Source organism: Kineosporia babensis (genome assembly GCF_021129305.1).
Taxonomy (GTDB): domain Bacteria; phylum Actinomycetota; class Actinomycetes; order Actinomycetales; family Kineosporiaceae; genus Kineosporia; species Kineosporia babensis.
In genome coordinates this window covers 113,726-164,272 of the sequence record NZ_JAJOMB010000024.1, presented here as the reverse complement: position 1 = coordinate 164,272, position 50,547 = coordinate 113,726, and the positions used below count along the sequence as shown (strand labels likewise).

Genomic DNA, 50,547 nt, shown 5'->3' with positions numbered 1-50,547 from the left:
GGCCACGGCCTCGGCCATCTTCGCCGGAACCCGCCGGGCGCCCGCCGCGCCGGCCTCGACCAGCCAGGCCGCAGCACCCGGTCCCAGGGCCAGAAACTGCGCCTCGGCGCTGGTGCGGGCGCGTGGAGTCCGGTCGCCGTTCTTGTCTTCGCGCGGTGGGTAGTGGGTTTCGTCCAGGACCGGGTTTCCGGGTGTTCCCCGCTGGTGGCGGGCAACCTCGCTGGTCTGGCCCTGCTCGTTCACCGCGGTGACGATGAGTTCCTCGCCGTGGAAACGGGCCCAGACCCGGGTGTCGATCAGCTGGTGCGGGACCGAGTAGCGCACGGCCTCAACCGAGATCGTGCCGTCCCAGTTCACTCGCCGGGTCGTGCCGAACGCTGCCGTGAACGGCTTTGCGGGCAGCGGATGCAGCCGCTGACGCTCCTCGGCCAGCCGCTCAACCGGGCGGGCCCGGCTCTCGCGGTGAACGCGGGTGTTGACTTCCTCGCAGAAGGCCCGGCAGGCCGCCTCGAGCTCTCCGAAGGTGCGGTAGTCGCCCAGCAGGTTCGCGTCGGTGGGCACCAGGTCGGCCTTCGCGATCCGGACCGTGGCCTCCGAGCCGCCCTTGGTCTCCGGGTCGGCCGGCACGCAGGTGCGGATCGTGGTCCCGTAATGCCGGGCGACTTCCACGATCTCCGGGTTGCGGATGGCGATCCCGGCGACATGGTCTGTGGTGACGGTCTTCTCGTTGTCCGTCAGGACGTAGGCAGGGACTCCACCGATCCGCCGGAACGTCGCATCAAGGCACGCTGTCACGGTCGGGACGGTCTTGTCCCAGATCGGGATCACCACCCGAAACCGTGACCAGGCCAGCCACGCGCACCACAGCACCGTCTGCCGGCCACCGACCATCGGACCGTGACCGTAGTCGTACTGCAACCACAGGCCAGGCTCGACGACCCACGGCCGGTAAACCCGCCGCCGCCCGGCCCGCCACTGCGACTTGGCCTCCGCGACCGTGCGGCGGGTCGTGCGTTCACCACCGGTGAAGCCCATCGCGACGATCCGCCGGTGGACCACGTCCGCACGGACCTTCCCGTGAGAACGGACCACCAGTTCTTCGATCTTGGGCAGGAACTCATCGATCGACCGCGCCCGGTGCTGACGCTTGTCCGGGTGCTGACCCGCCGCCCGCATCTTCACATAACGGGCCACCGTGTGATGGTCACACCCGGCCAGCTCCGCCGCAGCGCGGTAACTACCCGTGAGGTCATACGCCTCGAGGATCTCCATGATCTCCCTGCTGTTCTTCACCGGACGACCCTCGCCGACCGGCAATCGGACCCAGCCAGTGGGGAGGTATCTGGCCATCCGCGGGGAGAACCCTGGCCATCAGTGGGGCGGTAAATGGCCGCCTACGGGGAGCTTGGCATGGCCGCCGTCATGTGTTTCGGGCTGGTCTGTTTATTGCTGGCGGCTGTGATGGGGGTAGGAATCAGCCGTCTAGGTCGCGCCCAGGCTGATCTGAGTGATATGTCGGGTAAGGGGCTACGGGCGGTCGATTCCATCGACCGCGCGATGACGTCCTTCGTGCAGGTCCGCCTGGATCTGGCCGACCTCGTCCTCGTCTCGGACATCACGCAGTACTCAGCGGTCTTGCAGCGCCTGGAGGCCGACGACATCCGCTTCGACATGACATGGGCCATGTACCAGGACTCCAGGCCCTCCGCGTCGGCGCAGGAGCGAGCATCTCTCGAGGAGAGCATGCGTGATTACCGAGCAGCCCTGCAACCGGTCAAACAGGCAGCTCTGAGCGGCGACGTCGCGGACTTCGTTGCTGCCCGGGCGGCACTGTCGCAGGCCGTTCTCGAGATCAGCGATGCCCTCGGATCTATGCGCGAGTCCGAGTCCGAGTCGGCTGCTGCTATCGCGGCGGCGGGACACGAGGCCTACCGCCGGTCGGTTCTGCTGATGCTCGCGACAGGATTGGTGGCCATCATCACCGCGGTGGGTCTGTCGATCCTGGTGGGGCGCAGTATCGCCCGTCCGCTGGCTGCAACGGTCCAGGTGCTCGTCGGCCTCGCCGAGGGAAGGCTCGATCGCCGCGTGCAGCACACCAGCGCTGACGAGGTCGGGCAGCTCGCGGCGGCGACCAACTCGGCCGTCGAGCGACTGGCTGAGATGGTGCGCAAGATCGCCGACAACGCTGGCTCACTGTCGGGCATGTCGGTTGGGCTGACGACCCTCGCGCACGAGTTGTCGGGCGGCGCGGCCTCATCGGCGGCACAGTCCAGAGTCGTTGCCGATGCGAGCCGGCAGATCGGGGCAAGTATCGCCACCGTTGCCCAGGGTGGCCAAGAGATGTCATCGGCCATCGAGAACATCGCCCGCTCCAGCCATCAGGTTTCGGCCACCGCGGCTGAGGCGGTCTCCGCGGCCATCCAGGCAGGCGTCACCGTGCAGCGGCTCGAGTCCTCCAGCGACGAGATCGGTCAGGTGGTGGACCTGATCACGAACATCGCGGCGCAGACCAAGCTGCTCGCGCTGAACGCCACGATCGAGGCGGCCAGGGCCGGAAGAGCCGGCACCGGCTTTGCTGTTGTCGCCGAGGAGGTCAAGATGCTGGCCGGGCAGACGGCACGGGCTACCGAGGACATCACGAACCGCGTGGGAGTTGCCCGCGAAGATGCCAAGGCGGCTGTCGCGTCCATCACCGCGATCAAGGATGTCATCAGCCAGATCGATGATCTGCAGACGGTCGTCGCCTCCGCCGTCGAAGAGCAGTCCGCGACCACCTCCGAGATGGTCCGCAACGTCTCGGACGTCTCAGGGGCGGCCGGTGAGATCGCCGAGAACGTGGCGGGAGTAGCGGCGTCCGCCGGCCAGACCACCGTGCACGCCTCAAGAACAGCTGAGACGGCTCAGGAAGTTTCCCAGGCCGCAGCGGATCTCGAGGGGCTGGTGTCAGGCTTTCGGATGTAGGCCCCTCGCCGAACCATGCGGTATCAAAAGAGCCGCCAGAACCAGCAGCGGCAGCCATGATCGCCGGACCGATCTCACCAAAAACGTCGCTACGCCAGAGCGGACCGACGGTAACTGGGATGACCATGGCGGCCCCTGCCCAGCGCACGAGCGGCCTTCGTAGCGCACGGTCTCGGCGGCTCCTGTTCTCGGGAACCATGGTGCTCGTAGCCATCGTGTCCGACTTGGCGGTGACGGCGATCGCCGAGAGCCGGCCCATAGGTGCCCGGTGGCGCTGGGCGCGCTGGACCTGAGGCTCGGTTTCAACTCCGGCGGCCTTCTCCCTGGGGCGACGACCTGCCCGTCCTGGCTCATCCGCAGCATCACCGGTGCCATGACGGCGGATGTTCGTCCTGGCGTGCAGTTCGCGATTGTCCAGACCTGCTGAGCAGATCGGCCTGGCGCTGCTGTTCGTTGCGGCGCTGGGCAATCTCCTTGACCGCTGGGGTGACGGGCACGTGAGTGACTACTTCCACACCGGCTGGTGACCCGCGTTCAACCTGGCCGACGTCTGGATCAGTACCGGGGTCGCGCTCCTGGTCATCGGCCTGCGGGTGTGGCTTTCGCCGCGCACGGCGGCTCCGGCGGCCTCACTCATAGCCCAACGTTCTAATGACTGTTAGTTTGTTGGTGTGACCCGAGACGAGTGCGATCTTCTCTGCCTGGACCTTCCCCACGCGGAAGCCGTCCGCGAGGCCCTGCCGATACTGGATCGAGCTCAGGAACGGGCAGATCAGGCCAAAGCGCTCGGAGACCCGACCCGCCTGCGGGTGGCCGCTGCCCTGGCCACCGGCGGGGAACTGTGCGTCTGCGACCTGGCCTGGGTCTGCGGCCTGGCGCAGAACCTCGTGTCCCACCACGCCCGCAACCTCCGCTCGGCCGGCGTCGCCGCCTCCCGCCGCGACGGGCGGCTCGTGATGTACCGCCTGACCCCGACGGGGCAGACCCTGCTGCAGGCGCTCCTCCCCGAAGTGGTGCTCCTCGCGCCCGAGGCAGCTGACCTGGAAAACGCGCAGAAGACCATCTGAATCCCTCGGATCCAGACGATCCCCGCTCCCTGAAGGACCCCCTAACTCACTGAAGGACGAGGTGACTGGTCATGGACCCCTGCTGCGGCCCGAACGAGCCAGAACCATCCGTGCGTACCCACGCGAAAACACGCCCAGCGCCCGCCCCCGTGAACCTCGAAACGGGCACGGCGGATGCCTGCGGCGATGGCTGCTCCTGCTGCGGAAACGACACCCCGTTCTCAAAGCGCCATGAGGACAGCCATGAGCATCCGTCCGCGCCCGCGGGCCGGACGCAGTTGCTGATCGCCCAGGCTCCCTCAGCGCTTTCCCCGCTCCTGGTCCCAGGATCGCGAGCATCGGTGGAAACAGGCGGCTGCTGCGCGGGCGAAACATGCAGTTGCGCAAACGAGCACGGTGCAGAACCTGCCGGGAACGGTAGCCGCGGTTCCGCCGTGGTCGATGACTGCTGCAGTTTCGACGGAGAGTTCGATACCGAAGCCCAGCCCGAACGTCTGCGCGACGTCCCGGCCCTGCGATTCGCAGTCGTCTCAGGCGTCCTGCTGGTGGCCGGCCTGATCCTGGGCCGCTGGGTCAACGGCCCGACCGGAACCGTGCTGGAGGTCGGCGCCCTACTGGCCGGCGGATGGACCTTCGTCCCCGAGGCCCTGCGCAACCTGCTGCGCGGGCGACTCGGCGTGGGCACCCTCATGACGATCGCCGCCGCCGGCGCGGTGGCCCTGGGCGAAGTGGGCGAGGCCGCGATGCTGGCCTTCCTGTTCTCCATCGCCGAAGGCCTGGAAGGCTACGCGGTCACCCGGACCCGGCGCGGTCTGCGCGCCCTACTGGACCTGGTCCCCGACGAGGCCCTGGTCCTGCGCGGCGGCGCCACCGTGACCGTTCACCCCGAAGACCTGAGAGTTGCAGACCTGCTCCTGGTCCGCCCAGGAGCACGGATCGCCACCGACGGCGTCGTGCGCTCCGGGCGCTCCTCCCTCGACACCTCCGCCGTCACCGGTGAATCCATCCCCGTCGAGACCGGACCCGGCGCCGAAGTCTTCGCCGGCACCATCAACGGCGGCGGCGTCCTGGAGGTCGAGGTCACCGCGACCACCGCCGACAACTCCCTGGCCCGGGTCGTCCACATCGTCGAAGAAGCCCAGGAACGCAAAGGCTCGGCACAACGCCTGGCCGACCGCCTCGCACGGCCCCTGGTGCCCGCCGTGATGGTCCTGTCGGCACTGATCGCCCTGCTCGGCAGCATCTTCGGGGACCCATCCGTGTGGCTGGAACGAGCCCTGGTCGTCCTCGTCGCCGCAGCCCCCTGCGCGCTGGCCATCTCCGTCCCGGTCGCCGTCGTCACCGCGATCGGCTCCGCAGCCCGCTTCGGCGTCCTGGTCAAGGGCGGCGCCGCCCTCGAAGCCCTGGGCAACATCCGCACCGTCGCCCTGGACAAGACCGGAACCCTCACCCGCGGCAAGCCGGTCGTGATCGAGATCGTCCCCACCCAAGGCTCCACCCGCCAGGACGTCCTCAGCGTCGCCGCAGCCCTGGAAGCCCACAGCGAACACCCCCTCGCCGCAGCCATCCTCGCCGCCAACCCCACCCCAGCCCGCCCCGCCACCGACGTCACCGCGCTCGCCGGATCGGGACTGGAAGGCACCGTCGAGGGACAACCAGCCCGGCTCGGACGCCCCGGATTCATCGACCCCGGGACCCTCAACCCTGACGTTCGGCGCCTCCAGGAAGCCGGAGCGACCGCTGTCCTGGTCGAGCGCGAAGGACAAGTACTCGGCATCGTGGCCGTGCGTGACGAACTGCGCCCCGAGGCCCGCGAGACGGTCGCCGAACTGCGCCGACTCGGGATCGCCGTGGCCATGCTGACCGGCGACAACGCCCGCACCGCCCACGCACTCGCGGCTCAGGCCGGCATCGATCAGGTCCACGCCGACCTGCGCCCCGAGGACAAGGCCCGCATCATCGAGCAACTCCGCACCGGCAACCGGGGCGGGGTCGCAATGGCCGGCGACGGCATCAACGACGCCCCGGCCCTGGCCACCGCCGACGTCGGGATCGCGATGGGCGCCATGGGCACCGACGTGGCCATCGAGACCGCCGACGTGGCCCTGATGGGCGAAGACCTGCGCCACCTGCCCGTCGCCCTCGCCCACGCCCGACGAGCCCGGCGGATCATGGTCCAGAGCCTGGTGCTGTCCACGCTCATCCTCCTGATCCTCGTACCGCTCTCAGCACTGGGAGTGCTCGGCCTCGCCGTGGTGGTCGCCGCACACGAACTCGGCGAAGTCCTCGTCATCGGCAACGGCGTCCGCGCCACCCGCCGACGCGCGGAATCGCCGGACGCTCGTTCGCATGAACGTCATGAGCTTTCCAAAGTCTCCGAGCCTTCAAGCCTTTAAGCGTTGGATAGGAAGATCACGACCGTGCCACTACCAGGCGGGGTCCGGTCGGTGGTGGGCTCCCGGAAGGAATCTGATTCATGTCCTGTATCCCTGGGGCGGACGACGTCCGACGACGGATGCGCGCTGATCGACGGGCGCGGGGCTATCGCGCCGCATAGCGGGCCAGTACGGCTTCCAGGATGGGCTGAAGGGTCTGGCGTTCCTGCTCGGTGACGATCTGAGTGATCATGACGCCTGCGGTGACGGCCTCGGCGACCTTCTCACGCAACTGGTGGCCCTGTTCAGTGAGCGCGACCAGGCGGACTCTGCGGTCGGAGCCGGTGACACGGGTCAGGAGTCCCTGTTTCTCGAGCTGGTCGGCCACACCGCTGGCGTAGGAACGGTTGGCTCCCAGTTGCTCGGCCAGGTCGCTCATCCGTGTCGGCTGGGCCAGGACCAGCAGGACGCGCGCGGTGGAGGCGGGCATGTCCAGGGGGGCCACCGCGTCGGCGAAGTCGGCCTTGACTCTCTCGGCCAGCAGAATCAGCGAACGCGTCAGGGCGCGTGACTGAGCCAGGGATTCCTCGGTGCCGTCCATGAGAGCAAGCTACATCCTCGACTGAATAGTTCAGAAAGTGAATCATTCTTGGTATGCTCGGGCCTGGCCCCACCGGGCCCCATAACGCGTACGGAGAGACTTCATGACCGCTACATCGGCACACGCCGCCCCTACGACCTCGCCGCTCACCATCGCGCGCCTGGCCGCTTTCGCGGCGGCCGCCGCGGTGCTGGACCTGGCGGCCTTCGCCGTTGCCGGGGCGGCTGATGCCTCGATGAAGGTGGAGGGCACGCCGTACGAGATCAACGCGGTCGCGGTGGCTGGCGCCTCGATCGTTCCGATCCTGCTCGGGGGACTGTTCGTCGGGTTCCTGTCCCGGCGCCGGCCTGCTGCCGTGAAGTGGTTCGGGTGGGGCGGTCTGGTGGTGGCACTGCTGTCGATCATCTCGCCCCTGGTCGGTGCCGAGGACACCGCGACGGGGGTGGCCCTGGCGGCGATGCACGTGTTCGTCGGTGGTGCCTGGGCTCTGGCTCTGGCCCCCTGGAAAGCCGGCCGCTAAAGGCCGAACCGGATCGGCCCGAACCGGATCTCGGGCCAGGCCTGCTCACCGGATCGGCCCGATCCGGTGAGCAGGCCCCGCTAATGCCGTGCCGTGCCATGCCGTGCTGTGGCGGTGATGGCTGGTCGGCCGTAGGCAAGGGAGAGGTGAACATGAGCGACTGGAACACGAAGATCATCGAGGAGTTCCGGGCGAACGAGGGCCGCGTCGGTGGCCCGTTCGCCGGAGCGCCGATGGTTCTGGTGCATCATCGTGGGCGCAAGAGTGGCCGTGAGATGCTCAGCCCGATGATGTACCTACCGCACGAGGACGACCCGGATGTCATCTTCGTGTTCGCGTCCAAGGGCGGGGCGCCGGAGAACCCGGGCTGGTACTACAACCTGACGGCCGCCGGCAGCGCGGTGGTGGAACGTGGCGGGGAGACCTACCCGGTCCTGGTGCGTGAAGTGAACGGCGACGAACGAGATCGCCGTTACGCCACACAGGCCCAGAAATATCCCGGCTTCGCAGATTACGCGGCCAAAACACAGGGCATCCGCGCCATTCCGGTCCTGGAACTGACCCGCTCCACCGAATAGCCGTACTCCGCCGCGGGCGGCGCTTGCTCCCATACGTTGCCGGTAGGTCGCCGGTAACTCGCACGTTTGCGAACGTCTGCCCAGTTCCGCCGACGCCATCGAGAAATCCGTTAGCGATCGGCGGGATGGTCTGATTCCGCAACGCTGCGTCGATCCTGACAGCGTCGCAGGTACCTGGTGTCGAACGGTGAGCTCTCTGCTGAGTAGGGCATCGGTTTCGACGACCGGGTCCCGGGGTTGGTTCGGGTGCCCCCTCCTGCACCCGAACCAACCCCCAGGGTCTGTTCGATCGTTCCTGCGCTGCAGCCGGTGTGGTCCTTTGCAGGGTTTCCCGTACGGGTGTTCAGGCTTTGGCGGTGGCGCTGAGTTCGGCGACGAGCTGGCTGACGGTGGCCTCGGCGGTCGGAGGCGGGCCGAACAGCTGGGCCTGGCGGCGGGTGTCGGCGACGTAGCGGCCGCTGTCGAACCAGGCGAACATGGCGGCCATGTCCTTGACCAGGGGGACGAATCCGCCGACCAGGGCTCCGGCGGTCCGGGTGATCACCGGGGGAATGGCGCGGACCTTGATGGGGGTGCCGGCCTGGCTGCTCATCAGGCCGGCGATCTCGGCGAGGGTGGCAGGTTGTTCCCAGCCGATGTCGATACGTTCGCCGTCGTCGGTGTCGGCGTCCACGGCGGCGGCCAGGTAGGCCGCGAGGTGGGCGGTGTGCACGAACGTCATCGGGACGGTGCTCTTGCCCATCCAGATCAGGCGTCCCTTGTCCAGGGGATTGCCGCCCATGCTGACGATCTGATCGAGGAAGGCGCCCGGGCGCAGGGCCACGAACGGTACGTGGCGGCGCTCGAGTTCGTCCTCGGCGAGCTTCTTGTGCCAGAAGTGCGTGACCTCGGGGGTCAGGTCGCTGGTCAGGATGCTGGTCAGCACGAAGCGCCGGATGCCGCTGCGGGCGGCGGCCTCGGACAGGTTCGCGTTGCCGAGCGTATCGATGTCGTGGGCGTTCTTGTTGCTACCGGTGTAACCGGCGGCGGTGGTGATGACTGCGTCGGCGCCGGTCATCGCGGTGGTCAGGGAGTCCAGGTCGAGCATGTCGCCGCGGGCGATCTGCACGCCCTTGGCCTCCAGGCGGCTGGCGTCGCTCGTGGGCCGTACCAGCGCGCGAACGTGCTTGCCGCGCTGGAGCAGTTCATCGACGACCTGACCGCCGACGGAACCGGTCGCACCGACCACCAGGACGGGAGCGTTATCGGCAGGAGGCATGGTCATGGTTTCCTCGCAGCTGTTCTCGGGGTTCTCGGAAAGTCCGCAGGTGTTCAACGATCATCGGACGGCACCGTCGTGAGGGACGGCTGCCGGGCAGGTGGGCACGAGTGCCTGACGCGCTCTCGTGCCCACCAGCGGCTGGTGCCGGTCCAAGCAGTCCCGTCCGGGCAGTGCCTGTCCGCAGGGCGGGGCACGCCTGACGTGCCCCGCGGGAGCGGCTGGGCTCAGTTCTGGTCGGAGGCCCGGCGCGGGTCACCACCGGCCGCGAGCAGTTTGGTCAGGTCGAAGGTGACGTGCACGCGGGTGATCTGGCCGTTCTCGACGGTCACCCAGTTCGCCACGGGCCAGGACTCGTGCTCACCGTGGGGGTGCAGGTCGAACCAGGTCATCACGTCGTTGCCGTCGATCCACTGCCTGCGGATCGTGATGTCCTTGGTGACGGAGAAGATCCGGGCGATGGACTGCTGGTACTGCTCGTCGCCGTCGATCTGGCCCAGCGGCCCGTTGACCCGGATGTCCGGGGCGAACACGCCGACCAGGTCCTGCGGCCGGTTGGTACGCCAGGCCTCGAAGTAGGCGCGGGCGGGGGCCGGGATCTCGCTCTGGGCAGGGGATGTCATGACGACCTCCATGGTCGAGAGAGTGGGTCATGGTCGAGAGAGTGGGTCACGCCGAGGGCTGCCTGCCGGCGGACGCTGGTGGCATCCACCAGGAAGATCGAAAAACCCTCAGTATGAGCTGAAGTCGCCGCCGGTAGCGGCCTCGATCTGAGCCGGTTCGTGCAGGCGCAGGGTCTGTCCGTGCACCGCGGCGCCGGCCGGCCCGGCCAGGGCCGCGACGTACTCGCCGACCTGCTCTCCGGTGATGCGTGAACCGGGCCGGGTGCCCTGCGGCCCGAGGAAGGCCACCATGATCAGGTCGTTGACCCGGGGCCGGCCACCGGTCTCGACGCCGATCGCCTGCATCAGCTTGTTCTGCGCGACCGACACCACCGCCATCGGGCCCATACCGGGGCCGGGGGCGCCCATGGAGCCGACCGGACCGTTGATGCTGGTGTACGAGCCATCCGGTGAGAGCATCGGCAGGAGGGTCTGCGCCGCCAGATAGTGCGGGTACAGGCTGTTCTCCATCACCGCTTTGAAGTCCCCGAAGCCCGACTGCAGCATCGAGGGCGTCTGGTGCCAGCCGGCCGGCGCCGCAGCCACCGCCTGCAGCCCTTCGCTCAGCCGCCGCACCTGCGCCTGCACACCGGCTGCTCCCTCGGGCGTGCCGATGTCACCGGTGAACGTCACCACGCTCTGGCGGTGCTCGGGGGACAGGCGGGCCAGGAGACGCTCCGCCTTCTGCGGTGAGCGGGAGGGGACCAGGACCCGGGCACCGGCCCGAGCGAAACCCTCCACCAGGAAGAACCCGACATTCCCGGTTCCTCCCACCACGACGACGTCCCGGCCGGACAGATCCCGGGCGCCTGCCCCGGCGGGCTGCTGCGGTTGCGGGCTCGAGGGCACTGTCACTGCAGGGCCCCGGACGGCTGGGCACGCAGCGGCGCGAGCGCCTGGCTCCAGCCGATGACCTGGTCGAGCATCCCGGCCAGCTGCGGCAGGCAGTACTCGCCCGGCTCGAAGTCGCGGTAGTTCTGGAACTCGGTGGCGAAGGGCAGGACCACCTGCGCGCGCACGTCGGCCATCATCAGCTCACCGGCCATGACCCGCAGGTGCTCCACCGCCCGGACCCCGCCGTGCGCGCCGTAGGACACGAAACCCACAGCCTTGTTGTTCCATTCGGCGAACAGGTAGTCCAGGGCGTTCTTCAGCACACCGGACGTGCTGTGGTTGTACTCCGGGGTGACGATCACGAAACCGTCGAACGAGGCGACCTTCTGGGCCCACTGCACGGTGTGCTCGTTCTGGTACTGCCCGAACGACGGCGGCATCGGCTCGTCCAGGTGCGGCAGCGGGAAGTCCCGCAGATCCACCAGCTCGAATTGTGCGTCCTCACGCTTCGACGCCAGTTCCAGCACCCAGCGGGCGACCTGCTCACCGGCACGGTTTGGACGGGTGCTTCCCAGGATGATCCCGATACGGGTCATGACCAGATCTCTCTTCTCACCGACGGTCATCCACCCACTGGATAGTGCAGTAAGTGAACTGTTTATGTCGGGTACCATAGTCCTATGTCCCGCGAGCGTCCAACTGAACCCCAAGCCCTCGCGGCCACCCCGGAAGCCACCCCGGAGGCCGCTCCGCAGGCGTGGGCCGAGGGGCTGCCTGAACGTTGCGGCGGCCCGTGTGACCGTGCCGGACAGGCCGCGCGTGCTCACCTGGCAACGAGCCCGGACCCGGCGCCGGTGATGGCTGTGGGCGCCATCCAGGAAGCGGCTGCCGTACTGGAGGCCGAGGCGCTCATGCGGTTGTCAGTGCTGGTTCAGTCCACCTTCGGGCGCGTGGCGGCCGAGCACGGGCTGACCGCCGTTCAGGCGCGCATGCTGTGCGTGCTGCTGCCCTGTCCGGCGGGCATGGCCCAGCTGGCGGGAATGCTCGGTGTCGGCAAGGCCAATCTCACCGGACTTGTCGATCGTGCGGCGCAACGTGGCCTGGTCGAGCGAACGCTCGTGCCCGATGACCGACGCGTCATCCAGGTCACCCTCACGCGGCAGGGCAGGGACACAGCGACCGCTTTCCACCAGGGCGTCACCCATCAGCTCTCCGGCGCCCTTGAGCCCCTCACGCCTCACGCCAGGACATGTCTGAGGTCGTCCATTGCCACGATCACCGACGCGGTTGACGCCCCGAGAACCTAGACGCCGCATCATGGCGCAGAAGCTCTTACCCGTCACCCGGATGCGGCAACGGGTGGCCGTAGCCCCAGCACGACAATCCGGCGGAGCCTTGCCCGGCGCGGATCCCGTCGCGTCGTTCGCTCTTGACGCTCTTCACCTCGTCCTGTGTGAAGATCGCCGCCTTGCCCCGTCGGTGCGGTCACGGGGGATCCAAGGTGGTGCCGGCGTTCGCGGCGAACGGAAACGCTTCAGACCGGAACGTTTCGGGCCTTTGTGGCTAGGTCTGTGCTGCTGGCCGTGGCAGCGGAGAGGCCCACCTGGTCAAGAGCGCACCGTCCGTTCAGGACGATTCTCCACACGGTGGTGACAAGGTCCTGGCCGGTGCTTGCGGGCAGAATGTCCAGAGGGGCACAAGAACCGGGACGCCCTGGTGCCGCTCTGGGGGTGCGGGCCCGCAGGGTCTCGCCGGCCTGGGTCACAAATCTGCGAAGAACTGGCGGCGAACGTTGAGCAAGTGCGTGCGCATACGCTGGGAAGCCGTCGCAGCGTCACGTTCGCGCAGCGCGTCGGCGATGGACTCGTGCTCGTCTCGGCAGCTTGCCCAGTTGGCCTGTGTGTAGATCTCGTCCCCGACCCGCCCCCAGGTCAACGACGAGCGGCTCTCCTCCAGCAGAGCATGCATGCGATCGACGACCTCGTTGTGAGCCCCGGCGGCCAGTGCGCGGTGAAACACCATGTCCGCCTCCTCCCGCTCCTGCACCGTTTGAGCGGCCACGCCCTGCGCCAGGCACCGCTCGAACCGCTCGAAGTCCCCGTCGGTGGCGCGGATCGCGACCAAATGCATCAGTCGCGGCTCCCAGGCGATCCTCGCCTCCAGTACCGCATCCGGACTGGAGGTCGTCTGCCTTCGGGCAGGCGCGGTGGCGGACAGATAGGTCCCGCGTCCGACGGTTCTGGTGATCCGGCCCTGCTGCTCCAGGAGAGCGAGTTGCCCACGTAGCACGTGCCGGGAACAGCCCAGGCGCTCAGCCAGCACCCGTTCCGGGGGCAGACGCTGGCCCAGCAGCAGGTGTCCCGAACTCAACTGCTCCTCTATGAACGTGGAAAGGTCAGGGCGCTGTGTCACTGGTCGATTCCCAGGACCGAATGGCGGACGGATCGTACGTGACCGGCCATGGATTCGGCGGCGGCCTGCCGGTCCCGCCCGCGGATGGCCGCGACCAAATCCCGGTGGTGATCATAGGTCTCAGCTCGTGTCCGCACGGTGACCCCTCGGTTCTTCCGCTCCACCCAGCCGAGCGTGTTACGGGCCGAGTTCAGAATGTCCACCATTGCAACGATTTCCGGATTATGAGTGGCTGCGGCGACGGTACGGTGAACGGAGATGTCCCATGCCTCAAAATCCTCCCAGCTCCCCTGGACGTCCTGGGCACGTGCCAGGCAATGCTCCAGTTCGTCAATGTCCGACTGGGTCGCCGACAGGGCCGCCAGCGCGGCCACCTCGGGCTCGAACAGCAAGGAGACGGTCATGACGGCTGATGGCGAGAAGCCCTCACCGGCCGAGTCGATCTGCTCGGGCCGCGCGACGGCGGCAACCGCGAAGGTGCCGCGCCCGACGTGGCGAGAGACCCTGCCCTCCTCTTCGAACTGGATCATCGCACTGCGGATCTCAGCTCTCGTGCAGCCGAACTGCTGAGCCAGCGCACGTTCTGGAGGAAGGCGACGTTCGTCGTCAGCCGCCAGCGCCGCTGCGCTGATCAGTTCGTCAAGACTGCGCCGGATCTGCGACGGGGCACCGGTCAACATGGCGTGCACTCCTGTGGTCTCTGGTCTCAACCAAAGATAACCAATAGCTTGAAGTTCAGGGAGCAATGGTTGGAATGGTTGAGTGAAAAGCTTGTAACAGACCAAGATTCATCCCTCTCCTCTGGACTGACTTAAGCCAATGGAATCCACCGATCTCGGACTTCGGATGTCGCTCGCTGTCATCCTTCACGAGGTGCCTGGCTCGCTGATGTCCGAGGTCCTCTCGGTCAACGGCATTCGGGACCAGCGGACGCGGGCCCTGCCTGCCTGGCTCACCGGTTATCTGGTGCTGGCCATGCCCGTGGCTCCGCGCCTGGCGTACCAGGACGTGGCTCGCCTGATCTGGCGGGTGGTGCCCGATGCTCTGGGTATCTCGCTCAGGTACGACCCCCCGACATCTGGCGCCATCGTCCGAGCACGTCAGCGACTGGGCATTGCCCCGTTCATCACCCTTGCCGATCGCCTCTCCTGCCGCGCCGGCGCCGGCGCAGGCACCACACGGCCCGAGGAGGCGCTGAGCGCAGTGCTGAGCGCAGCGCTGGGCGGTGCAGAGGGTAAGGCTGCGGGCGATCCGTCTGTCACCACACGCTCACGTGATCAGGTCCTGATTCGTCAGGAAAAGGTGGCCTTGCAGTGCATAGCCCTCGTTCACGAACTGCAGCTCCGCTCCGGAAACGATTTCGAAACACGCTAAGTCAACAGTGGGATGCTCTGGATTGGCGGTCGTTTCATGAGCGACGATCGCGCTGCAGCAGTCGCAAGGCTGCGACCAATACAACCAATCCGCTCGATTGTCAGTCGCAGTCGTCGGGTTCGGGCGAGCAGGCCTGTCTGCAGGCTCTCAGCGGGGCCAGCACAGCTTCCGCGCACATGACGAGCATCCGAGGAGAGTCATGGCAAGCACGACAGAGGTGATGGGCGCGGGCGTGACCAAACCGGTTGCGACGTCCAGGCGGAGTTGGGTAGCCGCCCAGTCGGACCTCCGCACCGGTACTCGGGTCGGCCAGTCGTGAGTGCCACCTGGTCCGCGCCGGCCGGTACGTTGCCGGCGAGCGTCCTGAGGGCGGAGTCGATCGTCCACGACTACAGCGGCGTCGTGGTGCTGCGCGAGGTTGACCTGGCTATCCGGGGCGGTGAGATCCACGCGCTGCTGGGTCAGAACGGCTCGGGGAAGAGCACGCTGATCAAGGTCCTCACCGGTGCGCTCTCGCCGTCGTCGGGGCAGTTGTCCCTGGACGGCCAGGAAGTGTCTTTCGCAACGCCGCAGGCATCGACGAGTGCCGGTATCGCTGTCGTCCATCAGAACTACAACCTGTTTCCTGAGCTGAGCGTGGAGAAGAATCTCCTGGCGACGGCCAGCAAGGTGCCCCGACGTCGGGCGGCCCTCAACGCCATCGACGAGCGGTCCTGGCGTGCGAAGGTGCAGGGTGTTCTGGATCGTCTGGGGGTCAGTGTCGATGCAGCGGTGAAGGTTTCGGAGCTGGGCCCGGCGGAGCGCAAGTTCGTCGAGATAGCCCGCGCCATGCTGTCGGAACCGAGGTTCCTCATCCTGGACGAACCCACTGCTTCGCTGGAACCTGATGCGGCCACCCAGGTGCTGGATCTCATGCGTACGCTGCGGGCGCAGGGCATCGGGGTGGTGTTCGTCTCGCACCGACTGGACGAGGTGCTCCAGGCCGCCGACCGGTACAGCATTCTGCGGGATGGGGCCTTGGTCGCCACCGGCGAGGTAGCGGGACTGACGCCGTCTCGGCTCACCGAGCTGATGATCGGTCAGAAGGCGGAACAGGCAGCTGCCCGGGCCTCGACGCCGCCCGGTCCGCTGATGCTGCAGTTGCGCAAATCATCCGTGGGGGCAGGACACTTCGATGTCGATCTGCACGCCGGTCAGGTCGTCGCGGTCACCGGTCTGGTTGGATCCGGCGCAGCCACGGTGGTTTCGATGGTCGGTGGGGACGTCCCCCTGGACGGTCAGGCTGTTCGGGATGGGCAGAGCATTCGTCTGCGTCACGTCCGTGATGCTCAGAAGGCGGGTATCGGGTTCATTCCTGAGGACCGCAAGGGCCGCGGCGTGGTGCTCATGCAGTCCTGTGCGGTGAACATGTCCTTGTCCTCGCTGGCTCGGATCTCTCGCGCAGGTATGGTTTCGGCCCGGTCGCTGAGGCAGCGTGCCGAGCACTTCCGCTCTCGTCTTCAGATCAAGATGGGCGATGTCAACGCGCCGATCTCCTCGCTGTCCGGAGGTAATCAGCAGAAGGTCATGGTGGCCAGGCTGCTGGCGGCACAGTTCCAGATCATGGCCGTGGCCGAGCCCAGCCAAGGCGTTGACATCGGAGGGCGGTCCCAGATCCACGACCTGCTGCGTGAGTTCGTTGACGGTGGAGGAAGCGTCCTGCTGTTCTCCACCGACACCGACGAGGTGCTGGCCCTGGCCGACACCGTCTACGTCTTCCGCCACGGCGAGATGATCCATCACGCCGACCGTGAGCACCTGGACGAGCACAGCCTTGCCGCTCTGGTCGCCGGCGTCCATGAAACGGTTTAAGCAGCACAAGATCCGCATTCGCCCCGGCTCCACGTCCATGCCCTGACACGTCCCGAGAAGGCCACCTGCATGTCGTACGCTCCCAACGCGCTCAAGGTCTCCCGCGCGAGTGAACGAGTCCGCCGCCCGGCGGGCGAGCTCTTCGATCTTCTGTTCGTCCCTGCCATCCTGGTCCTGCTTGTCGCCTACCTCGCCGTGAGCAACGACGCTTTCCTGTCGCGGATCAACATCATCACGGTCCTGAGCCAGGCCGCGATCCTTGCGATCGTCGCGTTCGCCATGACCATCGTCATCAACACGGGTGAACTCGATCTGTCGGTTGGTACGGCTTCGGCCCTGATCAGTGTCGTCGGGGCCATGGTCATGGCCAATACCGGCTCAGTGGCCCTGGGCTTCGCTGCGGCATTGCTGCTCGGCCTCATCGTCGGTCTGGTCAACGGCTTCTTGGTGGCGTTCCTCCAAGTTCCCTCCTTCATCGCCACTCTCGGCGTGATGATCATCTGCCAGGCCGCCGGACTGGCACTGACCGACGGCGGCATCGTCACGGGCCTGCCTACGCTGATCTCGGAACTGTCCCTCCTGCGGATCGCCGGACTGCCCCTCCTGGTGATCGCCACCGCCGTGGTCTTCCTCGCTGCATGGTGGCTGCAGAGCAAGACGGTTTTCGGTTACCGTGCCCTGGCGGTCGGTGGGAACGCCGAAGCCGCACGCCTTTCAGGCATCAACGTCCCGCGCGTCCGGCTACTGGTGTTCGTCGTCTCGGGCGTGGCTGCCGCTCTCGCCGGGCTCGCCCTCCTGATCCGCGTCCAGTCGGGCCAGCCCAACGCCAACGACACCCTGGCACTGGAAGCCATCGCAGCGGTCGTGGTCGGCGGCACCAGCCTCGCCGGGGGCAGGGGAGCGGTGACCCGAACGCTGTGGGGTGTCCTGCTGATCGTCGTCTTGCGCAATGGCCTCGACATCAGCGGCATCAGCGAGGATTACAAGAACATCGTTCTCGGCTGCGTCTTCATTCTGGCAGCGTCCGCAGACTTCATGCGCCGGCGCCTCGTCCGCAGCAAGCCGCGACTGCAACCCACAGCCTGAAAACTTCTACACGGCAGCCAATACCTTCCAGCAGCCCTGCTGTGAACGACTGCCTGATCCTGCATCGGGGCCACCCCGCCCCAGCGATCCCGCCCAGCGATCGATCGTCAACCCAGCTCAACACTCCCTCTCGAAGGACCTCTCATGAACCTGCTCAACGCCTCCGCCAACGGCGCACGCCTTCCCTTAGCGGCTGCAACGGCGGCCGTCCTGCTGACCTCCGCATGCTCGTCGGCATCCCCGGCAACGGCCGAAGGCGGGACATCCGAAGGCAAGGTCACGGTCGCCATGAACCTCTACTCCCGCGAACTTCCGTACTTCCAGCAGATCGTCAAGGGCGCGCAGGCCGCGGGCGACGCCGACGGGAACCTCGACCTCAAGGTCACCTACGGCGAGGTTGACCCTCAGATGCAGTACAGCCAGCTCGAAAGCGCACTCAGCACCAGCCCCGACGCCTTGATGGTGGTGCCGATGGATGCCGCCTCGGTGGTTCCGGTCCTTCAGCAGGCCTCCACCAGCGGCGTTCCGGTAGTCACAGTCGCCAATGATCTGACCGAGGCCGGCCAGCAGGTCCAGACCGCTCACGTGGGAGCCAACTACGAGGAAGTGGGCCGGGTCAAAGCCCAGTACCTGGCCGAAACCCTAGGATCCAAGGCAAAGGTCGGCTACATCCACGCCATCCGAGGAAACAGCTTCACCGAGGAGCAGTTCGTCGGCGCCAAGGAGGTCTTCGCGGAGAACCCCGGCCTGGAGATCATCGACGGAGGCTACGCGGGCGCCTTCTCCTCCGACGCGGGTCTGACCACCGCAGAGAACCTGCTCACCGCACACCCGGACCTCGACGCCATCTACTTCGACAACGACGACCTGGCCCTGGGCGGCATCACCGCCATTCAGCAGCGTGGCATCGACAGTGACGACATCGTCGTCATCGGTGGCGACGGCACCCCGGACGCGATCGCAGCCGTCGAGGCCGGCACCCTCGACATGACCGTCAGCCTGTGCGGCTACGTCACCGGTGTCCGTAGCACCGAACTGATGCTGGACTTCCTGCGCAACGGCACCAAGCCCGCCGAGCGGGTCCTGGAAATCCCCACGCTGCAGATCGACTCCGACAGCGTGACGGAGGCCAAGGAGAAGATCACCGCCGGTGAGTGCTGACCGACGGCGCGCTCGATAAGGCTGAAAACGTAAGCAATGCGCCGATGAACGAGTCGTTCGCATCGGCGCTGATGAAAGGAACCATGTAGTGGGCGACATCAAGTACATCACCAAGGTCGAGGGCCTCGGCTCGTTCGGCGACTACTCGCCGGTCTCGGTCTCCGGGGACATCGTGGCGGTGGCCGGCCAGTTCGGGACCGACGGGATCGAGCCGGACGTCCAGGTCCGGGGTTCCTTCGAGAGCGTCGGGAAGGCGCTGGCGGCAGCCGGTCTCGGCTTCGAGGACGTCTTCCAGTTCCGGACCTACCTGGTCGGCCGGGAGACCATCCCGACCTTCATGAAGGTGCGCAAGGAGGTCTTCGCCGAGATCTATCCCTCCGGCGAGTACCCGCCGAACACGCTGCTGATCGTGGCCGGTCTGGTCGAGCCGCAGTTCGTGGTGGAGATCGAGGCCCTGGCCCGGATCCCGAAGTGATGACCGCGACTCACTACTCGTTCACCCACGGCCGTGACCAGGTGATCTCCTACCCGGTCACGGTCGGCGGGGTCCGCACCCGCGTGCTGGAAGCCGGTTCGACCAATGAGGCCGGCGACAACATCCTGGTCTGCATGCACGGCGTCGGCTCGCGGGCCGACCGGTTCACCCCGACCATCCCCGGGCTGGTCGAGGCCGGTTTCCACGTCTTCGTCCTGGACTACCCGGGGCACGGGCTGGCCGACAAGCGTCCCGACATCGACTACCGGCCGCAGGCGTTCGCCGCGTTCGTGGCCGGGGTGCTGGACGAGCTGAAGCTGTCCGGGGTGACCCTGGTCGGAACGTCTCTGGGCGGCCTGGTCGGTTCCCGGATCGCGGTCGATCGTCCGGACCTGGTCAGCAAACTCGTGCTGATCGGGACCATGGGGATTGCACCGCTGGCTGAAGCGGACATGGTGCCTCCGAAGAACGTGGCCAACGGATCGCCCGAAGGTGTGCGTGAGAAGCTGGGTTTCCTGGTCTCCGACCCGGCGATGGTTACCGACGAGTGGGTTCGCGAGGAGTCGATGATCAACTCCTCCGAAGGGGCCGCGCAGGCCCTGGAGACGGCAGCGCGCCACCTGAACGAGCAGGCCAACGCCGACAACCAGACTCATCGCCTGACCACGCTTCGCCCGGACCTGCCGATCCTGATCGTCTGGGGCGAGAACGACCGCTGGACACCGGTCACGATGGCCGGGATCTGTCACGAGTTGCTACCCGGCTCCCGCTTGGTGGTGATGCCCGGCTGCGGGCACGCGCCCTATTTCGAGGACCCTGACGCCTTCGTGGGGTGCCTGAACCAGTTCGTCGCCGAGTCCGTCTGACGACTCGACTACCTGGGTGATTGAAAGGAGAAGCTATGCCTTCCAAATGGCTGCTGATCGAGAACGGCACCGTCATCGACGGCGACCTCACGCCGCCGATCGAGAACTGCGACGTCCTGGTCAAGGACGCCCGCATCGTCAAGCTCGGCAAGATCGACCGTGAGGTGGACATCCCACGCGGCGAAGACCTGCGAGTGATCGACGCCACCGGCAAGACGGTGATGCCAGGCCTCATCGACATCCACTGCCACATGACCTACGGCCTGGCCCGCACCGAAGAAGAGATCAGCATCTACACCCCGCCGGAGCTGCGCACGCTGATCGCCGCGCAGAACGTGGAGAAGGTGCTCAGCGCCGGCGTCACCAGCATCTCCCAGCCCGGTGGCAGCTACTTCATCGGCGTCGGCCTGCGCGAGGGGATCAAGCGCGGCATCGTCCACGGTCCCCGGATGACCAGCGCCGGAAGGTATCTCACCACCAGCAACGGCCTGACCGACTGGTTCCCGGACGCCACCGGCAACCCGGAGTCCTCGATCGGCAAGCTGACCAACACGCCGGATGAGATGAAGGCCGAGATCCGCCGGCAGAAGAAGGCCGGCGTCGACCTGATCAAGCTCGCCGACAGCCCCTACGGCGATTTCCAGGCGTTCACCAACGACGAGCTGAAGATGGCCGCCGACCTGGCCCACCAGCTCGGCCTGAAGATCACCATCCACGCCCGCGGCTCGGCCGAGACCAACGCGGCCGTGAACGCCGGCTTCGACCACATCATGCACGGCAACTTCATGACCGACGCGACCATCGAGAACCTGGCGAAGTCGCAGATCCCGCTGGCCCCGACCCAGCTGTTCATGCACCACATCGTCGAGTTCGCGAAGATCTCCGGCAACCGGCCCTCGATCGTCTCGGCCACCGACCAGATGAACGAGGCGACCATGGAGTCGCTGCACCGGGCCCACGCGGCCGGGGTGAAGTTCGCGATGGGCACCGACTCGGGCTTCGCCACCGTGCCGTACGGCGAGTTCCACGCCCGCGAGCTGGAAATGCTGATGCTCTACACCGGGATGAGCTCGCTGCAGGCGATCCAGGCCGGCACGAAGCACGGCGCCAACGCGATGGGCCTGCCCGACGACCTGGGCGTCATCGCCGAGGGCAAGCTGGCCGACATCATCGTCGTGAACGGCGACCCGGTGAAGGACATCAAGGTGCTCTACCAGCCGGGCCGGGTCGAGACCGTGATCCTCAACGGCCAGGTCCAGGTGTTCCCCGACGACATCCGCACCCGGTGGATCCGCAACGACTACCTGCCGCACGAGTACGGCTGGGAGATCCTCTCCTACGAGCGGGCCTTCGAGGGCGGCGACCGGGAACTGACCCAGCTGGACTGGACCAAGGAAAGGCGCATGGACATGGTCAACGACGTGCGCAAGTCAGAGAAGATCGGCGCCGAGAACGCCGCGGCCGAATGAGCGGGAGTCCCCTCCGATGAAGTACGTCACTTTCCTGAGCGCCGACGGCCCCCGGGTCGGGCTGCTCACCTCACCCAGCACCGTCACCGAGGTACTCGTGGCCGGCGGCCTGCCGGAGGTGATCACCACCGGCGGCGACCTGCCCCTGGGCGCAGAGCACGCCTACACCGACCTGACGATCCTCGCTCCGATCCCGGAGCCGGCCCGCAACATCATGTGCGTGGGCAAGAACTACCGCGAGCACGCCAGCGAGTTCGCGGGCAGCGGCTACGACGGCGGCGCCGATGTCGTCGTGCCTCAGTTCCCGATCATCTTCACCAAGGCGCCCAGCTCGGTCACCGGCCCGGACACGACCGTGGTGCCGCCGTCCGTGGTGAAGGAGACCGACTACGAGGCCGAGTTCGCCGTGATCATCGGCCGCGGAGGCCGGGACATCACCAAGGACGAGGCAATGAGCCACGTCTGGGGATACACGCTGATCAACGACCTCACGGCCCGGGACCTCCAGCGCGATCACAAGCAGTGGTTCCTGGGCAAGTCTCCGGACGGCTTCGCGCCGATGGGCCCGCTCGCCGTCACCGCCGACGAGGTGAACCTGGACGAGCTCGTCCTGACCGGCACGGTCAACGGCGAGCTGCGGCAGAAGGCCAGCGCCGCTGACCTGATCTTCGACGTCCCCACCCTGATCGCCACGATCTCCTCGGTCCTTACCCTGCAGCCCGGCGACATCATCGCCACCGGAACCCCCGCCGGAGTCGGCATCGGATTCACCCCACCACGCTTCCTGACCGCAGGAGACATCGTGGAGGTCTCCGCCCCGGGCCTGGGCGTTCTGCGCACCACGATCGGCTGAAGACCAGCACCCGCGCAATCAAGACGTGCGTGGTGGCCACCGGTATCAACCCAGTGGCCACCGCGCACCTCAACTAAAGGCCGTCGCAAATCGACTCCGAGCGTTGGGCATGAAGGAGATCGCCTCAGTGAGGAGCACGTCGGGGACCGGAGCACCTCGGCTTGCTGGTCCGATGCCGGAGATATTGCCCTTCTGAAAAGCCCTTGTCGGCTGGACGAGACCTCGAATCATTGTTGATCGGAACGACTCTGTTCGTGGTTAGGGCTTGAGGCCGAGCGCTTCATGAAGCTGACGTACCTTTGCGAGCGTTTGACGCAACTCATGGAGCTCTGCCAGCTCGGTAGCGGTCGCTGTGTTGGGCGCTGAGGGCGATGCTTCTCGGGTCGGCCGCCGGACGGCGTCGAGAGCATCCAGCGCAGTTTCATCTGCTGTGGGCAGAGTGTGAAGATATTTCTCGGTCGTTGTGATTGAAGCGTGCCCGAGGCGTTCTTTGACCACCTGAAGGTCGGCTCCACCGTTCAGCAACCAGGAAGCATGGGCGTGGCGCAGCCCATGTGGAGTGAAATTGAAGCCAAGATTAACCTTGGAGAGCGTTGGTATCCAGATCGCGTTTCGAAACCATCCGCGGCCGATATGGCCGTCCGTCGCCACGGTGCGTGGCGTGCGTGGTGAATCTTTGTTGGTGGCGCGACGCTCGGCCCGGTACGTGGCCATGGCATCTCGGCAGAACTGGCATCGGCATTTGCCCGCGGTGTACGCCGAGCAAGTCCCGTGAAGATAGGTTCGGTCCTTTGCGTTGGGTTCAGTTCTTCCCAGGCTTTCCGGATCGGGGAGAACGGCTGGCCGGTTCCTTCGGGCGGTTCGCTGAACGGGCATCGTGAAGAGCAGATCGTCTGGGCCAAGGTTGGCGGCAGTTATATGAGCTGCAAGCTTGTCCGCGAGATGGGAGGCGATGCGAAAGCGCCTCCATTCGCGATCCTTCGGGTATTCCTTGACCACGAAGTTCTGATTATCCGGCCGATCCTTGGCCGTAAGTTGAACGACGGCTCGTGAGACGGTGAGCATGCCGGTTCTTGAGTTCAGGTCCTTGGCTCGGAGTTCGGTCAGCTCACCCCAGCGAAGACCTGACTCGATATCAGTCTCGACCAAGAGGCGCATGAAGTCGTTGGGTAGAGCTCGGTAGATTTCATCGAACTGCTCTGCTGTGATGATTTCCTTGGGGCGGGAAGCCAGGGGAGGGGTCTTCACTCCCTTGCCGGGATGGATGATCGTCACGTGGTCATTGAAGGCCGTCGTGAAGATGGCATCCACGATCACCTTGCAAACTCGGATCGTAGGCGGATTCAATCGGTAGTCCGGTCCCTGGAGGGTGACGATCCACTCCCGAATATCATTGGGAAGAATCTCCCCAATTCTCATGTCCCCGAGTTCGGGCAAAATGTATGCGTCCAAGGTGTACCGGTAGTTCTCGCGGGTCGATGCCTCGATCACGTGGTTCGGGAACCAGGTCTCCTCGATGTACTTGCCGAACTTGACCCTTCCGCGGCGTGGATCGCCGATGCGGGCGGCGCCGGACAGGTTCTCTGCCCGCTGCCATGCCCGGTCGGCCTCGCGCTCGTTGGTGTACGTGCCGGCCGTCTGAAGACGTCCGTGGATGTCGCGGTACCTGGCTCTGTACGTGACGCGACCGTTACGGCCTGTCCTGATCTCGAGGTAGCCCATGCGTTGCTCCTGCTTCCGTGCTGGGAGCAATTTGGGTGCGAACTCTGCCGATACTCGATGAACCGTCGCGGCCTAGTGCGGACTCAAATTGCTTGTCCTGCATGCACTTTAGCAAGTGCTAGCCTGATGACATGAGGGCTTCGATTGACGCGAATCACCGCTGGGGGTCAGGGGGTCGCAGGTTCAAATCCTGTCAGCCCGACCATATAAGTACAGGTCAGGAGTTCGTAAGAGCTCCTGACCTTTTCTTGTTTGGCGGGGCTTGTTGAGTATTTGTTGACAGACTTCGCCGAACTTGACCGCACATCAGCAACGAAATCTCCTTTGTGGTCTGCATCACAACAGGCGGGAACTGAGAGTCGGAGAGGATCGACGTGTCGCTGGTCCCAGGTGCAGCTGCGGACAGCGGGAGCTCTCAGTCTGTCCGCCCGGAGACGGTGAAGGCCAAAGTGAGCATCCCGACGGTGGAGCCCTGGGTGCGGTGGACCGTGGACGCGTAGAGCAGTTCGACGTTCTCGCGGACGTACACGGCCGGAAGCCGAATCTGGCCGCCGTGTTCCAGATGACGGACTTGAAGTGAACCGTTCTCGTGGCGCTCCAGGACGTGCCAGGCGTCTCCGTTGCGGACGAAGTCATTGCCTCGATGGGTGGACAGGCGGCGTTGGTTCTGGCGCGTGACGATCCAGTCCCCGGTTCCGGCCAAGTTTCCGTCGTGCAGGTCGATACCGTCGACCTCGACCTGCCCGGCCTTGACGCGGTCGGCGCGGGCTCGGGCTGCGAGGGCGGTGACGTCGGCGTTGGTCGCAGCCACCATCACCGAGACGTTTCCGGCCTGAACGTCCGCCCACCAGCCTCGGTAGGCGGCGTCGGTCATTGCCTCGACCGAGCCTCCGTGGATCCGCTGACGCTCCTCGTAGAAGCGGAGTGCGTTCGTGTCGCCGATGCGGATCTGTAGGGTCGCGGCGGCTTCGTCAGGGTCGTTAAAGCGGTGCAGGGTGGCTAGTTCCACCGCGCCCGCCTCGGCAGCGATCAGGCGAAGCGCGCCACCGGACTCCACCGCAGACAGCTGGCGGTAATCGCCGAGCAGGCGCACAGTTGCGCCGTGGTGGGCGGCGATCGCGGTGATCCGGTCCAGGGTGAACGTGCCGGCCATCCCCGCCTCGTCCACCAGGATGACGTCCCCTGAGCGGACGGCCAGGGTACGCAGGCTCGGCGGCAGATTCTGGATGCGGCCGGTCTCGAAGGCGTAGCTGTGGCGGCCGGACAGGTGCTCGTGCAGAAACTTGTGCGCGTTCTCGGCCGGGACGTTCAAGTCGTTGGCGAGTACGGCGGCGGAGGCCGCGGACGTGGCCAGCGGGATGAGTCTGCGCTGCTGCGCTTGCAGGGTGTGCAGGTAGGCGACCATCGCCGTCGTCTTCCCGGTACCGGCCGCGCCAATCCCCACGGACAGGAGGCGTTCGTCGGTCGCGAAGGCGGTCACCATCGCCCGCTGGCCGGCGTCCAGGACGCGCCCGTGAACGGCCTCAAATCCTTCCAGTGTGGCGCTCATCCACGCTGAGGAGGGGACGGAATTGGTCTCGGCAGCGGGGCTGGTGGCGGCGTTCACGAGGCGCTGTTCGGCGTCCAGGATCGCTTGGCTGGTGTAACGGCCGGCCCCGTGCTGCACGAACACCGACGACCCGTCCGCGCGCTTCAGGTTCTCGGGCTCGGCCAGAAGAACGGGTGCCTCGATGCTGATGCTGTGGCCCGGTGCAATCGCCCGTTCGACCACCGCTGTCACGGCGGCCTGGTGCTCCTTCAAACCAGCGACGGACAACGCCGCCGACTGAACAGGAAGGTCGTCGTCGACTTTCGGCGCGACGCCTGGAGCGATGCTGATCAGGTTGATGCCGATGATCGGTTGATGCCGGGAGGCAGTGACTTTCACGAGGCGTTCGGCCTCGGCCCGCAGATTCAACACGGTCCAGGTAGAGCGCTTCTCCGCGACGTTCGCCATGACCTGAGCTGCCAGAGCTTGGACGGAGATCGGCTTCACGTTGGCGCTGGCGTGATTCTCTGGGGTCGGAACGGCCGCCATGAGTTGGGTGACGGCATCGCGACCATGGCGGGTCAGAGCCTGCTCTCGCCAGGTTGCGCGCATCTCGGGTAGCGATCGAGGAGCCCGCTTCGCCCGGCGGGTGTCGAGGTTCGCGCGGCGGGCCAGTTTGTGCGCCACGGACGCGGACGGGTCGTGTCCGTGCTCGGAGCGGTAGGCGCTGGTCAGCTCCTCGTACCGGGCCGCCAGGGCACTACGGCGGCGGGAGAAATCCTTGATCAGGGCCGGGTCAATACCGGCGATCTCGTACACCGGCTGCTTGCCACGGCCTCCGTCTCTCGGCTCGAACTGCACACCGGTCCGGGCCGCCAAGGCGATCTGGAAGGCCGTGTTGTAGTGCTCGGAGGCGGCGACGGTGAGGCGGAACAACGCGCGTCCGTCCAAGGTCCGCCAGATGCCGTCGATGCCCTGGACCTTGTTGCTGATGGCCACGTGGGTGTGGGGGTTGGGGTCGCCGTCGCGGCTGTCGTAGTGGTCGAAGGAGACGCCGATCAGGCCCTTGGTCTCGATCTGTGCCACCCCGCCGGTGCCTGTCCTCGTAAACGCCGCGTGCTGCTCCAGCATCGCCAGAGTGGCGTCCTTGGCCTCGTGATGCGCTGCGATGACCGCGTTACGAACCCAAGCGCGTTCGTCTAGAGCCCATAGCAGAGCAGCGGATTTCACCGGGGCGAAGACGAGGTCGTACCCGGCGACGGACCCGCGGTGGCGGCGGGCTTCCTCGACCCGGACCCGCTTGTCCTCGGCCGGAGTCGGTGGGCGTCCGGTCTCCTCGATCACGGCCGCTACGCGTTCCTGGACCCGCTCCTCGAACGGCTCCAGCGGGGTGTACGCGGCGAACGGGCGTCCGAGAGTGACGCTGCGCAGAGCCTCGGCGCTGACCTTCTCCAGCTCCTCCGGGGCCATGCCGGCGGTGATGCGCTCGCGCTGGTAGGCCCGGATTCGAGCGTCGGCGTCGGGGTGCAGACCCATCCCGAACAACGCTTGCATCTGCTCGGCCTGCACGATGCGGGCGGGCTGGCCCTGGTCCGGGGCCAGGCCCAGCAGGTGCAGTCCTCGGCCGATCCAGATGCCGGGCGGGTTGCCTTCAGCCGTGTAGTACGCGCTCACGTCCTGGCCCGGCTTGGCCCGCGCATCGACGTGGGCGGTGGCGATGTCCCGCATCAGATACAGGTAGCCGTCTCCGGCAGTCAGCTTCGCGATCGTCATGACCACGGCGGTCAGCCCTTGGCCATGTCGTGCGAGCGATGGCCAAAGCCACCGACTGCTCGGATTTCGAACGGCTTGGGGTACGCTTTCGGGTCTGGTCGTGAGCTCTGGTGGTGGGCCGTGCGGGCAGCGGGCAGGCCTCCGGCCTGACCGTCACGGACTGGTCGTGGGAGCCGCCGAGGCTCACGGGTCAAGAGCGGCCCGAAGGGGCGTCCCGCAGGGACCCGAAGGGCTCTTGAGGCGTGAGAAGCGGCCCCACAAGCTGCGCGGCCCACCACCAGAGCGTCCTTTCGGTCGGCAGGTTCAGTCGCCGGATCCGTCCCTGAACTGCTGTGGACGCTCATGAACTTCACCGACCTCTCCTGATACTCTCCGAACCCGTACGACTTGAAATGGACTCATTAGCAATTGTTTTCGTGACCACAGAGTACATGTCGTGCAAGAGGTGTCTCTGGTTTTCCGCTCCTACTGGCGTCGAATGCTCTGCTAGCGAGGCATGGTCCTCGGCTACCTGACGAGGCGCTCGCCTGGATGACTGGGCATGGCTCTTCGGTCGGTAGGATCCCGCCGAGGATCAGGTTTTGCGGTGTAGGGGGGTTGCAGTGGATTTCCGTCCTGTCGAACGGCCGGCGGATGCCTTTCAGCAGTCGCTGTCGGCTGATGAGGTGCGGGCGGTCTTCGCTCACGTTTTCCGTGGCGACGCAGAACCCACTGCCGTGGTCGAGCTGGGCGCCGGCCTGTACAACAACGTTTACCGCGTCACGGTGACCGGTCAGAGCGCACCTCTGATTCTGCGGGCGGCTCCGCCTGCGGAACGTCAGTTCCGTAGTGAGCGTCATTTGATGCGCAACGAGTTCGCCAGCCAGCCGTGGCTGGCGCCGATCGCCCAGTTCATGCCGCAGGTCGTTGCCGCGGACTGGACCGGTTCCGTGATCGAGCGGGACTGGATGATTCAGACCTACCTCGACGGTGTCCCCGCCCCTGACATCTTGAGCACTTACCCGCGAGACACCTTCCCGGGGTACTTCCGGCAGATGGGAGCGATCACCCGCTCGGTGCACGACGTGCGCGGTGATCACTTCGGGCCTGTGGCTGGCCCCGCCTATGGGTCCTGGAGTGACGCGTTGCTGGCGTCGTTCGACTCGATCGCCTTCGACCTCGACACCGCGGGTCTGGACTCAGCCGACCTCCAGAAGGTCATGGCGATCGCGTCCGATGCGCGGCCCACGCTGGACGAGATCACCGAGCCGATGCTGCTGACCGGTGATCTGTGGACGATCAACTGCCTCCTGGCGTCCGGAGCCCCGGAGCCGACGATCACCGGCGTCCTGGACTTCGATCGGACCTGGTTCGGTGACCCGGCAGCTGACTGGACCATCCGCATGGCCAAGGCCAAACAGGATGAGCGTCAGGCCTTCTGGGAGACCTACGGCCAGACGTCAGAGACGCCCGAGGCGCGTTGGCGAGAGCTGGTCTACGAGGCACGTCACCTGGGCGGGATCCGACTGGAACGGCTCCGGCTCGGGAAGGACGATCTCGTCGCCGACAGCTACCCGGCTATGGAAGCGATCCTCAACCAGCTGACGTAGCGAGACCACTCTCTGATCGAACCCTGACGCGGATCTGATCGGCGAGGTTCTCAGCCCGTGCCTCGACCTCGACAGGGTCGGTTCCGGCAACGACGAACTCTGCCACTCGGTCACGGTTCGATAGGGCGGTCGTGACCCGTTCTCCCGGGTTGAAGCGCTGCCGGACGTAGGGGACGCCAGGACCGACCGCTGGCAGGCCCTCAACGGCGACGAGGCGGCCGCCTTCAGGGGCTGTGACGAAGCGGACCATGGCGTGACCGCCTCTGTCCTGCTGAACGGCGGCTGGACGGCCGAGCGCGATGTCGAGCAGCACGGCGTAGACGTCGATGGCCAAGGCGTAGCGGAGGAGGAGCCCGATCTGGCCGGCCGCCAGTCGCGCACCGATCTCGATCACCGTGCATGTTCCGTCGTGGCCGAGGATGAGCTCGGTGTGCGCTGCGCCATTGCGGATGCCGACCGCTCGGATGGCGCGTTCTGCTTCGCGCTTCAGGGCTCTCTGCTGGTCGAAGGCCAGGACGGCGGGGACGTGGTGCGCAGTCTCGACCCGGTGGGGGTAGCCGGTCACTGTCTTGCGGGTCACAGCCAGGTGCCGAGCGACGCCATCCTGGACGACGGATTCGACGCTGTACTCATGCCCCCTGATCAACGGCTGGATCAGTACGCGCCGATTTTCGTTTCCGTACATACCTCGTGCCGAGCGCGCGGCGTGTACAGCTGCAGGCAAGTCAGCGGGTGCCGTGACCACAGAGACCCCGACCGAACCGGCACCGCTGGCCGGCTTGACGACGCACGGGGTCGCGACCTGCATCCCACGGAGATCGTGCTGGTCGTGGAGGACGACTGTCGCAGGAACGCGCACCCCGGCCCTGGTCAATGCGGTGGCCATAGCCTCCTTGTCACGGGCAGCGGGAGCACGCCTCGGTTCGTTGCCTGGGAGCCCCAAGGCGGCGCACACCTGTGCGACGACGACGGTGAGGTACTCGTTGAAGGTCAGTACCGCCTCTATCTGGTGTCGGCGGCAGTACTCGACGATCTCGGCAACCGCGCGGTCAGTCTGTGCGAAGTCAACGGCGACAACCCCACTCACCCCGACGGGCAGAACCGCTTGATCCTGATCGTGGCTGGTCGCTGCGTGGATGGTGATCCGGCGGTCAGCAGCGGCCTTCAGCAGTCGCTCGGCGTCCGGACCCGTGGCATCGATCAGAAGCACAGCGGGAGCCGTCATCAGGTGTAGTCCTCCGGCCCTCCATCGCGGTGGGTGTCCAGGGTGAAGCAGTGGAAACCGCCGCCGAAAAGCCGTCGATGGCGGTGCCGGACCGGGATGACGTCGAAGCCCTCGGTTTCGAGGGCCTTGATGAGGCCGGTGCAGTCCTCGTTCGCCAGGACGGTGTGCTCGTTGATCGAGAAGATGTTCAGGTCGATGTACGGGCTCGTCAGCACGAGGTCGTCGTAATCGTCGTAGACCGGGAACGCGCCGTGGTCGGGCTCTGGCGGAACGATGAAGCGCCAGGAGCGGAAGCTCTCGGGCATGAGGTCGCGGATGCCGTGGTGGCGGGTCAGGAAGACGCCTGGGCGCAGGGCGAGGAGCATCGAGTCGATGTGGTTGTCGGCCATCCTCCAGACCCGATGAAGTCGGAACCGTTTCCCCAGGTGGGTTCGGAGCCAGCGCAGTCCTTGCTCGTGGTTGTCCTGGGCGACGTTGACTATCAGGTCGCGCCCCAGCCGCAGCACCTGGGCACCGTCGAGCATCATCTCGTGACCGACGTCGTACGGTCCGGACCGGGGATCAGCGATGGACTCGGTGGGGCCGCCCAACGTCGTCGTGGAGTCGCGAGCATAGGACAAGTCGAAAGATGCGTCGCTGAGCGTCGGCCGCGGCATGACGCTCCACTGCGCGCCGGAGCGCGCGTAGTTCTGGAAGACGCCATGCAGCAGCTGGGTTTCCAGGTAGCGGGATCTAATCGCCGGTGGTGTCTCGATGATCTGATCGCCGATGACGAGCGTGTTGTCACGGACGTTGAGCGCCGGTGTCGGAGCGGCCTGCCACCCCAGGCCTGCAATCGGCGTTGCGTCCTCGGGCAGGGGCAACGGTCGATGAACGGTCACGCCCAAAGCGGCGAGGGTCTGCGCGAGCTGTTCAACGTCCTCGTGCAGTTCGTCGGCGTAACGCTGGTTGATCTTCCAGGTCTCCGCGTTCATGCCGTTCGAGCTCGTGAGCCGAGGGTAGGCCCAGTCGGAACGGAACCCGGTGATGCTCTCGTGATAGAAGAGCTCGAAGGAGAGGTCACGGTCATGACCCATGTAGTTGGCTGCTGACCCGACGATGACCTCGTGCAGCGGGGTGAAGTCGTCGTAACTGTTCAGGCGCATACTGAACCGGCCCCCTCAAAGACGACGTCCACCGGCCCGTCATCAGGAACGACGTGGACGAGCCGTTCGCTGACCTTCCCACCTTGGCGGGTCCGGAGGAGGAGTGCGCCGCTGCTGACGACCTGCACGGTGCGCTGTTCGCTCCATCCTGAGAAACGCCATTCGCCGTCTGCTCCGGCCGGCACCAGAGCGAGGATGCGATCGTCCACGGTCAGACTCAGGCTCCCCTCGGTGTGCTTGATCTGCGCCGGGACGAGCGAGCCTTCCAGCGAGTCGTCCGACTGGAAGTCGATGAACTGGGTAGGCACGAGGCAGTCGACCGCGGATGAGTGAGGCCGATCCCGTGGCACTTTCGAGGTGTAGTGGTTCAGCAGTACTTGATCGCTGTGGAGCAGATCCTGCCAGGAGTCCGGGAAGAGCCGCGTCAGTTCTGGTGTCAGCAGGACGTCGATGACGGCGTGGACGCGGGTGGTCGTGCTGGTGTTGCGGACGGAGTGCTCGCGGGAGAAGTCGCCGTACCAGAAGGTTCCCGGCTGCCAGCAGTGCTCGACGCCGTCGAGCGTCAGCACCGCTTCGGGCGTCGTGACGATCGGGATGTGCAGACGCATGAATCCTCGGTCGAGCTGGTGTTTGAGATCCCGATGCGGGGCGATGACGGCTCCCGGTCCCAGGGCCATCAGCCGTGCTGCGTTGCGCGGAGCGGGAATGGATTCCAGCACCTGCGCCAGGTATGGCAACTGTCCGAGCCAGAAGGTCGGCGCGAACGGTTCGCACCCGGGTCCGCCGGGGTCGGTGCGCTCAGAGTCGCCGCCCGGGCTGTGCAGCGGCAGGATGCGCCAGTCGATGACGGCCGGTTCGCTGATTCCGTGGACGGTGTGCGAACGCTGAAGGTCCCACGTGTGGCCGGTGACGCCCGAGAGTTCGTCCTGCAGACGGCGTGCGTCGAGATCGAGAGCCAGCCGGGTCGCGGCGTAGGTACTCATGAATCCTCCTGATCTGAAGAGGGTTTACGACGAGAAGCTCAGCGCCGTGGTTCCCACGTGCTGACTGGGGTCGATCGAGTCGGCGGGAATCGCTGCAAAGCGTTCATCCAGGCGCCCGAAGGTCACCTCGTACCCGACAGCAGGGTCGAAGGCGATGCAGAAGACGAACTGCACCGGCGCCCCTGGCGTCAGCGGGATCGCCGGCATGGACACGATCACTCCGGTCCGGGTCACGTCGTCGTAGCGCAGGTCCAGGTCGTCCAGCGCCGTCAGGAACGCCTCGAAGCTGGGGACTGCCCAGGTGGGCGGCACGTGATACTCCACCACACTGCGACAAGGCTCGGCGTGGACATCGACGATCTGCTGAGCGATTGTCTGGTAGATGTGCAGCGACCCGGAGACCTGGGCGTTGACCTCGGTGAACACCACCTGCCCGTCGGGCAGCACCAGGGCATCGGCGCTGAGGTACCCGCGGTAGCCAAAGGCGCGGTAGGCCTCGGCCAGGCGAGCGCCGCCGTCCAGGAGTGCGGTTCGGGTCTGCTCGGGCACGTTGGGAGACAGCGGCACGACCTGATGGCTCAGGCGGCGGGCCACGTAGATCAGGTGCCCTGTCTCTGTGGGGTGAGTGCCGTTGTCGGAGGCGTAGTGCTCGGAGTAGACCGCGGACGCGTTGACCGCGAACTCCTCGATGACCACGGGCCAGCGGTCGCTGCTGCTGGCCCAGCTCCATCGCTCTCGCCAGTACGCTTCGACACCGCTTGTTCCGGGCGCCAGTTGGTGAAGGTGGCGTGCGCCGACGTGGTCCACGAGAAGGCGCGAGTCGCGCACCAGCAGCTGGTTGCCGACGCCGGCGCCGTTGTGGGCCTGCTTCACCATGACGGCGCGATCGCCCGACCGTTCCAGCAGTGCGTTCGTGGCTGCCACGGCTTCGACCTGGCTTCGGCAGACCCGGCCGACGGGGATCCGGACTCCAGCTGCGGCGGCAAGCGCTCGAAAGTTGGCCTTGTTGTTGCCGATCTCGCCTCCTCCCTGAGAGAAGAAGGCAGCTCCGGGAAACTGGGCGCTGACACCTATCGCGTCAGCGAACCGCGCTACCGACGCCGACGGCCACAGGGCGAAGACCTCGTGGACTGCAGCCGTTCCCGATGGCCCGAGCGTCGCCCGGACCTCAGCTATCAGATCGGGGTTTTCGAGAGACGCCGGATCGAGGACCTTGTCGCCCCACGTTCCAGCAGGAGCGACGGTGATGGTCAGTTCGTCGCGAGGAACGCCGGTGTGGGCGAGGGCGTACTCGAGGAATCCGGCGTCAGGCTGGCAGCACAATACGATCAGGTCTCTCGGGTGAGCGAACCAGAGGACGCGTTGGGTCCAGGCCCTCATGTCCGTGCGTTCGCGGATCGACGGGTCGATGTGGTTGCCGATCAGGATTCTCATGGAGTCCCCAATAGCGCTGAAATCGCTTTGAATTGAGATCAGATGCGGAGTGCTGCCGGTAGGACGTCGAAGGCTCGCATCGTGGCTGTGGGGCGCCGCTTCCCTGTGCCCACCGGCTCCAAGTGGGCTGGATGGTCGGCGAGGGCAGAGATCAGCGCACGCAGTCCCGCGGCAGCGGCGGTCGTCCCGATACACGCATGGGTTCCCCATCCGTACCCGAGGTGAGGATTCGGGGAACGCTCCGGAAGGATCCGATCCGGTTCCGCGAAGGCATCCGGGTCGCGGTTGGCCGCGACGAACAACGGAATCACTTTCTGCCCAGGCGCGATCTGAACTCCACCGATGCCGGCGGAAACCAGGGCGACGCGAGTCGTTCCCTGAACTGGGCCGTCGAACCGGACCAGTTCGTCAACAGCGGTGCCCAAGGGACCACCTTCTTTAAGCCTTTCCAGGATCTCAGGGTGCGTGAGAAGGACTCCGATGGAGTTGCCGATGGCAGCCGACATGGTGCTGTATCCACCCTGGAACATCACGCGGGCAGTGTTTTTCACGTACAGCTGGACGAGTTCTTTGTCATCCCTGGTCGCTCGACGAACCTGGGCCAGGAGCCCCGTACCTCGCTGTCCGGCGTACCAGCCGTCGACCAGGTCGCTCAGTTCCTGGCGGGCCTTCCGTCCTGGCTCGACCAGGGCGGGGTTCAGTCCGCCGTCCATACTGCGCATGATGGCGTCCGAGACCTCTGCGAACTCCTGGTAAGGAGGGGTCTTCACCCCCAGCAGATCTCCCATCAACGACAGGGACAGGGGCACCGCAAGCTCCGCGATGACGTCGAACTCTTCCCTGTCCGTGAGCTCGTCCAATCGTTGCTTGGCGAACCGGCGCGTGCGCGCCTCCACCGCCAACAGGGGCTGAGCGTGCAAGGCATTCATGAAAAGCGATCGGATGTGCCCCTGTTCGGGAGGGTCGAGGGTCTGGACGCTCTGGCTTTCAGCTGGGACGTCTCGTCCGCTGCGACGCGGATCGCGGGCGAAGGTCTGATGATCGCGAAGGACCCGGACGCAATCCGCGTACCGCGTCAGCACCCAGGACTGCATCCCTTCATGCCAGAAGACTGGAGCTTCGCGTCGCAGATCGCTCAGGAGCGGGTAGGGGTTCGCCAAGGTGTCGGCGTCCAGCGGGTTGTACCGATCAACGACAGACACGGCTCACCTCCCCGTGGATTGGTCTGATGCGGAAAGGGTTTCGCCCGGCCCGGAGCTTGCTGCGCTCCGGGCCGGCAGCAGAATCAGTGGTCGTAGGACATCACGAACCTCCTCCCGTCGAAGCAGATACCTGAGGCGAGCGGCGGACGAACCAGACACGAACTCGGCTCCGACGACAGCCTCACCAATCAGAGCCGAGTTCGTCTGCGTACCGGCGGCCGAGGAGGGATTCAGCCTCCGGCGGCCTCATTGAGAATGCCTGAGAAGGCAGGGACGACGAACCTCGCCGAGGGACGTTTCGGGGACGTCCCTGAACGTCCCCCGGTTCTCAGTGGGTGAGCGAGTGCAGGTAGTCGATCAGGCTGGAACCTTCCCGGAGGTCGCTGAGCACCAAGGGCGCACCAGCCGAACGGAGCGTTTCAGCGCTGTCCACGCCGGTCGCGACGGCGACGACGTGAGCCCCAGCATCCTGAGCCGCCTGCACATCACGCGGAGTGTCTCCAATGAGCACGACCGGCGTAGCGAGAGGCAAGCCGTGATGCTGGTGGACACGTCTCCTCGCGACCTCGACCAGCGCCCCGCGATCTTCGGAATGCTCGCCGTACGCCCCGCACTCCAGGTCCAGCAGGTGATCGAGCCCGAAGGCCCGAACCTTCACCAGAGCATTGGCCGCGATGTTGCCCGTAAGGACCGACGAGACGAAGTCCCGTTCCGCAGCCGCGAGCATGAGAACCTCTCGAACACCGGGAAGTACTTCGCCCCTACGAGCCAGCTCGATTTCCATGCCGGCCCCAGCAGCCTCCAGGGCAGGAGCCATGAGGTCCCAGTCCGGAGGCTCGAGACCGTGGTCGAGGAACATCTGCCGGCAGATGAGTCTGTCGGTTCGTCCCTCCGTCCTCGCACGGTGAACAGGTGGTCGGCCAGTGAGGCGGGTGAACGCATCGGCGTAGATCTGCTTGCTCACGCCGTTGTTCTCGATCAGCGTGTGGTCGATGTCCCAGAGCACGATGAGCGGCACGCTGCCCCAGCGTAGGACGCCACGGGTCGAGGGCAGAGTGCACGGTGGTTGAAATGCGTTCTTGCGCCCGATACGAGACATCGGGTTTGCTGTGCTGAGTGAACGAGCGATTGCGTTCCGCTCTGGTGCAGCGGGGGCTGACCGTGGCAGAAGTCGCGGCCGAGTGCGGCGTCGATCCCAAGACCGCCAGCCGATGGGTCAGCGGACGTGTACCCCAGCGACGGCACCGCTGGAGCATCGCCCACCTGCTCGGCCTGGACGAGGAACACCTCTGGCCGGAGGCACTGGACAACGGTTTGGGAGTGTCCAACGCCAGCGGGGAGATCGCGGCTACCTTCGCCAACCGCGCCAGCGTTCCCCGCGACCTGTGGCTGGAGTTGCTCCGAGGGGCCTCGAAGCACATCGACGTGCTGGTCTTCTCCGGCACCTTCTTCGCCCAGACCAACCCGCACATCGCCCGCATGCTGCAAGAACGAGCCGAGGCTGGTGCCCACGTCCGGCTGTGCTTCGGCGACCCGGAGGGCCAGGCCGTCCGGCTGAGGGGCGAGGAAGAGGGAATCGGTGAGAGCCTGGCCGCAAAGATCCGCGCGTCGCTGACGTACTACCGAACGCTCGTCGGTCGCCCCGGCTGTGAGGTCCACCTGCACGACACCACGCTGTACAACTCACTCTTCCGGTACGACGACCAGCTCCTGGTCAACCCGCACATCTGGGGGCAGCCCGCCAGCGCCAACCCACTGTTCCAGCTGAGACGGATCGACAGCACCGATGCCGAATGGTTCAACCAGTACGAGCAGAGCTTCGACGCCATCTGGAGCACCACGCGTCCCTGGGCGCCCGAGAAGTAGGAGCACCACCATGGGCAGGACCGAGTACTACTACGACAACACCGCCCCCAAGGCCAACTCCCTGGTGCCGGCCAGCAACCTGCTCGTCGTCAACGAAGCCGGCGAGATCCTCCTGCAGCGACGCCGCGACACCGGCCAGTGGGCGCTCCCCGGTGGCGCGCAGGACATCGGCGAGACCGCCGCGCAGTGCGCGGTACGCGAATGTGAGGAAGAGACCGGCATCATCGCCGAGGTGACCGGCTTCCTCGGGGTCTACTCCAACCCGTCCCACATCGTGGCCTACACCGACGGGGAGGTCCGCCAGCAGTTCGAGGTCGCCTACATCGGCCGCCCGATCGGCGGCGAGCCCACCATCAACGACGAAGCCGACGGCGTGCGCTGGGTCAGCCCCGAGAACCTGACCGATCTCGACATCCATCCGAGCATGCACGAGCAGATCGGCCACTACCTGGCGGGCACCTACCCCTACCTCGGGTGATGCCTCAGAGCACGACGCCCGCGGTCGCGGCGGCCGTCCGAATCCGATCCACACTGGCATGGATCTCCGGTGCCGCCCGGCGGATGAACCGGCCGACGATGCTCTCCCGCCCGTAGCGGGACAAGATCTCGCCGACCCGTTCCTCAGAGCTGGTCGGCAGGCCGTCGGGCGTGGTGGTCATGTCGCAGAACACCAGCGCATCCACCAGCAGCGGCTGATCGACGAGAGGAAACTCGGAACTGAGCACGTCACGCAGGCCGCGCTCCTCGGCCTCGAGGAGCGCGTAGGAATGGTTCGCCACAAGACGAACGACCAGCTCATCAACTCCGCTTGACCGAAGGAACCGAGCGCCGTCGAGTGGATGAAAGCCCGTCTTCGTCAGGTTCGGGGCGTACCCGATGTCATGCAGCACTGCTGCAGCTTCGAGTGTTTCCGCATGCTCCTGCATCAGGGGCGTCAACTGCCGCGTCCGCTCGGAAACTCCTAGTGAGTGCTGCCAGCGACGTGGAAGCCCTTCCCGAAGCTGGGTTTCCGCAAGCCGCCTCGCCCCCAACGGTGTCATCATCACAACTGGTCCTTCGCGCCTTGTCCTGGTGAAATCAGTTGCCGCAATTTGCGGGTACCGGTGACCGTCAGTCCGCCTGTCCGAAGATCTGACGAAGGCAGGCATCATGTTCTTGGTAGATCACAGGATCTGACGAGATGGACTCCGCATTGTCCCCGCAAAGATCATCTTCATCCATAGCAATGATCTTCGCGCTATACAGGCCTGAAACCACGGCGGCAATCTGCCGCCCGTGTACATCCAGGTCGCCTGCATACTGCAGGTCGACCTGGCAGTCCCTCGCAAGGCCGAGCAGCACGTGATCGACAGCTCGCAACTGTCCGCTGGTGCAGGCGAGCGGCCTCTTGATCCCTTGCTGAACGGCTTGTTCTATTACTGAGGGGTTTTCGACGACGGTCAGGGTCTGCCGCGCAAAGGTGGGTGGTGTCTCCGTCAAGTCGAAGAGGTTCAGAGAGACAGGGCCAACTGCCTCTCGCAGGCGGCGATCGATGACCCCACTCCCGGTTGTTTCTGCGTTCATGACCAAAACGGTTGCGGAAAAGCGATCCCCAATGATTCCGGCCTTCCCCAGAAGCGATCGAACAAGATCAGGACGCTCAGGCGCCTCGACGGCGAGGGCTTCGGCAACCGCCAACACCAGTCGCTTACCTGCCAGAGTGTCCAAATCAAAGTAGTGCGGGTCTTGGGCGACATCATGACTGAGCTTTGCAAGGCTGACTTTTCGGCGTATGGGCACCTGATCGAGAATCTCTCCCAGTGCGTCGATCTGGCGCCGGGTGGGTGCTTCGTCTTCTCCAAAACCAGCGCTCCGCATGCTCGCGACGAGTCCAGGCACACGGTGGAGTCTCTGTCGCGCGAAGTCCCACACCTCGTCTCTCAGACTCCTTGCCTGGCGCGCCGCTTCGCTGCGATCGACGATGGGTCGACCGACTGCCTGAACCACGAGCGACGGAAGAACTTCGGGCGAGAGTTCAAACCTGTCGAGAAGCTCACGCAGAGACACCACGGTGTCGCCTGCCTTCACGCGGACCGATGAGCTTCCCCGCCGATGACGGGGTGTCGTGTCGAGATAGGATCGGAGAACCGAAATTCCGGCCCGGTTGAGACTTCTGATTCGAATCGTAGCCAGTTCCGTAGACTTTGATCCCGAGGCGAGGCGGTCGTGTACCGCTTGCCACAGAGGTAGCAGGTCAGGATCCGCTGCGAGCCTCTGGATATCGGCCGGCATCCTAGTTCTCCTCGATCATAAGCTGTCCTTCGGTGAGATTCTCGCTCATCCCATCAAGGGTCGGCTCCTCGAAGGAGAGTGGTTTCGCGTCACCGTGCCCTTCCCAAAGCCACGGGACCGTCACTCTCTTGTTGCCGGACGTGATGACCTCGTGGATGACGACCCGCTCGGATTCACGTTTGATCAAGGGCGGCATGCTTGGAGTCGTCGAAAGGACATCGAAGTCCCATTCTCGTAGAAGTGACAACACCTGACGAAGGTTCGGGTCGTCGAAAGCTGCATCGATCTCGTCGATCGACAGGAGCCTCGGCCCGACATAGTCCGGACCTGAGTACATCGACCAGGCGGCCGCAAGCAGGGGGAGCATGGTGGCGAGGCGAGATTCACCAGTGGACAAGCTCTTCAGAGGATTTGATCTTGAGGTCACGGACTTGAACCCGCCTCGCCCGGTGCCGTCGCTCGGGAAACTGGCGTGAGCGACGGAGATCTTCCACTCGTGCCAGGTGCGGTAGTCGAAGGCATGCGCTACTCGGTCGGACCAGGCCCCGCCCACGACTTCATCCATGCGCTGGCGCAGCACCTGATACATCTGCTCGAAGGTTTCATCCGAAGGCGCCGCGGTAATGAGCTCCATCATGCGCTGCGCATCTGGGGTTTCGCGGATAACCCAGTCGACCTCCACCCCGACGTCGGCAACGCCCGTGCGCACACCGGCAAGGGTCCGTCGAATCTGCTGTACAAGCTCCACAGCAAGCTGCCTGCGTTGCTGGATGTCGCTTCGAAGCTTCGCGAAGAGGGAAGCCTTGACCACGGTCTTGGTTTCGCCGCGGAGCTCGTTCTCGATGGTCGTGTTTGCCATCTGAAGGCTGTGCAGGGCGATTCTGATGTCTTCGCCCGCTGTTGCGTGAGGACCGAAGTGACTGACGGTCCGCCAGTCGGTTCCCTGAGGTGTCAGAACCATCAGATTTTGATCGTACGGACGTAGTTTCTCGCTCGCCTCATGGACTTTCGTCTGAAGGTTGGTCAGCGCATCATCGCGTCCAGCCGTCAGAATCGGCAGACGAAGACTGTCTGCCAGCTTGCCTTTGAGCTGGTGTCCGGCCCACTCTAAAGCTGCCTCCAGGTTCCGAGGCCGACCGGTGCTGTCGATGAGGATTCCTTCAGGGACAGAGGCCAGCCGCATCGTGACCATGAGACTAAGCCTGGAACATTGAGTTTCGCGGGCTTCCTGCAGGCTGAGCCATTGCGACTCGGCGTTGCGCAGGTCTGTCTCCGCTACCCCAGCCTTTAGATTGGCCTGCGTCAAAGCGTTCGCAGATGATTGGGCCTCTCCGCGCAAGGACTCGAGCGTAGTGGCGGCCTCGCCCTTGCGGGCGAGCAGTTCCTCATACTCGGCGCCGTACAGTTCCCTGCGAGCATCAATGGTTCTCGCAAGCAGGTCAGCTTTAGTCTTCTTGGAACTGGCTTCGCGCCGGGCTGCTTCTGCTTCGCGCTGGGTCGCTCCGACAGTCACGAGTGCCTGACGAGCCCGCGGAACCAGATCCAGAGCTCGATTTGCAGCCTCTCGCCATCCTGCCGTTGTCTCAGCCAGTCTGTTGAGCCCTGCGTCTAAGGTCTCGAGTGCTTCGAGAGTTGTCGGCAACATGGTTCCGTCGCTCTGAGCAGCAGCTTCATGAACCTGTCGTAGCCTTTCACGGTTCTCCTTCGACGCCGCATTCATCTTCGACCGTGCAGCGGTTGCCTCAGAATGCGCCCGAGACCTCTCGTTGCCGGCGCTATCCTCGGCAACGAGAGCTTTTTCAAGATCTGATGTTTGAGGAAAGGTGTCGCGTTCGTGCTCAGCACGAGCCAGTGCTTCCTCCGCAGACTTACTCTCATTCAGAGCTTTAGTCTGGGATTCGAGGCAGCCTTGGTGCTCAGAAAAGGCTCTGCTCTGGGCCGAAACAGCGGTATTTCGAGAATCCCGAGCCTGCCCGGCTGCGGTCCGTGCTTGTGTGAGTTCGTTGTCGGCGCGTGCTCCGTCTGCTGCGAGCTGGGCCAGAACGCGTTCTTTGGCCACTTCCGCCTGAGCGATCTCACGTGCGGTCGCGACTTTGGCTTGTTCAAGTGCCGAAGTCAACCGAGCGACCGCTGCGCGCGTAGCCAGGACGGCAGAATCTGCCGGTAGTGACTCACGTTCCCGACCAGCCGACTTCTCGTCGTCGGTCAGCCTCTGTCGAGCCGATATGGCGGTATCGACGGCCTTCTGCGCTGCCGCTTCCTCCGACAAGAGTCTTGCAAGGTGTTCCTTACGAGCGCGTTCTCGCGTTGTGCGACCGATGAAAGCAGCCTGATAATGGCTGGGCGCTGAAGCCGTTAGGGTTCCTATCTCAACGATTCCGGAGTGGATTTCCTCGTGACTCGATGCTCGTGTTTCGCGGGTCGGGTCCAGCACAACCGAAGACAGGATCGCGTGGACCCGATCGGCAGGGACGAGCGTTTCGTCTTCAACAACGAGAACATCAGCCAGAACCCTGGGCGTTTGAGAGCGGGTGTGACGGTCAATGGGTGTCGGATCCAGTGTGAGGTCTCCGGTCAGCAGGCGACCGTCGATCGTGACGACGGCGTCCAGGAGCCCCGATACCAGCAAGGCACCTTCGACCCGGTTGGCTTCTTCTGCGCTGACATAGTCCGCGAAACTCACGAGTTCGTACAGCGGCTGGCCTACGGTGGTGTCACGTTCAGGGCGCCACGCCGGGCTGGAGGGTACCGGCGCTGTTGTTCGGGCATAACGAACTTGTTCGCTCTTTTCGCTCAGGAGCTTCTGAGCATTCCGAACCTCGGTATCGGCCTCTGCCATTCTCGCTGCCAGAGTCCTGGCAACCGTCTGATAGGCGCGTTCGACTGTTTCGGAGACCGTTTGAGGCGAGATGAGCTCGTTGACGTTGCTATCATCGTTTGCGCTTAAGGCGAGTGCTGTAAACAGAATTTCGGAATCCGGTCCTGAATGGAGAATTTCACGCAGCTGTATCAGTTCAGATTTCCACACCATCACCCGCTGAACCCAGTCTCGAGCTGAGATTGAGGCCGAGGCGTGTCCGTCCGACAATTCGATCTCTGCCTTCGACGTCACCCCATTGGCCGTCATGATGGCTTCCTCATAAGAAGTTTCGGCGCGTCGGCGGGAATCGGAGAGCTTCTCATGTTTGGCCTGGACAGCTGACTCGGTGATCATGACCTGCTGATCGGCTTCCAGCACAGACGTCTCGGCTCGCGCCAGGGCTTGAGCCGCTTGGTCGAGTCTGTTCCTTGCTCCCGCTTCCAAAGCGTCCGCGGTGCCGACCTTGCGTTCGCACCCGGGAAGATCGATGCGCTTGGATGCAGCCAACCAGGCGCCTTCGAGCCACCTCACGATTGCGGCAGGTGCAATGCGATCATCGGTGATCAGAAATTGTTCAGGCAATGGCGAAAGCTCTATTCGCTGATCACCCCAGGCTGTGCAGCTTTCTTTGAAAGCCTGTTCTGCTGCTTCGCGGATAGTTTCAGCCTTGGCCTCGGTCAGTTCAGCCTGCTCCAGTGTGCTTTCGCTCGCTCGTGACTGTTCGGCCAGGAGCTCAAGCGTGTTGGCCGCCTGCGATTGTGCCCGCAGTGCCTGGGAGACCTTTCGGGACGTCCCCCTTCGCATCTCCACCCAAGCCAACGGTGTGGAGACCACGGTTGCCGGCGAAGTGTCCGACAGCGAGGAACTCTCCTGGCCGGTTCCCGCTGACAGAATCTGCTCGGTGAGGGAGGCCGAGGCAATGGCGGTTCCGGATTCGAAAAGACGTTCGAGTGCAGCCCCGGCAGATGTGACCGCGCTAATGCCGACGAGTTCCTGCCCGATCTCCTGTAGGTGATGCTGAGCCGATCTTGCAATATCCTGCTTCTCGGACAGGTCGTTGCGTCCATCGCGGGCTCGACCTTCGGCTTTTTCCAGCCGCTCATAGGATTCTGATTCCTGAGCGCGTAGCTCTGTGAGCCGTTTTTCCATCTCGGGAAGTTCTGCGCCGGCATGATCGCGAAGTGAACTTTCGCACCCTTGCAGCGTTCCCTCTGCATCGGTGATCAGACCCGCCAGCCGATCGCACTTGGCTTGAGCTTCTCGTGATTGTCGCTGCGCCTTCTCTAGATTGGCTGTGATCTCTTCTTTTCTGCCAGTCTGCTTGGCTAGCGCTTTTTCTCTGGTGACGAGTGAGGCGCACTCAAGATCTAGGCTCTTGTTCAGGTACTCTCGATAGGCAGTATCCGCTACCTGAAGCTGCTTGGCCTCTTCCCGTCCTTGGGCGAGCCTCAGTTCCTGTTGGTGGATACGTTCCATGCTCTCGGCGATGACAGTCAATTGGCCCTTATTCAGGGCCGGTAGAGCTTCGGTCAGGACTTCTCGCATCTGGTTCGGCGAGATTCCCTCGCTTGTGCGGACACTCCGCACGCTCCGCAGCACGCTGATCAGCGCATCGAACTGGACCTCGTCTAGGGTTGCGAAGAGATGCGACCGAATATCTTCCTTGTACTCCCCTTCGGCCCCGAGGCCTACCTTTTCGCTCGACTGGAGAAGTCCACTGAGCTTCGCCTTGAGTCGCTGCACATCGGTGAACAGTCGGCCGCCGCTAGCCGCGACTTGCCGAGCCAGAACTTCGATGCTCACCGGCTCTCGGTCCTGCGCGAGGTTGAGTTCCTCGCCGACGCGGGCTGATGTCGTGAAAAAGACACGTTGCAGGGTGCCACTGACCGAACGCAACCAAAGCCCGGTCGTGAAGTAGTCGACTTCTTGGCCTACGGCGGGTCGGAAGCCGTACTCCATCCACCAGACACCAGTCCGATCTTCTTTCTCATTTCGGTCCGTATGGCGGCTCAGCAACGTGCCAGATGCCTCGCCGGAGACCGAGAGGGCTTTACCGGAGTGATCTCCGTCCAGGAGAAGGGTCCAAAGCATCGAGGCCGTAAGTGATTTGCCTGATCCGTTTGCTCCGGCCAGGGCTGCCCATCCGTCGGCAAAGATGAAACCCTCCTCGGACCAGGTCCAGGAGTTTACGACGCCCGCTCTCGTAGGCTGCCATCGTCCAATACGGCCGGGAATCCCTGCCTGAAAGGTTGCCGAAGAAGCTTCCAAGGGTTTCCCAGAAACTGCCTGTCCGGTTCGTAGATCGATGGTCTTGGCCGGCGGCTGACTGCCCATCAGGTAATCACTTTCGCTCGGTGGGGCGCATGTGATGAGAGGTCGCGGGAAAGGACAGAAGGTTGTCCGAGCGGACGGTCTACTGCGATTCCTCGGGAGCTACTGGGCTATCAACTGCTGATTGTCGTAGCTTTACGCGCCACAGGAATACGCCTGGCGTAGGTATCCAGGTGTCTGGGTCATCTGACCTGCGTAGGAGACCAGCAGTGACCAGTTCATCGGCGGCAGCCCGGGCCAGGAGATGCAGTCGTTCACCGTACGAGGCCGCCCATTTAGGCAGCGACGTCCGTACAACCGTGAAGTGCTCAATCATCTGAGCGAGCGTGACGTTCCGCTCAGGGTTGCCGTTCCGAACCATTTCGTGTAGCAGAGACAAGGCAGCCTGGCGCTCACTGCGCCGACCAAGTGGAAAATCGATAGCGGTCGCTGCCCCGCTGGGGTCTGATACCTCCCACCAGTCTTGACGAACGGTGACTTTCAGCCCCAGCGCGGCGGCATCGTTCAATGCACGCTCCCGTCCCGAGTCTGTTGAGAGGTAGCCCAGGCCGCCGCTTCGAGTAGCTGGGTCATCCAAAGGGTCAGCAGCAGGGTCGTCAATGACACGGCGGACGGCGGTAAGGCGTCGCTCTTCCAGGGGATCTGGCTGGCTGTTGCCGGCGTCTGCCTGGTCGTTGCGTGAAAGAGAGTTCGCGCTGAGGGCCTTCGCGTGTTCATGGACCGGTCGTCTGCTCAACTCAAGTCGTGTCGGTGACAGTGATGCAAACTTTGTCGCCAGGCTGTCGCGATCGGCGGTGATAACTAAATCTGCATCCTCATCGTCCGCGGCACGTTCGAGGTCTGAGTCAACGATGATCTCGCCCTCGTACTCCAGCAGTTTGAGCGCGTCAACAATATTGCGGCGATTCTGTTGAGCCTCCTGCTTGCGGATTCCTTCCGATGCCACGATCCGGAAGACAGGCAGACGATCTGATGCCGATTCGGCCGCACAAACCTGCGAAACCGACTGCAGCAACTCTCGAAGGGTCATTCGGGGGCGCCGCCACAGCTGTTCGCAGATCAGGGCGACCAATACCAGGACCTGCGGATCTGCTGGGTGCGCTCTACGTCCGGCGCGGTTGAGGTAGGGGCCGCGATCTGTCGGGATGTCGTCGCGACGCTTATGAAGCCGTACCAAGGCGGGAACTTTGTGTATCTCGAGCCGCCAGCCCAGCTCGCTGCGGAAGAACTCGATCAGTTCTCGGCGGCCCTGAAGAATCGTACGGTACAGAACGGGTTCTTCGGCCGCCGATACCCGGCAAGTGGCGAGCAGGCGCCGCGCGGCCTCCGCCAGATCCGGATCCAAAAGCTGGTTCATGCGGCACCCCCGCTAGCTAACCCTAAAGTTTCACTGATATCGCTGAAATCGGCGTCGCTGGCCGCTGATGCGGGGAGCACAATCATCCGGATGAGAGGGCCCGTCAGCCGCCCCTCGGCGAGGTCGATGGTGACAGTCTCACCCAGGTCTATGTGAGTCACACGAAGAACGACGCCTGCTCTCTCAGCCTGCGCCTGACCGTATCCGGCTTCGTGGTCAAAGGTCTGGATGGCAACTTCGACGGCGCTCAGCAACACAGCCGCGGCCTCGTGGTCGAGCCCCGAAAAATGCGAAAGATCTACCTCACCCTTGGTTATCAACTTGCTGGCTAGGTTCTTTCGGATGCGTGCGATGTGAGACGCCCGGGCCAATGCCTCGGTCCGCTCAACGCTTGTATCGGCGAGCTTCTTCGGGCGTCCAGCAGCGGATCCATGTCGTTCGTGTTCCCGCAATGTCAACTCGACAACGCGACTGCTTTCGCCGGCGCGTGCCATCGTGGCGTGAGCGACGTCTTCATCGTTGGAGACCAGCACGTGATGCGACGGCCAGTTTCCGAAGGCCGCGTTGTAGACGCTCCGAGCGGCTTCGGGCGTCGGCTGGGAATGCAGGCTGTAGGCAAGCTCGCGAAAGTCTGCGCCAAGGTCTGATCCTCGGCGCATTGCCGTGTAACGGCGATCAATCGCGATAAGAAGGGTGTGCACGGCGCCGGTCGCTGAGGAGATGAGCCGGTTCACGGATCCTTCGGGAGCGAACCAGGCAGCCAGGTCGTCGAGGAGACGTACCCGCTCCTCGATCCACTCCTGCTGATCTTCTGCATCGATGAGGCCCGCATGCGCCACCGCGGCTTCGGCCAAGCCACGAGGTCCTATGTTCGCCAAGTCGGCGAGCGCTTGATCAACTCGTCGCAGGGCGAGACCGTATTCTCGGGGAAACTGGCGCAGGGCTTCGACCACACGATCGCGGTTGTCGCCGAAGAGTGCATCGTCAGTGACATCGGACTGCACAATTTGAGCCAACGCCGCGTAGAAGTCGGCCGTCACCCGCTGAAGTTCGTCGATACGTGAACGGACGTCCCCGAAAGCCGTCGGCAAGAGCCCGGGATCCGCGGTCCGATGGTCCAGCAGGTCGCGAAGCGTTCTCTCAACGCCGTCCAAGAGCCGGGCTGGCAACTGCAGAGCCCGACCAGCGTCCATCGTCGCTACCCGGACAGCCGCTACGACACCTCGGCCGAGCTGCGTCAGCGCCCACGCCTCTTGACGACGGATTACAGCGTCGTACCCAGAGCTCATGGCTGCATAGTCACGAAACGGCTCTACAAGGTCCGAATCGGTCAGATGGTCCAGGGCCTTGCGCAGGTCCAGCTCGGTCAGCGGATCCCGAAATCCGATCTCTCGGACCTGCTTGATGATCTCAGGAGCCGTCGACATCGGAGCTCGCGTCGATAACTCCTCCAAAGCTGCCAAGACGGCTGCCTTGCGTTCCCGAGCCAAGGCATCCGGCTCGGCGAAATTGCGCCACGCATCCGCGTCGACATGGCGCCACCACTGGCGTGGAGCTGGCTTCACCTCACCAGCCCACTTTCGGGCGCCCTGCGCCGGGCGTTCGTCGCGCCCTGTTTCGGCCGTCCTTCGATTCAGCGACAACCGTCGGGTAATGCCGTACTGCCCCGTGCAGACTCAACCCTGCCCCCTAGCAAGTGATGGTCCGATTCCAGAAGTGACCATACGTTGCACCACCGACAATCTTGGCCAAATACCCTCTGAGCTGCAGCGGCATGCTCATGGCAGCGGGGAGGTGTCCGCTGTACGTGGCCCTCACGGCGGCGGGTACTCGTGCAGGATCCGCAAGCCGTGTCGGTCTTCAGCTGTCAAGCCACGGTGGGCTGATCACTGTGCCGGGGCCCTCGGTGTAGAACCGGGCGTCAAGTGGTCGCCTCGTTGATGCCCGTTCGGGCACGAGCAGTCTGCCTGTCTTCCGAGCGCTGCAGACTGGGGTCAGAGACAGCCGAAGGTGCTGGTGGCTCGGCCCTGGCACACGGTCACCAGCGTTTCCCAGCAGCAGCCATCAGATCGCAAGACCAAGCGTTTCGTGAAGCTGCCTGACCTTCGCAACTGTCGCCCGAAGCTGTTCCAGCTCAGCCAGTTCGGCCTCACGCTCCTGGCTCGTCTCGGGCTCGGTCGCAGGCCGGGTGCCCTGCCGCATGACCGCCAACGCGTCAAGCGCGGTCTCGTCAGCATTCGGCAAAGTGTGCAGGTACCGTTCGGTCGTGCTGATCGACGCGTGCCCGAGCCGTTCCTTCACCACCTGCAGATCGGCCCCGCCAGCCAGCAGCCATGAGGCGTGAGCGTGGCGCAGCCCATGCGGTGTCACGTGGAAGCCGAGCTCGGCCTTGGCGAGCGCCTTCATCCAGACGTTCGTCCGGAACCATCCGCGGCCGATGTGCCCGTCGGTGGCCACCGCCCGCGGCTTCCTCGGAGCATCCTTCCCACCGGCTCGACGCTGCGCCCGGTACGCCGCAACGGCGTCCTTGCAGTACTGGCAGCGGCACTTGCCCGGTCCGTACACGGACGTGGTGCCGTGAAGGAAGGTGCGTCCCTGAGCGTTCGGCTCGGTCCGTCCGAGGGTCTCGGGATCGGGGAGGACTTCCGGCCGGCTTCGGCGGGCGGTAGTGGCCTCGGGCGCTTCGAAGAGCAGATCGTCGGCCCCGAGTCCCCGCGCCTCGATGTGCAGGGCGATCTTGTCCACGAGGTGCTGACTGAGCTTGAACGACCGGTACTCCTGGTCCTTCGGGTAAGCCTTGACGATGAAGCGCTGACCGTCGGGCCGGTCCTTGGACGTCAGCTCGGTGACGGCTCGCGAGACGACAAGCATGCGGGTCTGCAGGTCGAGGTCCTTGGGCCGCAACTCAGTCAGCTCGCCCCAGCGCAGTCCCGACTCGATGTCGGTCTCGACCAGGAGGCGCATCGTCTCGCCGGGCAGGGCGAGGTGGACCTGGTCGTACATCTCCGGAGTCAGGATGCGGCGCGGCCGGGTCGGAACCGGCGGGGTCTTCACGCCACGGCCGGGGTGGACCGGCACGATCTGATCGTTGAAGGCCGTCGTGAAGATGGCGTCCACGATCACCTTGCACTTGGCGATCGTGGCGGGGGACGCGCCGTAGTCCGGCCCTTGGAGCGTGGTGATCCACGCCCGAAGGTCGCTGGCGAGGATCTCCTGCAGCCGCATAGTCCCGAGCTCAGGGATCACGTAGAGGTCGAGCCGGTTCCGGTAGGTCTCGCGGGTGCTGGCCTCGATGACGTGGTTGGGGAACCACTGGGTCTCGACGTAGGCCTCCAGGGTCTGCCGACCCCGGCGGGGATCACCGACCTGGGCCGCGGCGGTGCTGTTCTCCGCCGCGTTTCCGGCGCGCTCTGCTGCCCGGTAGGAGGGGAAGGTGCCGGCTACCCGACGGCGGTTCCTCTTATCACGGTAGCGAGCCGTGTAGGTGATCTTCCCACTCCGGCCGACTCGTTCCTCAACCCACGCCATGCTCATCCCTAAGATCGGCCTGGGGGCAATTTGGGGGCAGACGCTGCCGGACTCCACCGACTGAGACCGGACGCCTGCGAACCAGAAATGCCCTCTGACCTGCACTTTATCAATTTGGATGATCGCGGGCCGCAGGACTGGAAGACGTTGGAACCGCGTTCCCACGGCAGGGGTCACTGGTTCGAACCCAGTATCGCCCACCCGAGAAAGAAGCAGGTAGGAGGCCGAAAGGCCCCCTTTTCTGCTTTGACCTGAAGGGCTCCCAGCGGGGCTCGCGGCGCCAAATTGGCGCCAAACGCTGCGATCTAGCTCTCGTCGAGAGCCAGCGCGGGCGCCGTTCGCCTTCTCGCTCCGATCACGTTCCGTGGTCCGGCATCCGTGCCATTCTAAGTTGGAACCCGGTGGATCAGTCGGTCCAGATGTTCCTGACTGATGCTCGGCTGCTGGCGTAGAGGCGAGGTGATGGATGGTAACCAAGGTCGAAACCCCTCGATCAGCCGCCGGCGGTACTGGCTCTCGCCTCTAGCCCTGGCCTTGCAGCAAGGGTGCGACTCTGATCGATCGAAAATCGAATCTGATTCGAGACTTCTTCGGCTGTGATGATTTGCTCGGCGCAGGGCTGAGGTTTCTGGGGCTGGTTTGGTGGGATTTCTGCAGGCTATTCGCATGCTCGCGGATCGGTGCGTGGTGCTGCGGATAGTCAAGTTGGCAGCAGTATTTGGCGGAGCATTGTGAAGACCCTGGTCAGGGTGTGGGCCCAGGGCCAGCCCTCGGCCAGGCGTAGGAAGGTGCACCGGCCGGTGCGGTCAAGGCGGGCTCCGGTGGGCAGGAGTCGGTAACGGATCGTCTTCCACTCCGCCCTGGCCAGGGCCTTGGTCTCGTTATCGCAACTGATCAGGAGCATGCTCTGGGTCCAAGCCGGGAGGTCCGCGGCGATCAGTGCAAGCTGCAGCCACGCCTGGTTGATCGAGAAGAGCCGGGAGGGCAGCCGGTGCCGGCCGGCGTTCTGGGCCTGGCGGATGCGGTTCTCGACGCGTACGTGAGCCTGGTGGCGGGCTTCGAGGAAGGCGATCTGATCGGTGCAGGTGTTCGTGGCAAAGGTCCGTTAGCACCAGCCGTCGCGATCCTCGAAGGCATCCAGTTGTGCTCTTGGGTAAGGGCGTTCGCGGCGAACGATGATCAGCATCCCCTCGGGCCAGGCTCTGGCCCTTGCCGTTCTTGGCAGGTTTGCCGGTGAGAAGGCGGGCGCGGCGGGAGGCCGCCCGGCGCAGCCGGGTGGCCTCGGCCAAGGGCTGGGTCAGCTCGCGCCTGTGCTCCCTCGCGGCGGCGT

General features: G+C 65.0%; 41 protein-coding genes and 1 pseudogene. 18 read left to right on the top strand and 24 right to left on the bottom strand.

Annotation, left to right across the window (positions count from 1 at the left end):
- The coding region (gene istA / locus LR394_RS33515; protein WP_231448643.1) for an IS21 family transposase at positions 1 to 1,293 on the bottom strand (1,293 nt) is incomplete at its 3' end.
- 117 nt (positions 1,294 to 1,410) lie between these two features.
- Between istA and LR394_RS33510 the strand changes: the two genes are divergently transcribed.
- From LR394_RS33510 to LR394_RS33500, 4 genes are all read left to right on the top strand, one after another.
- Complete coding sequence (locus LR394_RS33510) at positions 1,411 to 2,961, top strand: methyl-accepting chemotaxis protein (protein WP_231448642.1); 1,551 nt, start codon at positions 1,411 to 1,413, stop codon at positions 2,959 to 2,961.
- Positions 2,962 to 3,344: 383 nt separating this feature from the next.
- Complete coding sequence (locus tag LR394_RS42335; RefSeq protein ID WP_269330197.1) at positions 3,345 to 3,488, top strand: signal peptidase II; 144 nt, start codon at positions 3,345 to 3,347, stop codon at positions 3,486 to 3,488.
- A 144-nt stretch (positions 3,489 to 3,632) separates the two neighbouring features.
- Positions 3,633 to 4,028 carry an ArsR/SmtB family transcription factor gene (locus tag LR394_RS33505; protein ID WP_231448641.1) on the top strand — a complete coding sequence of 132 codons (396 nt, stop codon included), beginning with the start codon at positions 3,633 to 3,635 and terminating at the stop codon, positions 4,026 to 4,028.
- Between the two features lie 434 nt (positions 4,029 to 4,462).
- Positions 4,463 to 6,424 carry a heavy metal translocating P-type ATPase gene (locus LR394_RS33500; protein WP_331283122.1) on the top strand — a complete coding sequence of 654 codons (1,962 nt, stop codon included), beginning with the start codon at positions 4,463 to 4,465 and terminating at the stop codon, positions 6,422 to 6,424.
- Between the two features lie 145 nt (positions 6,425 to 6,569).
- On the opposite strand, the gene LR394_RS33495 is transcribed toward LR394_RS33500, so the two are convergent.
- Positions 6,570 to 7,004 (bottom strand): MarR family winged helix-turn-helix transcriptional regulator, encoded by a 435-nt coding sequence (locus tag LR394_RS33495; protein WP_231448640.1) that lies wholly within the window; start codon positions 7,002 to 7,004, stop codon positions 6,570 to 6,572.
- A 103-nt stretch (positions 7,005 to 7,107) separates the two neighbouring features.
- On the opposite strand from LR394_RS33495, the gene LR394_RS33490 reads away from it, so the two are divergent.
- Both LR394_RS33490 and LR394_RS33485 read left to right on the top strand, forming a co-directional pair.
- Positions 7,108 to 7,524 carry a DUF6069 family protein gene (locus LR394_RS33490; RefSeq protein ID WP_231448639.1) on the top strand — a complete coding sequence of 139 codons (417 nt, stop codon included), beginning with the start codon at positions 7,108 to 7,110 and terminating at the stop codon, positions 7,522 to 7,524.
- Between the two features lie 152 nt (positions 7,525 to 7,676).
- Entirely contained in the window at positions 7,677 to 8,102 is a 426-nt protein-coding gene (locus LR394_RS33485) for a nitroreductase family deazaflavin-dependent oxidoreductase (protein WP_231448638.1), read from the top strand.
- Between the two features lie 343 nt (positions 8,103 to 8,445).
- On the opposite strand, the gene LR394_RS33480 is transcribed toward LR394_RS33485, so the two are convergent.
- The 4 genes from LR394_RS33480 to LR394_RS33465 all read right to left on the bottom strand — a co-directional run bounded on the left by LR394_RS33480 (position 8,446) and on the right by LR394_RS33465 (position 11,452).
- Positions 8,446 to 9,360: an SDR family oxidoreductase gene (locus LR394_RS33480; RefSeq protein WP_231448637.1), complete on the bottom strand. Its 915-nt coding sequence runs from the start codon at positions 9,358 to 9,360 to the stop codon at positions 8,446 to 8,448.
- A 227-nt stretch (positions 9,361 to 9,587) separates the two neighbouring features.
- Complete coding sequence (locus LR394_RS33475) at positions 9,588 to 9,983, bottom strand: nuclear transport factor 2 family protein (protein ID WP_231448636.1); 396 nt, start codon at positions 9,981 to 9,983, stop codon at positions 9,588 to 9,590.
- Between the two features lie 108 nt (positions 9,984 to 10,091).
- Entirely contained in the window at positions 10,092 to 10,877 is a 786-nt protein-coding gene (locus LR394_RS33470) for an SDR family oxidoreductase (RefSeq protein ID WP_231448635.1), read from the bottom strand.
- Complete coding sequence (locus LR394_RS33465) at positions 10,874 to 11,452, bottom strand: NADPH-dependent FMN reductase (RefSeq protein ID WP_231448634.1); 579 nt, start codon at positions 11,450 to 11,452, stop codon at positions 10,874 to 10,876. The genes LR394_RS33470 and LR394_RS33465 overlap by 4 nt, the downstream gene beginning before the upstream one ends.
- A gap of 84 nt (positions 11,453 to 11,536) precedes the next feature.
- On the opposite strand from LR394_RS33465, the gene LR394_RS33460 reads away from it, so the two are divergent.
- Entirely contained in the window at positions 11,537 to 12,163 is a 627-nt protein-coding gene (locus tag LR394_RS33460) for a MarR family winged helix-turn-helix transcriptional regulator (RefSeq protein ID WP_231448633.1), read from the top strand.
- A gap of 454 nt (positions 12,164 to 12,617) precedes the next feature.
- On the opposite strand, the gene LR394_RS33455 is transcribed toward LR394_RS33460, so the two are convergent.
- Entirely contained in the window at positions 12,618 to 13,226 is a 609-nt protein-coding gene (locus LR394_RS33455; RefSeq protein WP_231448632.1) for a FadR/GntR family transcriptional regulator, read from the bottom strand.
- A 38-nt stretch (positions 13,227 to 13,264) separates the two neighbouring features.
- Positions 13,265 to 13,948 (bottom strand): FadR/GntR family transcriptional regulator, encoded by a 684-nt coding sequence (locus LR394_RS33450; protein WP_231448631.1) that lies wholly within the window; start codon positions 13,946 to 13,948, stop codon positions 13,265 to 13,267.
- A gap of 139 nt (positions 13,949 to 14,087) precedes the next feature.
- On the opposite strand from LR394_RS33450, the gene LR394_RS33445 reads away from it, so the two are divergent.
- The 8 genes from LR394_RS33445 to LR394_RS33410 all read left to right on the top strand — a co-directional run bounded on the left by LR394_RS33445 (position 14,088) and on the right by LR394_RS33410 (position 22,403).
- Positions 14,088 to 14,642 carry a transposase domain-containing protein gene (locus tag LR394_RS33445; protein WP_231448630.1) on the top strand — a complete coding sequence of 185 codons (555 nt, stop codon included), beginning with the start codon at positions 14,088 to 14,090 and terminating at the stop codon, positions 14,640 to 14,642.
- A gap of 315 nt (positions 14,643 to 14,957) precedes the next feature.
- A complete protein-coding gene (locus LR394_RS33440) occupies positions 14,958 to 16,493 on the top strand; it encodes a sugar ABC transporter ATP-binding protein (RefSeq protein ID WP_231448629.1) in 1,536 nt (511 codons plus the stop codon).
- 69 nt (positions 16,494 to 16,562) lie between these two features.
- Positions 16,563 to 17,579, top strand: coding sequence for an ABC transporter permease (locus LR394_RS33435; protein ID WP_231448628.1), 1,017 nt, complete (start codon positions 16,563 to 16,565; stop codon positions 17,577 to 17,579).
- A gap of 144 nt (positions 17,580 to 17,723) precedes the next feature.
- A complete protein-coding gene (locus LR394_RS33430) occupies positions 17,724 to 18,740 on the top strand; it encodes a sugar ABC transporter substrate-binding protein (RefSeq protein WP_231448627.1) in 1,017 nt (338 codons plus the stop codon).
- Between the two features lie 88 nt (positions 18,741 to 18,828).
- Positions 18,829 to 19,215 (top strand): Rid family hydrolase, encoded by a 387-nt coding sequence (locus LR394_RS33425; protein ID WP_231448626.1) that lies wholly within the window; start codon positions 18,829 to 18,831, stop codon positions 19,213 to 19,215.
- Positions 19,215 to 20,081: an alpha/beta fold hydrolase gene (locus LR394_RS33420; protein ID WP_231448625.1), complete on the top strand. Its 867-nt coding sequence runs from the start codon at positions 19,215 to 19,217 to the stop codon at positions 20,079 to 20,081. Before LR394_RS33425 ends, LR394_RS33420 begins: the two co-directional genes overlap by 1 nt.
- Before the next feature lie 35 nt (positions 20,082 to 20,116).
- Complete coding sequence (locus tag LR394_RS33415; RefSeq protein ID WP_231448624.1) at positions 20,117 to 21,550, top strand: amidohydrolase family protein; 1,434 nt, start codon at positions 20,117 to 20,119, stop codon at positions 21,548 to 21,550.
- Positions 21,551 to 21,566: 16 nt separating this feature from the next.
- Positions 21,567 to 22,403: a fumarylacetoacetate hydrolase family protein gene (locus tag LR394_RS33410; protein ID WP_231448623.1), complete on the top strand. Its 837-nt coding sequence runs from the start codon at positions 21,567 to 21,569 to the stop codon at positions 22,401 to 22,403.
- A 258-nt stretch (positions 22,404 to 22,661) separates the two neighbouring features.
- Here the strand turns inward: LR394_RS33410 and LR394_RS33405 are convergent, their stop codons facing one another.
- Together LR394_RS33405 and mobF are read right to left on the bottom strand one after the other, a co-directional pair.
- A complete protein-coding gene (locus LR394_RS33405; RefSeq protein ID WP_231448622.1) occupies positions 22,662 to 24,125 on the bottom strand; it encodes a tyrosine-type recombinase/integrase in 1,464 nt (487 codons plus the stop codon).
- A gap of 415 nt (positions 24,126 to 24,540) precedes the next feature.
- Positions 24,541 to 27,426: a MobF family relaxase gene (gene mobF / locus LR394_RS33400; RefSeq protein ID WP_231448621.1), complete on the bottom strand. Its 2,886-nt coding sequence runs from the start codon at positions 27,424 to 27,426 to the stop codon at positions 24,541 to 24,543.
- 602 nt (positions 27,427 to 28,028) lie between these two features.
- Between mobF and LR394_RS33395 the strand changes: the two genes are divergently transcribed.
- Complete coding sequence (locus tag LR394_RS33395; RefSeq protein ID WP_231448620.1) at positions 28,029 to 29,015, top strand: phosphotransferase family protein; 987 nt, start codon at positions 28,029 to 28,031, stop codon at positions 29,013 to 29,015.
- On the opposite strand, the gene LR394_RS33390 is transcribed toward LR394_RS33395, so the two are convergent.
- From LR394_RS33390 to LR394_RS33360, 7 genes and pseudogenes are all read right to left on the bottom strand, one after another.
- Positions 28,999 to 30,240 (bottom strand): ATP-grasp domain-containing protein, encoded by a 1,242-nt coding sequence (locus LR394_RS33390; protein ID WP_231448619.1) that lies wholly within the window; start codon positions 30,238 to 30,240, stop codon positions 28,999 to 29,001. The two genes, LR394_RS33395 and LR394_RS33390, sit on opposite strands and share 17 nt — an antisense overlap.
- On the bottom strand, positions 30,240 to 31,385 hold the full coding sequence (locus LR394_RS33385) for a glycine amidinotransferase (RefSeq protein WP_407937178.1): 1,146 nt from the start codon (positions 31,383 to 31,385) through the stop codon (positions 30,240 to 30,242). The genes LR394_RS33390 and LR394_RS33385 overlap by 1 nt, the downstream gene beginning before the upstream one ends.
- On the bottom strand, positions 31,376 to 32,368 hold the full coding sequence (locus LR394_RS33380) for an aspartyl/asparaginyl beta-hydroxylase domain-containing protein (RefSeq protein WP_231448617.1): 993 nt from the start codon (positions 32,366 to 32,368) through the stop codon (positions 31,376 to 31,378). The genes LR394_RS33385 and LR394_RS33380 overlap by 10 nt, the downstream gene beginning before the upstream one ends.
- A 24-nt stretch (positions 32,369 to 32,392) precedes the next feature.
- The gene (locus LR394_RS33375) at positions 32,393 to 33,064 is read right to left on the bottom strand and encodes a hypothetical protein (RefSeq protein WP_231448616.1); all 672 of its coding nucleotides are present in this window, start codon (positions 33,062 to 33,064) and stop codon (positions 32,393 to 32,395) included.
- A gap of 429 nt (positions 33,065 to 33,493) precedes the next feature.
- A pseudogene (locus tag LR394_RS43795) lies at positions 33,494 to 33,748 on the bottom strand (preATP grasp domain-containing protein); the annotation flags it as partial.
- 92 nt (positions 33,749 to 33,840) lie between these two features.
- Positions 33,841 to 35,004: a cytochrome P450 gene (locus LR394_RS43370; RefSeq protein ID WP_231448614.1), complete on the bottom strand. Its 1,164-nt coding sequence runs from the start codon at positions 35,002 to 35,004 to the stop codon at positions 33,841 to 33,843.
- A 328-nt stretch (positions 35,005 to 35,332) separates the two neighbouring features.
- Positions 35,333 to 36,022, bottom strand: a complete 690-nt coding sequence (locus LR394_RS33360) for an HAD family hydrolase (RefSeq protein WP_231448613.1) — start codon at positions 36,020 to 36,022, stop codon at positions 35,333 to 35,335.
- A gap of 98 nt (positions 36,023 to 36,120) precedes the next feature.
- On the opposite strand from LR394_RS33360, the gene LR394_RS33355 reads away from it, so the two are divergent.
- Positions 36,121 to 36,870 carry a helix-turn-helix domain-containing protein gene (locus LR394_RS33355; RefSeq protein WP_231448612.1) on the top strand — a complete coding sequence of 250 codons (750 nt, stop codon included), beginning with the start codon at positions 36,121 to 36,123 and terminating at the stop codon, positions 36,868 to 36,870.
- A gap of 10 nt (positions 36,871 to 36,880) precedes the next feature.
- Complete coding sequence (locus LR394_RS33350) at positions 36,881 to 37,348, top strand: NUDIX hydrolase (RefSeq protein WP_231448611.1); 468 nt, start codon at positions 36,881 to 36,883, stop codon at positions 37,346 to 37,348.
- Between the two features lie 4 nt (positions 37,349 to 37,352).
- Here the strand turns inward: LR394_RS33350 and LR394_RS33345 are convergent, their stop codons facing one another.
- The 7 genes from LR394_RS33345 to LR394_RS43995 form a co-directional block, all read right to left on the bottom strand.
- Positions 37,353 to 37,910 carry an HD domain-containing protein gene (locus LR394_RS33345; protein ID WP_269330216.1) on the bottom strand — a complete coding sequence of 186 codons (558 nt, stop codon included), beginning with the start codon at positions 37,908 to 37,910 and terminating at the stop codon, positions 37,353 to 37,355.
- A 70-nt stretch (positions 37,911 to 37,980) separates the two neighbouring features.
- Positions 37,981 to 39,141, bottom strand: coding sequence for a TIGR02679 domain-containing protein (locus LR394_RS33340; RefSeq protein WP_231448609.1), 1,161 nt, complete (start codon positions 39,139 to 39,141; stop codon positions 37,981 to 37,983).
- Between the two features lies 1 nt (position 39,142).
- Entirely contained in the window at positions 39,143 to 44,335 is a 5,193-nt protein-coding gene (locus LR394_RS33335; protein ID WP_231448608.1) for an SbcC/MukB-like Walker B domain-containing protein, read from the bottom strand.
- A gap of 79 nt (positions 44,336 to 44,414) precedes the next feature.
- Positions 44,415 to 45,689, bottom strand: a complete 1,275-nt coding sequence (locus tag LR394_RS33330) for a DUF2398 family protein (RefSeq protein WP_231448607.1) — start codon at positions 45,687 to 45,689, stop codon at positions 44,415 to 44,417.
- A complete protein-coding gene (locus LR394_RS33325) occupies positions 45,686 to 47,254 on the bottom strand; it encodes a DUF2397 family protein (RefSeq protein WP_231448606.1) in 1,569 nt (522 codons plus the stop codon). The genes LR394_RS33330 and LR394_RS33325 overlap by 4 nt, the downstream gene beginning before the upstream one ends.
- Positions 47,255 to 47,753: 499 nt before the next feature.
- Entirely contained in the window at positions 47,754 to 49,217 is a 1,464-nt protein-coding gene (locus tag LR394_RS42325) for a tyrosine-type recombinase/integrase (protein WP_269330194.1), read from the bottom strand.
- A 700-nt stretch (positions 49,218 to 49,917) separates the two neighbouring features.
- Positions 49,918 to 50,238: a transposase gene (locus LR394_RS43995; RefSeq protein WP_456238335.1), complete on the bottom strand. Its 321-nt coding sequence runs from the start codon at positions 50,236 to 50,238 to the stop codon at positions 49,918 to 49,920.
- Positions 50,239 to 50,547 lie beyond the last annotated feature (309 nt).

Coding starts and splice junctions, on each gene's coding strand:
- LR394_RS33510 (WP_231448642.1), top strand. CDS start 1,411: ATGGCCGCCGTCATGTGTTTCGGGCTGGTCTGTTTATTGCTGGCGGCT.
- LR394_RS42335 (WP_269330197.1), top strand. CDS start 3,345: ATGTTCGTCCTGGCGTGCAGTTCGCGATTGTCCAGACCTGCTGAGCAG.
- LR394_RS33495 (WP_231448640.1), bottom strand. CDS start 7,004: ATGGACGGCACCGAGGAATCCCTGGCTCAGTCACGCGCCCTGACGCGT.
- LR394_RS33490 (WP_231448639.1), top strand. CDS start 7,108: ATGACCGCTACATCGGCACACGCCGCCCCTACGACCTCGCCGCTCACC.
- LR394_RS33485 (WP_231448638.1), top strand. CDS start 7,677: ATGAGCGACTGGAACACGAAGATCATCGAGGAGTTCCGGGCGAACGAG.
- LR394_RS33480 (WP_231448637.1), bottom strand. CDS start 9,360: ATGCCTCCTGCCGATAACGCTCCCGTCCTGGTGGTCGGTGCGACCGGT.
- LR394_RS33475 (WP_231448636.1), bottom strand. CDS start 9,983: ATGACATCCCCTGCCCAGAGCGAGATCCCGGCCCCCGCCCGCGCCTAC.
- LR394_RS33465 (WP_231448634.1), bottom strand. CDS start 11,452: ATGACCCGTATCGGGATCATCCTGGGAAGCACCCGTCCAAACCGTGCC.
- LR394_RS33460 (WP_231448633.1), top strand. CDS start 11,537: ATGTCCCGCGAGCGTCCAACTGAACCCCAAGCCCTCGCGGCCACCCCG.
- LR394_RS33450 (WP_231448631.1), bottom strand. CDS start 13,948: ATGTTGACCGGTGCCCCGTCGCAGATCCGGCGCAGTCTTGACGAACTG.
- LR394_RS33445 (WP_231448630.1), top strand. CDS start 14,088: ATGGAATCCACCGATCTCGGACTTCGGATGTCGCTCGCTGTCATCCTT.
- LR394_RS33435 (WP_231448628.1), top strand. CDS start 16,563: ATGTCGTACGCTCCCAACGCGCTCAAGGTCTCCCGCGCGAGTGAACGA.
- LR394_RS33430 (WP_231448627.1), top strand. CDS start 17,724: ATGAACCTGCTCAACGCCTCCGCCAACGGCGCACGCCTTCCCTTAGCG.
- LR394_RS33420 (WP_231448625.1), top strand. CDS start 19,215: ATGACCGCGACTCACTACTCGTTCACCCACGGCCGTGACCAGGTGATC.
- LR394_RS33415 (WP_231448624.1), top strand. CDS start 20,117: ATGCCTTCCAAATGGCTGCTGATCGAGAACGGCACCGTCATCGACGGC.
- LR394_RS33410 (WP_231448623.1), top strand. CDS start 21,567: ATGAAGTACGTCACTTTCCTGAGCGCCGACGGCCCCCGGGTCGGGCTG.
- LR394_RS33405 (WP_231448622.1), bottom strand. CDS start 24,125: ATGGGCTACCTCGAGATCAGGACAGGCCGTAACGGTCGCGTCACGTAC.
- mobF (WP_231448621.1), bottom strand. CDS start 27,426: ATGACGATCGCGAAGCTGACTGCCGGAGACGGCTACCTGTATCTGATG.
- LR394_RS33390 (WP_231448619.1), bottom strand. CDS start 30,240: ATGACGGCTCCCGCTGTGCTTCTGATCGATGCCACGGGTCCGGACGCC.
- LR394_RS33385 (WP_407937178.1), bottom strand. CDS start 31,385: ATGCGCCTGAACAGTTACGACGACTTCACCCCGCTGCACGAGGTCATC.
- LR394_RS33380 (WP_231448617.1), bottom strand. CDS start 32,368: ATGAGTACCTACGCCGCGACCCGGCTGGCTCTCGATCTCGACGCACGC.
- LR394_RS33350 (WP_231448611.1), top strand. CDS start 36,881: ATGGGCAGGACCGAGTACTACTACGACAACACCGCCCCCAAGGCCAAC.
- LR394_RS33345 (WP_269330216.1), bottom strand. CDS start 37,910: ATGACACCGTTGGGGGCGAGGCGGCTTGCGGAAACCCAGCTTCGGGAA.
- LR394_RS33340 (WP_231448609.1), bottom strand. CDS start 39,141: ATGCCGGCCGATATCCAGAGGCTCGCAGCGGATCCTGACCTGCTACCT.
- LR394_RS33335 (WP_231448608.1), bottom strand. CDS start 44,335: ATGGGCAGTCAGCCGCCGGCCAAGACCATCGATCTACGAACCGGACAG.
- LR394_RS33330 (WP_231448607.1), bottom strand. CDS start 45,689: ATGAACCAGCTTTTGGATCCGGATCTGGCGGAGGCCGCGCGGCGCCTG.
- LR394_RS42325 (WP_269330194.1), bottom strand. CDS start 49,217: ATGGCGTGGGTTGAGGAACGAGTCGGCCGGAGTGGGAAGATCACCTAC.